This is a genomic window from Bdellovibrio sp. CKG001 (genome assembly GCF_055397465.1).
The window spans coordinates 3323160-3379338 of the sequence record NZ_AP029173.1 but is presented as its reverse complement, the minus strand read 5'-3'; the positions used below and the strand labels follow the sequence as shown (position 1 = coordinate 3379338).

The following is a 56179-nucleotide window of genomic DNA, read 5'->3' as shown; positions in this document are numbered from 1 at the left end:
CTTCTGGCTTCCCATAATGAAGGTCGCAGAGAGTTGATGCCGGATACCTATGAAGAAACCGGTAAGTCCGTTCCGACGGGAACATTCCAGGTTGAGGAAAAAAGAAACTCCTCAGGTCAGGTGATCTTTAATTTAAGCAAGATTGTTTACGACCTGAAAGAACGGGAGCTGGACCGCAGTCGCACGAAGGTGGATCTGGTGGATTATAACACCCGCTTCCATACAGAGAACGCCGCAGACGGACAGCAGGCTCTTTCCAGTGCCAGTCGTAATTATTTGAAAAAGTGTGAAAGCTCGATGGAAAAGTATCTGAATCTGAATTCCCTGGTGCAGGGGGGTGTTCTGTGAAAAAGACCGCTTTGATTTTGACCTCGCTGTTAATGGGTTCGACGTCCTTTGCTCAGGCCCCTGTGGTGTCTTTGAAAGAGCGTATTGCAGCAATGGATTTCCATAAATCCAACTTTGACATGATGTTTGGCGCCGAAGCCTGCCGTCGTGTTGAAACCCTGTTAAGTGAAATTAAAAAGTTGCCAACGGCAGAGCAAAGCCGGGCACGTGCTTTTGTGAAGACATATGAAAGCCAGGTTCCCGAGAAAATTCTTCTGCCATTGGTTTACTGGAAGTTTGTAAAGAAAAGTTCGGTGAATGAATCCAAGGTTTTGCAATATTGGTTGCAGACCCGTTTGCAGGCCTTGCGCGACTATGCCGACCATCCGCTCAAAAAAGACAAAGCGGCCCAGTCAGCAGCCCGCAGTCTGATGACCTCGTGGTCCTCAGCGCGCAACTTAAGCCTGAGCAGCGTGGAGCTGACCGAGAATCTGCAACGTCGTTTCCCGGAAATGGATGACTACGCTCTGGTGGCCGGTGGCTTTGTGCCGGGCAATGTGGTGGAGTTGGTCAGTCACAATGAAGTATCTCCGGAAAGAATTCAGTGGTTCAATGATCGTGTAATCTTTGCCGGGGGCAAGCTGGATTTCAGCCAGCCTTATATGAAGATGCCTTTACATAACGACGACGAGGGGCATCCGTCTTTCAAAGATCCGATGTTTGCCAAGATTCGCGATATGATTCTGTCTGCGAAAGAATCCATCTTTATTGATATCTTCCTTTTCGGAGGCACAATGGGTGGAACTTTGAGCAAATTCCTGCTGGATCAAACAGTCATCAAGAAAAAAGCCAATCCGAACTTCAAGGTGCTCATGTTGCATGACTATGCAACCAACTACAACATGAAGGACGAGATGATGCCGATCTTTGAGTACATCAAAAATCGTGCGGCAACAGATCCGGGCCTGAAAGGGTCTGTGTATCTGCTTCAGGCCAACATCCAACGCCATCCACCGGGCATTCCTTTTGGCATCACCAATCTGATTCCCAAAACAGAGGAAACCTTCAAGTCCCTGGAAAAACGCAACACATACTATGAATCCAAAATTGATCACAGTAAGGTGATCGTCGTGGATGCGGAATCCGATGCGCCTCAGGCGTACTTTGGCTCGAAGAACTGGTCGGATCACAGTGGCGGTTACTATTATGACAACGCCTTATATGTCAAAGGCCCGGCGGCAGCCCTGGTGCAGGCCGCGTACTATGATGACGTCGATGCTGCCTTGACGACAGACGCAAACGAGCGCAAGTGGTTCTATTATAAGGAGCAAGGCTATTCCAACGAAGCTTACCTGAAGAATCGCGATCAGATTCTTTCCTGGTTTAAGCTTAAGCGCATGACATTCCCGGCCGTGGGTGACCAGTCGGTACGACTGGCTGAAGCCAACGTCGATGCCAAGATCAAGGACACGCGCAACATGCTGGTGGATATGATCTCCAAGGCGGAAAGTCATATCTACATGGAGCATCTGTTTATCTATGATAAATACATCAACGATGCTTTGATGAAGCGCAAAGCACAAGTGCCAGGGTTGAAGGTTCGTATTCTGGCTGATCACAATGGAAATTTTGCGATGGGTGGGTTGCCAAACACGTTGTTCCTGGATCAGTTGATTCGTCATGGGGTGGAAGTGAGAGCCCGCCGCACTTTGGGCATTGAGGCGCGTTTCCCGAACGGGAAAACACAAGGGTATCATCAGGAAAATCACCGCAAGATCACGTCTGTTGATGGCAAGGTGATGCTGGTGGGTTCTTCCAATCTGAATCCAGACACCCTACAGGGCAGCTTCCGCGAATTCGGGGCGCAGATCTTCGATAAAAAAGTTATTGGTGGGTTTGAAGAAGAGTTCCTGACCGCTTGGAATGATGACAAGCAGGTTGGTCCCTTCTACGAGACAGAGCGCTTGCAGTTGCAGATCTCGGGCAAGACCCTGTCACCGGAGCTGAGCCGGATTATCAATGATCTGGGAGCCACGCTACTTAGAGCCAAGGACGACATCGAGAAACGATAGGATTTAATGTGAAAAAGCCGAAGCAAAACTTCGGCTTTTTTGTTTTTTAGGGTATGATCCGGTCATGGAAAAAATGGCTTGGAATATCGAATCAGAATACCCTTCTTATAACTCCGTTGAATTTCAGACTGAATTTGATCTGACGAAGTCTCAGGTTGATCAGATCGAGAAAGACGTCAAAGCATTGCGCGAACCTCTGGATGCACAGATTGAATCCATTCAAAAGATCCTGGTAAACGCAGATCAGGCGCAGGTGCTCTTGGCCAACATGAGCACATATCTGATGTGCCATCTTTCTGTGGACAGCTCCCTGAATGAGGCGCAGGCCAAAAAATCAGAGGTCAGTGATTTGATTTCTCGTATGTATCAGGCATTGGTGCCGGTGAATAACTTTGTCAAAGCCTGCTCGGATGAAATTTTAAAGAAGATCCTGGCGCATCCGGAACTGGCGGCCAGTGATTTCCTTTGGGCGGAAAAAAGAAGTTTGAAACCTTTTATGCTGTCGGATGGGGAAGAAACCCTGCTGCAGGCCATTTCCACACCAGGCCTGCATGCGTGGGGAGAACTGTATGGAAAACTCAGTGGCTCCATGCGCTGTGAATTAAAATACGCGGATCGCACGGAGACTGTGGGATTGGCTCAAGCAGCGGCGTTGACTCGCAGTCAGGAAGAAAACACCCGTCGTGTCGCGTGGACCTCCATTCAGGAAGCCTGGACCGTTCATAAGGAATCAGCAGCGGCCATCTTGAATGCTTTGGCCGGCTGGCGCCACGAAGAAAATAAAAAGCGGTCGCACACCGTGACTTCTCACTATCTGGATCAGTCCTTGTTCTACAGCCGTATCACTCGCGACACACTGGAAGCGATGTTGTCGGCTTGTCATGATAATGTCGAGCAATCCCGCAAGGCTCCTATGGCCATGGCGAAGCTGATGGGCAAAAAGGTATTGGATCCATGGGATCTTTTGGCGCAAAGCCCGATTTCTGCCTCTAAGAAAGAGCGCACTTATGACGAGGGCCTGAACATGATCAAAGAGGCCTTCGCACAGGCGGATGCCTCGATGTCTGACTTTGTCGGCATGATGGCCGACAAACGCTGGATCGAGGCTCGTGTTCTTCCGAACAAACGCAACGGTGCTTATTGCACAGGATTCCAAAAACGTCGTGAGCCGCGGGTGTTCATGACCTATATGGGTTCCAACAGTGATATTTCCACTTTGGCGCACGAGCTGGGGCATGCCTATCATTCATGGGTGATGAGGGACATGCCACGTGCGCAGACCCGTTATCCAATGACGCTGGCTGAAACAGCGAGTATCTTCTCTGAAACCTTGTTGCACGATGTGCTTTTGGAAAAAGCACAGACGCGTGAAGAAAAAATTGAATTTGCCTGGGGAGAAATCGAAGGTGCGGCCAGCTTCCTTTTGAATATACCAGCCCGCTTTGATTTTGAAAAAAGCTTCTATGACCTTCGGGCCCAGCGTACGTTGAGTTCGGATGAGCTCACACGGTTAACAGACGAAGCCTGGACGAAGTGGTATGGACCGACCTTAAGTGCCAACGACAAGATGTTCTGGGCGACCAAGCTGCATTTTGCGATGTCCGGTATCAGCTTCTATAACTATCCGTACACCTTTGGATATCTGTTCAGCATGAGTGTCTATGCCCGCCGTCAGGAGTTGGGTCAGGACTTCATGAAGACCTACATCAATATCCTGCGCGATACGGGACGCATGAGTGCGGAAGATCTGGTGCAGAAACATTTAGGCGAGGACATCCGTCGTCCTGAGTTCTGGAAGAAGTCCATTTCCGTGATCAACAAGAAGATTTCAGACTTTGAAAAGCTCGCCCTGGGTTAGGACGAGCTTTTGCAGAAGATCCAGCCTAGTGCGGGTTGGATCTCATGGCTTGAACTTTTTGGCTGGCCGGACGGCTGTGGCACGTCTGGCTCCATTTGGTGATATTTGGATAGCTCGACAAATCAAATTTCAGAGCATGCAAAATTCCGATCACAGAGGCCACGTTGATATCAGCCACTGTAAAGCGGTTTCCAACCAGATAGGTCTTTCCGCTGAGTCCTTTTTCCAGAACTTGCAGATAGCGTGGCAGGATATTTTGCGCATCAGAGATGATGTTTTGGTTTCTGTGTTCTGCCGGAACGAACATGGCTTGAATCAGCCAGTCCACCGCAGGCTTTTGCAGATCCACTAGAGCCCAGAAGCTCCACTGCAACATTTGCCCTTCTTCCTCTGCATTCTGCGCCGCCATCGGGCTGTTGTGTTTTTTTGCCAGATAATTGGTGATGGCCATGGATTCCCACAGCACGTACTCGCCATCGATGATCGCAGGGACTTTTCCGTTCGGGTTGATTTTTAGGTACTCTTCGGACTTGTGCTGCTTTTCGCGCATGTTCAGAGGAACCTGTTCGTAAGGAAGACCCAGTTCTTCGAGCATCCAGTAACAGCGGCCTGCACTTGAAAGCGGAGATCCGTAAATTTTAATCATATAAAATGCCTTTCTTCAGGAGCTTGCGCTGGAATAAAAGCGCAACGCAAACTTCCAGAATCTGTTTGTTAAATAAATCAATATTCCTGACAACACCACCACCCAGGCAAAGAGTGCCAGATCCGGCGGCTCCAAAAGAGCTCGTGCGGGGACGCTGGCGATGACCCCGACGGGCAGAGCCGTCAAAAGCATCCACTTAAACCATGGGACGTAAATTGAATCCGGGCGCATTCCCAGACGATAAATCTGATACCAGATAAACTGCAAGTTTTCTGAACGGGCAAAGATGACGGCCGTGGAAGCCATAAAGAATCTCATTGCGTACAGGGCCACAAGTCCACACGGGATCAGCACGATCAGCCACAGCAGACGCAGCCATTCGAAATTGGGAAGCTGAATGATGCTGTAAATGAACCAACTGCTGGCAATCAGAAGGTTTCCTATCATCGCGGTGGAAGCCTTCTGTAGAGAAATCATGAATTGCGAGTTGATCGGTTTGGCCAAAAGCAGATCCAGATCGCCTTTGCGAACTTTTTCAGAAAACTGATCCAGGTTTTCGGACAGGATGATCATGTAAAGTCCGTCGACGACAAAAACCACGCCCAGGAAGACGCGCATTTGTTCCAGATTCCAGTCGCCAATTTTGGGCGTATGGCGGAACAAAACTTCAAAAGTCATGATCTGAGCCAGATACCAGAAAATATCCGTGGCTATACGAGTGACAAAGTTTACCCGGTATTCCAGATCCGCAATAAAACTGGTGCGGAAAAGAGCGGCGTACAAAGAAAGATACTTTTTAAGTGTCTTCACCCTAGGCTCCTGTTCCCGTGTAAACGTTCACACCTTTGCGCCACAGCCAGACCCCCAGCAGATTCACGATAACAATACCCACGGTGACCGACGCAAAGGCCTGCCATACCGAGGCTATTTCCAGACGGCCGGTCAAGTAGCCCACCGGCACGTAGACACCCGCACTGAAAGGCAGGGCGATCATGATGGATTTGAGAGGTTCCGGCATCAGATCCAGAGGGAAAAGTTCGCCGGTCATCAGCCACAAAGCCAGATTCTTCGCTCCGGTGATGGCGTAGACCTTGTTCAAATAGAAGGCCCCGGCAGCAATCACAAAGCTGATCGAATGAACCAGAATCAGATAATAAAATTCCAGTGCAAACGCCAGTGGCAGGCGTTCAAACTTGGTGGGCAGATTGAAAATCAAAATCGCCGCAAACGGGATCAGCATTGAAACGACGGTCGTGACGAATTTGTATCCCATCAACTGCGAGAAATAGTATTCATAAAAGGTCATCGGGCGGACCAGCAAACTGTTGATCGAGCCTGAATCAATCTCCTGAATCATGCGATATTCGTACATCCAGCTGGTGCAGATCCGCGCGAAGAAAGCGGCCCACAGGGCATAAGCCAGATAGTACTCGCGACCAAAACCGGCGATCTCCGTGGCACCTGCACCTTTGAAGACCGCAAACCACAGCAGCACCTCAATACCCGTGGTCAGGGACGGTTGAACCACGGCATCGACAAAATAGTTCAGACGATATTCAAGATTGGACTGGACCGCGAGCTTAGCGAACGCGAGATTCCGTTTCCAAAAAGCGGCGAATGACATCTTCAAAATCGACCTCTTCATTTTCAGCCAGTTCAGTGTTTGATTTAGCAACAAATTCCGGGACCGTGCCCTGATAGACGATGTTTCCCTTGCTGATCAAAAGCAGTTTGTCGGCAAGCTTGGCGATGTCGTCCATGTAGTGGCTGGTCAGAATCACAGTGGGCTCTTTTTCTTTCACATACTGATCCAGGAATTCGCGAATGGTTTCCTGGGCCACGATGTCCAAACCGATGGTGGGTTCATCCAGGAATAGAACTTTGGGTTCGTGCAACAGAGCGCCGATGATTTCCATCTTCATGCGCTCGCCCAGACTGAGGCGGCGAAGTTGGGTGTGCAGGACATGAGTGCACTGAAGCATTTCGGCCAGATGATCCACACGTTTGCGCGCCTGCTGGGGATCCAGATCATAGATACGCGCCAGCAAAGAATACGAATCCGCCGGAGAGATGTCCCACCACAACTGGTTCTTTTGTCCAAGCAAAATGCTGATCTGGCGAAGGAATTCGTTTTTTCTTTCCCAGGGTCTGTAGCCCAGGACACGGGCGTCGCCGCTGGTCGGAGTGACCAGGCCCGAAAGCATTTTTAGCAAGGTGGTTTTACCGGCGCCATTGGCTCCGACAAGTCCGACGATTTGGCCGGACTCAATTTGCAATGTGGTCTTATCCAGAGCCACTTTGGAGACATGTTTGCGGTTTACGAAGCCCTTCAGGGAGTTGATAAACCCTTCAGGCTTTTGATAGGTCTGATAGACCCGGGAAAGTTCTTTCGTTTCGATTACTATCGCCATAGGGGCGACTATAGCTTAGAACTTATTTGTTGATAAAAGAAAACTCTGCGTAACGTTCCTCATCACTGAAGTAAGTCTGGTGATCGGCGGAAACATAACTGCCTTCGACGATACGACCCTCTTTACAACCCTTTAAAGACTCACGTTTTCCGTTGAAATCGCAGTCCCCCACATACCAGGCTTTTTCAGAGTACTGGATTTTGTATCCGATAAGGCGAGAGTTCTTATAGAAAGCCATAACCTCGTCCAAACGAGTGCGGCCCGCCGCGTGGTAGTCGCCTTCCAGGATCGTGTCACCCCAAACCTGAGCCTGATCAACAGCTACGGCCTTCAAAGCAGCGCGGGTGTCTTGGGATAGTTTGTTCAATCTTTGTTTTTGGCTGTACACGATTTCGTTGGAGTAGCCGGATTTGCAAGGTGTGGACTGGCAAGCGTGTTCGTAGTGGGCGGCTTCTTCGTAGAACTTGTCTCCGTTAGGACCCATCTGATCTGCCAAGGCCACAGAGGAAACCATAACCCCCAAAAGTGCTGTGAATGCAGTTTTCAAAGACATTTAGACCCCCCTGATGAGGTGAATATGCGCCGAAACTGAGAGAATTTTTAATACATAGAAAAGAACTTATTATACAAAAAATGAATCATCACCGAACAGAGAGGTTTGTAGCTCTGTTCGGTCGAATTGGGGGAACTATTTCAGACGGAAAACAGCAGAAAGGGGCTTGTGGTCCGAGCTTTCAATGTCGTTGTGAAGCTTGGTGGAAACTGCTTCCAAGCCGCGGACGTAGATGTGATCCAGCTTGAACCTGCGGTTATCATTGGCAAATGCCAGTTTACGCATCTGCAGACGACCTAAAATCTGATCCAGATAGGTCAGGCGGTTTTTGTTCCATGAATTAAAGTCTCCGGCAAAGATCAGGGGACCCTGGTGCTTTTTCAGAAATTGCGCCACTTGCTCGATTTGTTCTCTGTTCAGGCGATCAGTAACGAAATTCAAGCCATGGATGTTGGCAACCCATAAAGTTTGGGAACTGTTGGCCAGCGCGTATTCCGTGACGAGCACCATTTTCGGGGTTTTGATGACAGGTTCACGGCCCGGGCTGCGCAGGAAGTGCACCATCAGGGGGCCGGCGTAAGAACCGCTGACCACGCCGGTTTGATCGCCGTCTTTTTCAATGAAGCTGGTGATAAAGTCCCAGCAGAAGTTTTTCTGGCGTTGCAGAACTTTGGGCATATAGGAATCAATCATGCCTTCCTGAATTAGAACGACGTCTGATTTAGGAACGAAGAATTCAAAGTCGCGGGCCCAGGAATCACGGGCTTCGGCTTTTTTGATATTCCAGACAAAAAGATTGAAGTTGGTCGGCAGAAATTCCTGGTGGCAGGTGCCTATCTGTGTGTGGACATCCCTGTCGTTAGGGATTTCACTTTTTTCTTCGTTGGAAAAGGCCGTGGTAGAGACAAAAAGAGACAGAACGAGGATCAATCCCTTGATCATGGTGACTCCTTAAAGAGGCCTCTCGTCAGTGAGAGGCTTTGCATTCTTAATTTAAAGTTTTTTTTCCAGCACGGTGAACTGCAGCCCTTCCACTTTGGGAATGCCGAAGCGCTCGTCGCCATACGGGAAAGGCTTGGTTTCTTTAGTGTCCTTGAAACCGTGCTTTGCGTACCAGGCGATCAGCTCGGTGCGAACTGAGATCACTGTCATGAAAATGGTATTACAATCCCAGAATTCCGCAAGGGCTTCTGCTTCGCTCAAAAGCATCTTGCCGAGGCCTTTTGACTGCAATTCCGGGGACACAGTCAGCATGCCCAGATACATTTTTGTGCCTTGTTTTTCGAGGTGAACACATCCGAGCAAATCACCGGTGTCGTCATCCTCAGCCACCAAGATCACGGAATCTTCTTTGTCGATCAGCGCCTGAATGCCTTGAGCATCAACCCGCTGGCCGTCCAACAAATCCGCCTCGGTGGTCCAACCGACCTTCGAGCTGTCTCCACGGTAAGCGGAATTAACCAGGGCCACTAAATCTTCAACGTGACTGTCATCAGCCTGCGTAAACTCAATATGCATAAACACTCCAAGGTACCTGCTTACTTTTGCAGAAGCGTGGCGTTGAGTGCGCTGCTTCTGCAAAAGTAAGCAGGTACCTTTTTAGATCTTTTTTGCGTAGATGAAAAGTTCTTTGCCTTGGCGGCGTGGAACTGATTTTTGCCAGCGGCCCCAGAAGATGGGCTGATATGAGCTGCGCAAACGTTGGCGCAGTTCCCACTCTGAGCCTCCATAAGGAGGGCCTTGGCGTTTTTCAAATGTGAAGAAGACGCCCATCAAGTGGCCCCCTGGAGCCAGAACACGGTTCCAGATTTTAACCAATTCTTTGCGGCGCTCGGGATTGATTGCACAATAACAGGTGTGTTCAAAGACGATGTCAAAAGACTGATTAAAGTCAGCCGGAAGCTTGAATAGATCAGCTTCCACAAAGGTCAAATTGGGCATGTGACCATAAAGTTTGCGCGCGCGCTCTAAAGCCAAAGGGGAAATGTCCACCGCCGTCACAAAGTGACCCGAAGCTGCAAACAAAGCGGCATCATGACCTTCACCGCAGCCCAGAACCAGCACGCGGGAACGAGCGATCTTCAGGCGGGGAAGCATGTCTTTCAGGGCTTCGGCGGGTTCACCCAGGTTCCAGCCGGGGTTGGCTTCTTGTTCGTAGATCTGACTCCAGTAAGTTTCCTTTTCCACATCTTTATCTGCAGCCCAGTACATCGGAATGTCATAGGTCTTGCCATTATACTCGATGAAGTCGTCGCCGAACTCTTCTAGCAGATTAAAGAAGCTCGCCTGAGCTTTGCGGGACATGACAAAAGGAACTTTGTTGGCGGTGTAGCCGTGAAAACGGTCCCATTCGTCCAAAGAAAGTGATTCCAGTTCAAAGGCGTAGTGCACCCCGAACGGAAGTTGGATTTCCCAGGTTTTGTCGCTTTTGAGTTCAACTTGTGAGGCTACGTAGGGTTCGTCAAAGGCTTCAACGATGACAGGAGTTCCGCCGAAGGTGGAAAGCAAAGTTCCACCTTCATGAACCTTCAGATTTTGCAGGATTTCCTGGCCAGCCAGAGGGTCCTGGATGCGAACTTCGCGGCTCAGGGGGTAGCCCTCTTCGTCAATCTGAAGGAACTGATTTGGGATTGGCATTATTGCGCCGGAGTTGCAGTTGGTGCCGGTGTCGCCTCTGGAGTCGCAGTCGGCTCAGCTTCTGCCGGCACTTCTTCTGCGCCCGGAGTGATCGTGGAGCCTTCAGTGAAAACAACAATGTCATTGGTGGTTTTTACGGACTGAAGAACCCACTTATCCACGTTTTCCTGATCGGAAACGTCACGGTAAAGAACGGCTTCACCTTCAATGATTTGCTCCATGGATTCGCCATCTTCGGCAACGTCTGTGAATTTGTATGCAAACACGGCGCGAACCTTGTTGTCGCTCAAGGTTTCAGTCCACAAACGAGTGATTGCCAAGTCTTTGGCGTGAGGTTTTTTAGTTGTCAGAGTCTGAGTGATCAGTTCAGCCAGCTTCGTCTGAATGCCGGAGTGCGTCTCGAATCCTACAGCCTGGGAGGTGTGAATCACATTCCACGTCCAAACAAGGGCAGCAATGAAAATTACCAGACTTACAATTTTCTTCATCTCAAGGGTCCTCTCTCGGTTTACTCAGTGTGATAAAACTGACATCCTTATCCGAGCATGATATTCCGTTTTTTTCAACACTCGTACAGAGAGGGTATCTCATGAACCAACAATGGCTGACAATCTTAATGTCTAAGGGGATTGAGCTGGAGCAAAACCTGCGTCAGCAGCTACAAAACGCCAAAGACGGCCTTAAATCTCAATTGGAAGATCGGGGAATTCGCCTGAGTGCCGCTGACTTGGCAGCGCTTTTGGAAGAGGTGTCGCCCAAGGCTTCTCATGCTGCGCTTAGTTATGCGCTTGATATTGTTCGCCCTTTTTCTGCCGGGATGGGTTTGAGAATTTCTCGCCTCTCTGACACGCAAGTGGAGATGGCGGTTCCTGCTCGTACACGCAATCTGAATGAAGTCAAAACCTTGCACGAAGGGGCTTTGACGACGGCGGCGATCGAGGCGGCAAAACTTCTGTGGGCCCGCCATGCCCCGATGGGAACTTTTGATATTCATGTCTCCCGCTTGGAGTCTGAATTTTTCAAAGTCACCAGTGAGGAATGTCGTATCCGTATGGAACTTCCTGAAACCACACGTGAGGTGGTGCTGGCAGAAATCCGTGACCGTCGTGAGTCCAAAGCCGATGCCGAGCTGAAGGTCTTTGATGGCAACGATCAGGCTGTGGCGGAGTTCCGTTTGCAAATGAGTTTTAAACACACACCGGCTTTAAGCTCGGGCGTGGAAGAATAAGCACAAGGTTCTATGGAAATTTTAGAGACACAAATTGATTCCAGTTCCCCAGAGTTCAAACTTAACCGTGAGGCTATGCTTAGCATCGTCAACGAATGGCGTGAACGTGTAAACTTGGTGAAACAAGGCGGTGGCGAAGAAGCCACGAAGAAACACAAATCCCGCGGCAAACTGACGGCGCGCGAACGTATTGAGGCGCTTGTGGACGGTGGCACCGCTTTCCTTGAGTTCTCAACACTTGCAGCCTGGGACATGTACGAAGGTCAGGCTCCGGGCGCGGGTGTGGTGACGGGGATCGGTGTGATCCACGGAACGGAATGTGTGATTGTTGCCAACGATGCGACGGTGAAGGGTGGAACTTACTTCCCGATGACGGTGAAAAAGCATCTGCGCGCGCAGGAAATCGCTTTTGAAAACGGTCTGCCATGTATCTATCTTGTCGATTCGGGTGGAGCCTTCCTGCCAATGCAGGCCGATGTGTTCCCGGATCGCGATCACTTCGGAAGAATATTCTATAACCAAGCCCGCATGTCCGCCGCCAACATCCCGCAAATCGCGGTGGTGATGGGGTCTTGCACGGCCGGGGGCGCTTATGTTCCGGCGATGAGCGATGAAACTGTCATCGTCAAAGAAAACGGGACTATTTTCCTGGGTGGACCTCCGTTGGTCAAAGCGGCAACTGGCGAAGTTGTGGACGCGCAAGAACTGGGGGGCGCGCAAGTGCACTGTGAAACTTCCGGGGTGACCGATCACTTTGCCGAAGATGACGAGCACGCGATTGAAATCACACGTTCCATCGTGGCGCACTTAAATCACAAACGGGCTGTGCAGTTGAAAACTCTTCCAGTGGAAGAACCTCTGTTCGATCAAAAAGAACTTTACGGAATCATTCCCAAAGACAGCCGCGTTCCATTTGATGTGCGCGAAGTGATTGCGCGTATCGTGGACGGGTCAAGATTCCATGAATTCAAACCTCTGTACGGAAAAACTTTGGTGACGGGTTTTGCCCACATCTGGGGTATGCCTGTGGGGATCATTGCCAATAACGGTGTTTTGTTCAGCGAAAGTTCCCTGAAGGCCGCGCACTTTATCGAGCTGTGCGAACAGCGTGAAGTGCCATTGATCTTCCTTCAAAATATCACAGGTTTCATGGTCGGTAAGAAGTACGAAAATGAAGGGATCGCCAAACACGGAGCTAAAATGGTGATGGCCGTTTCCAACGCCCATGTCCCGAAGTTCACAGTGGTGATCGGTGGGTCTTATGGTGCCGGAAACTATGGTATGTGCGGTCGCGCCTTCCAGCCTCGTCAGTTGTGGATGTGGCCAAATGCCAAAATCAGTGTGATGGGCGGAGAGCAGGCGGCGAACGTGCTTTTGACAGTGAAAATGGATCAGATGGCGGCAAAAAGACAAACCATGTCGCCGGAAGAACAAGCGGAGTTCAAACGTCCGACTTTGGAAAAATACGAAAAAGAAAGCGCTTGTTATTATTCTTCAGCACGCTTGTGGGATGACGGGATCATTGATCCAGCCGACACCCGCCGTGTACTGGCGCTGGGAATTTCTGCAAGCCTTAACAAGTCCTGGGGTGAAAAAGCTCAGGGCGTCTTCAGGATGTAATTATGTCTTTTGTTGTAGTTACAGAAATGAATCAGGTGGCCTACGTCAAGCTTCATAGGCCGGAAGTTCGGAACTCTTTCAATCCCGAGATGATTGCTGAGTTGACACAGATCTTTACGGATCTGGAGTCTCGCAAAGATCTGCGTGCGGTGGTTCTGCAAGGAGAAGGAAAAGTCTTCTGTGCCGGGGCCGATCTGAACTGGATGAAAGAGATGGTGAATTTTTCTTTCGAACAAAACCGCGAAGATTCTTTAAAGCTCTATGGCATGTTTGAGTCCATTGCCCAGTGCAGTTTGCCGGTGATTGGTTTGATCCATGGTGCGGCCTTTGGCGGTGCCTTGGGGCTTGTGGCGGTTTGTGATGAAGTGATTGCTGAAGACAACACGCAGTTCTGCTTTAGTGAAGTGAAGCTGGGGATTGCGCCAGCCGTAATAAGTGCTTTTGTGAATAAGAAGGCCGTGACTGGTAAGGTTCGTCCCTTGATGCTTTCAGGGGTGGTCTTTAACGCCCATGTGGCACACCAGGCTGGCCTTGTGACTGAAGTGGTGGCGGCGGGTGAGGGCCACACGGTGCTGCAGAAGGTTTTGCACAACTACATGCAGTGCGGGCCGGAAGCCGTTCGAGAAACCAAAAAACTTCTTAATGATCTAGACACCTTGAGCTGGGCTGAGCAGCGCAGTCGCACGACCACAGTGATTGCTGAACGTCGTGCCAGCGCTGAGGGGCAGGAGGGACTGAAGTCCTTCCTGGAAAAACGTGAGCCTGCATGGAGACTTTCCTAATGAAAAAGTTCACTCGTATTGCCATCGCCAACCGTGGTGAAGTGGCTGTTCGTATTATTAAAGCCTGCGAAGAAATGGGAATTGAGACCGTCCTTTTGCACTCTGAAGCCGATATCAACACCCGCGCTTTCAGAATGGCGACTAAAACCATCTGCATTGGTCCGGCGCCGACAGCAGAAAGTTATTTGAATATCGAAGCCAACATCAACGGGGCCCTGGCCGGGGGCGCGCAAGCGATCCATCCAGGCTTTGGCTTCTTGTCAGAAAATGCGGATTTCGCCGAAGCTGTGGGTAAGGCCGGTCTGACGTTCATCGGTCCGTCACCGGAAGCCATTCGCGCCTTGGGTGACAAGGTTCACTGTAAAGAACTGGCCAAGCAGGCCGGTCTTCCACTGGTACCTGGTTATCAGGGTGAAAATCAGGATGTGGATCATCTGATCCAACAAGCAGAAAAGATCGGCTATCCGGTGATCGTGAAAGCGGCAGCGGGTGGCGGCGGTCGTGGCATGAAGCTTTTGAAATCCTCTGCGGAGGCGCGTGAACTGATTGAGTCTGCTCAGCGTGAAGCGCAGTCGGCCTTTGGTTCGCCGAAGGTGTTCCTGGAAAAGTATCTGGATCGCGCCAAACACATTGAATTCCAGGTTTTTGGAGACAGCACCGGGAATGTTCAGCACTTCTTTGACCGTGAGTGTTCGGTTCAGCGTCGTCACCAAAAGATTATCGAAGAGGCGACATCACCTTCTTTGACAGATGAACTGCGCCGTCGCATGGGGGAAGCCGCCTGCGCTATTGCCACTTTGGGTAAATACAAAGGGGCCGGCACAGTGGAATTCCTTCTGCAGGACGGGGAGTTTTATCTGCTAGAGGTGAACACCCGTTTGCAGGTCGAGCATCCGGTGACGGAAGAGGTTCTGGGTGTGGATCTGGTCAAAATGCAGATCCTGACCGCGCAAGGGGACTATGTCCATGATGTAAAACAGATTCGCGCTCCTCGCGGGCATTCCATTGAGTGCCGTATTTATGCTGAAAATCCTTATCAGGGGGGTGTTCCTTCCACAGGTCTTTTGGGGCATGTGGAATGGCCGGAAGGCCCGGGCCGTCGTTATGAGTACGGCTTTGATGCGAACGACACGATCACACCGTTCTATGATCCGATGATTGCGAAAGTGATCGTTTGGGATGAAAACCGTCCGCGTGCGATTCAGAAAATGATCCGTGTGTTGAAGGATTCTGTCGTGTTTGGTGTTCACACCAACATTCCGTATCTGATCGAGATTCTTTCGCACAAAGAATTTGTCATGGGTACGATGACAACAAGATTCATTGAAACATACTTCAGCGAATCTTTGAAAGAACCGGCATTGACCGATATTGAGAAAACAGTGGCGGCCGGGGCGTTGTTGCAGCTGCGTGGTGGGGCAACTTCAGCAACCACGACATCTCAATCCCCATGGGCGTCTTACTGGAGAGGTATCTAATGGAAGTGAAAGTACGTATTGACGGCGTTGACCATAAGGCGCAGGCGCAATTGATTCAAGGCACGTTGTGGGTCCACTATAATGGCCGTGTTTTCACTCAGGATGTTTCCACTGGCCGAAAGTCCCGTAAAAAGGCTGGTGCCGGAGGTTCATCTGACCAGATCATGGCGCCGATGCCGGGCAAGATCACCAAACTTTTGGTGGCCGTGGGTGCGCCCATTGAACCAGGTCAGGCAGTTTTGGTGATGGAAGCCATGAAAATGGAGTACACTTTAAAGGCCGAGATTGCCGGCACCATCGACAGCATGAACTGTGCTGTGGGTGAGCAAGTGGCCCTGGGTAAAACTCTTGTGAAAATCAAACCAGCATCCGATAAGTAAGTTCTATGAAAAAGTCAGTTGTTATTGTGGAAATGGGATTAAGAGATGGTCTGCAGAACGAAAAAACCGTTCTGGATGCCGACACTCGTGTGGAATTCGCAAGACGATTGATTGCTGCTGGAACAAAGCGAGTTGAAATTGGCGCCTTTGTTTCGCCGACGTGGGTGCCGCAGATGGCGGGCACAGCAGAGGTGGTGAAAAAGGCTTTTGCCTTGGTGAAGGCCGGGGACATCCCTAAGAAGACCGAGTTTTCGGTTTTGGTTCCCAACGAGCGTGGCATGCTGGATGCCATTGCCAGTGGTGTGAAAGAAGTCGCGATCTTCGCGGCTTGTTCAGAATCTTTTTCGTTGAAAAATATCAATTGCTCCATCGATGAAAGCTTCAAACGTTTTGAGCCCGTGATGGCTTTGGCGAAAAAGCATAAAATCAAAGTCCGTGGTTATCTGTCCACGTGCTTTGGTTGTCCTTTTGAAGGAAAAGTTTCTGAGGCCAAAGTGGTGAAGCTGGCTCAGCGGATGCATAAGTTGGGTGTCTATGAGCTTTCGATTGGTGACACCATCGGTGTGGCGGATGTAGGGCAGGTGGAATCTTTATTCCGCAAACTGAAGAAAGTGATCCCGGCGAAGAAACTGGCCGGTCACTTTCATGATACTCGCGGGCAGGCTTTGGCCAACATCCTGGCGGCGTACAAGCTGGGCATCACCGTCTTTGATACCAGCCTTGGGGGCCTGGGGGGTTGTCCTTATGCTCCGGGGGCGACGGGCAACGTGGCCACTGAAGATGTGGTTTACATGTTCCATGGTATGGGTGTGAAGACGGGATTGAATTTGGATAAGCTGATTGAAATCAATCCGTGGATGGCTGAAAAAATTCAGCACCCACTTCCTTCAAAGGTCGGCAAAGTCGGCAAGCTAAAGCCGCTGGGGAAAGTTCAAGCCAAGGTCTAAAACCTTGGCTTTTTCTTTAGTAGCCCACTCCAAAAGACAAAGTGTGCTGGAATTCATTCTTGGACATGTCCTGGTAGTCTTTAAAGACCATGGTTGTCCCTGCATTCAAAGAAAAGACACCCAAACGAATCCCCAGATTGATACCTGCATAGGGGTCATACTTCAGTTCTTTCTCTTTCGTTGTCACCACACCACCGGAAGTGGTTTCTTCTTTGCCTTGAGTGGCTTGGGCCCCAAGGCGTCCGGTTGAAAAGAAATAGTTGTTAAAGCGATAGGTGGAACGCACACCCAGTTTGTATTTGTCGTCCTGATGATAGATTTTTTCCGGCGCTGTGGAATAGGTTTCGGTGTCCGAGGCCCGTGTGTACTCGGCTTCGGCAGACAGAATGTCTTTCCCCGCCGTCAGGCGCAGACCGTACATAGCGCGAGTGGCAAGGTGATCCTTGGGGTAAGAGCGATAAACAGTTTCATAGCCGTAAAGAGGTTCGACAGAGTATCCGGAGCCCTTGGCCAACGTGAAGGATCGGGCTGTGGCGGCATTGGACGTCAAAAGGATCAAGAGGAACATTAAAGATGAACTGCGCATGTAAACTCCTACTTGAGGCTTATCGGATAGGAGGGAGGAGAATTGACAGTCCAAAGTCCAAGGTGGACTGTCAACTGTACTTATCTATTCCAAGGTATTGAGTTCTGCGGGGGCGCCACCACAAGGCATGAGTTGAATGGAAAGCTGATAAACGGCGCTTTTGTCCCCTTTGCCTTTGAACTTTTTGACGAACCCTTTTTTCATTTTATCAAGATATTCAATCGCTTCGGGCACAAGGCGTGGATCAAAAACGGTGAACATCATGCTGAAGTCCGAGGTCTCTTTGGCGGTTTGGTTTTCTAAAACTTGTACTGCATTCTTCAAAGCTTCTGTCTTGCTGGTGTGAATGCTGTCGGCAAGGCGAGAGCGGTCGGTAAAGTAGAACTGGGCTGTGTTGCGAAGGCGGTCCTTGTGTTCTTCGACGATGCCCAGTCTTTTCAGGCGCTCAACGGCTTCTTGCGCCTCTGCAAAAGAAATTCCGAAATAGTCAGAGATGCTCTTAACGCTGCCGTCATAGTGACTGGAATCAAAGAAGGTCACCATCGCCAGGTGGTACCATTTTTTAAAGAACATCAATTCATCTTCGGGGATACGTTTTGCCAGGATTTCCTGGGGTGGGGCTTTGGTGGCTGGGTAGAAGTCTTTAAAGGCTTCCAAGCATTCCCATGCTTTCGAGTCAGCCGAGGCAATTTCAGTGAGAACTTTTTTTACGGTCGATTTATTCATGACCCTTTTGCCGTGCAGCGCCTGAGACAGCGTTGAGGCGCTGACCCCCACTTTTTTAGCAAATGATCTTAGTGAAAATTGCGGGTTTCGGGTTTGAATGTTTCCCAAATGGCTCTTAATCAAAGACAGGACGTACTGGTTGGCTTCTGAAAGTTCCATGGATTCAATTTTAGAGGGGGAAAGAGCATCTTTGAAGTCTTAAGTGGCGAGCCACAGGAAAACTAGACAGGGCGCGGTGTTTCCCGCGAAACGGGGTGTGGAAAAAGTTCTGATTTTTCTTGCCCGGAACGCCGGGTTTTGGTGTAGAAAAGGCCAATCAAGTTTTCGGAGGGGTTATGTTTAAAGTTACTGCGAGTTTGTTCCTGTCTCTTGTTTTCTCTGCCGGTGCGGCTTCTGCTGATGTTGTTGAAACACGCAAGGTCTTTGATGGCATGTCTGTGTACTGCAAAGAAGAAAAAGATGTGAACAGCAAGGGCTTTGTTCTTGAGGGTGTTCAGGCCGTGAATCTTGGCCACGGTGAGACTCGTTTGTTCCTCAGTCCTGGTTTTCTAAAATGTACATCTGAAGGCTGGAAGGAAATTTCCTCAGAGCAGTTCCTGAATTCCACGGTCGTGGGTTTGGATGGTAAAGTGTATTCTGTAGAAGGTTTGGCTCCAGAGGTTTTGGTAGTGGACGCTGCTTGGCAGAACTATCGTTTGGCGCCACTGAATAAGAATGTGGCGATCGACGTGCGCACGATTGATTTCATGAATCAGAAACAGCGCGATCAGTTGAAGCGCGATGGTCGTACAGTTTTGCATCTGGATGTGGCTTTGAGAAGCCATGTTAAGTACTCCACAGAAGGTGGGGAGGCTGTTAGCATGGGATATCGCACGACCGGGGCTTTCCGTTTGAGTTTGCAGATTGAAGCCGTCGCTGACGGTTTGAATGTGACTGTTGGTCAAGCAAAGTAAATTTTAAAGTGAAATGATCATAATGAACAAAGGCACCGAAAGGTGCCTTTGTTGTTTTCAGCTCAAAGAATCTACTTATTCTGTCGGGCTGATACTTGTCCCGCAATCTCGGTCTTTTGGGCCAGTTCCGGATAGAGCTTGGAATACCAGTAACGATTTCTAAGGATACCAGCGACGTATTCACGGGTTTCATCAAAGGGTATCAGGTCCACAAACAGCAAAGGATTGTCCACAGGATAGCGTTTCATCCACTTGCGAACATTTCCAGATCCGGCATTGTAAGAAGCCAGAGCTTTCATGTGGTCGTTCTTGTACTCTTTGACCAGTGCTGCAAAGTAGCGGGACCCCAGTTGGATGTTGGTCGCCGGATCTAACAGCTCTTTGTCGGAAATAGCACGGCGGCGCAGGTCACTGGCTGTACGAGGCATAAGCTGCATCAAGCCTGCAGCACCCACCGGGCTCTTGGTGTTGGGATTAAAGGAGCTTTCCTGTCTCATCAAAGAGATCAGCAGGAATGGATCCTGATCGCGATGGTGTTTCAGCACCAGATCCGAGAATGCCAGGGGATAGTAGTAAGATAGATTCTTCAGTGTTTTGTACTGAGGGTGTCTTTGGAACAGACGGCTCAGAACGGTGAAACGCTGATGATTCATGTCCTCGAACTTTGCCAACAAAGTGGCGACATAAAGCTGAAAGCCAGGTTCTGCCTCCGCCAGTTCTGCGTAGTCGATGAACTCCAGAGTTCTTTTTGCCAGGGCATCCTTTTGCTTTTCAAGGAAGTGTTCAACCAACTGAATCGCCCCATTAAGATCTTCAAAAGAGCTGCGGGTCTGAATGCGCTGGTCACGGAGTTCTGAAACTTTTTGGTAAGGACCATCCTCCATTGTCGCGTAGTCAGTCAGGATGTGATAGCTCAATGGGAAATTGGTGAAATGATCTTCCATGGCGCCTTCGGAGACATCATTTCCCTGTTCACGTTCGTTATGATTGATCCAGAACTGAGCCCGTGAAGTCAGGGCCACATCCTTGGAAACTTCCGAAAGCTTTTTCAGGAAACGAGTCGCGGACTCGGGCTGATTCTGCCAGATTTCAAGCAAACCGCCGCGATAGAGCCCCAGCTCGCTGATTTCCTTTTCTGATCCACATTCCATGGCGCGGGCATAAAGGGCTCTTGTTTCATTCAGAACTTTTGGATCGGGAAGTTTTTCTTCCAGCTTAAAGGCCAAAGCGGCAATCACATGTGGTGACAGGCAGACATATTTTTTTGTGACCTGCTCAGAAAGCTGCTGGCGTTCTTTGGCGCTCAAGCGCGCGACGGTCTTGATTCCTTCCGAGGCGCTACTATTAATAATTTTATCCCATTTTTTCTGGCGGATCAGCTTGACGGTTTCAGGGGCTTTAAGGCGCAGATCTTGGGGGTTCTCAGAAGCTCTCTTGTCTTTATAGAAGCTCTTGCACAAAACTTCGTTGCGTTCGATATGACAGCCCTTATAGCGGGCGGCAAAGAAATTGTGCTTTTCATTAAGTTGAATAAATAGCTCCGCCGCCTCTTTGTGCTCCTGCGAGACGGGGGAGGGGCTGGCCTGTACATTTTGTAGCATGTGACCAAAACCGGCATCGAAATAACAGCCCGCCACCGCCCCGATCAGGGCCAGGGAGCTTGAAATCATTAATAAAGTTGAGAACCGGTTTGTTTTCATATCTCTTGCTTAGGGTTGAGTGCACTAAGTGTACCCTTTGATGCCTAAGCAAAAGAAAATGAGGACCTGTTTAAATGCGGGGAAAGTGTCTCAGGTTGAGATGGAAATTAAGAGCCCTGACAGGCCTTGGCTTTAGCGGGAGTAAAGTTGTAAATCATGGTGCCGCCGTCTTTCAGGACACTTTTTTTGAGTTGATCCAGGTAAGGCGGAGCCGAACCCAACGTGGCTCTGCCTCGCGCGCGGGTGTCTAAGGTGCCCGCAACTCCCAGACAACCTTGTGTCGGTGTGTAAGGATCCCAACCATGCAGCAGAACTCCACGACTGTGGATATCTTGATTCTCAGGCTCGAGACCAACAAGTTCGATACCGTCACGAATGTTTCCGCTACGAGGGGGATTGTAGGCCTTGGTCATGATGGCGCCATTGGGAGTCTTTAAAGATCCTCTGCCATTCCCAAAGCCGCCTTCACCGCGTGAAACCCACAGGGGATTTTTATCCAGCACCGAGGCCATGGAACCATCGGCGTTCAAGATCCACATTTTACCCATCACGCCGCCGTTGGAAAAGTCATTGAAGATAAAGATGTCGTCTTTGACTTTGTCTTTATTCTTTTTCAGGGCTTCGATCGCCTGCTTTAATCCGCAGCTCAGCATTTTGTCGTTTTGAAGAGCTGTCGGGAAGTTTTTCTCGTCACAGATGCCGCCAGTATTGGAGTTAAGCATCGTGTTGGTCTTATCAATCTTTTCAGTCATGGCTTTGGCCATGGCGACGGACTCATTCACCTCGACCCCTTTGGTGGCGGGGGCTGTGGATTTTTGTGATCCCAGACCGAACAGCCCCAGGAACCATTCAATCAGGTTGAAGCTGCCGGTCTTGTAAGCGGGAACGTCCGTGTTCAGGGTGCAATTGGTGGTTGAGCCTGAGCCAGAACAGGTTGCGGATTCGGTGGTAAGGTCTGCTTGTTGAACGACGAGATTAGAATTCTTAGCCAGAGCCTGAAGGTCGGCGCTGTCCGAGGAATTGTCGGTGCCTTTGATTTCAGTGACCTGGTAAAGGCTGTTGTTTTCAACCTTTTTTAAAAAGCCGCTGCCACCTTCATACTGAGGACTGACGAAGCGGGTGTTTTCGTTCACGGGTTTTAAGGTCACAGAGGAATTCTTGGGAATGGCTCCAATAGGCATGACGGCTTCTGTATCAGAAGCGGCACCACAAACCGAGTGGAGAGAGAAGACCAGGGCCCCAAGTAAAATGGATCTCATTTTTTCAATTTACATGAAGAACACTCTGATAAGTAAGGCCAGTTTGTGTCAAATGACGATATGGTCCTGTTCCGGGAGATTCGCAAGGGACTTGAAATCCCTTGCGCTGATCTTAGGTCTAGAACCAGAACTCCGCTCCCACAGAGGCGTTGAAGCCATCTGCCAGGTAGCTGTAGGTGTCTTGGTAACGATTGTTGGTCAGATTGTTCAACCGTGTGAAGACGGTGCGATCTGAAGTCCACGCAAAGGAATAAGCCGCATTGGCGATCACGTAGCCTGGGTTTACAGTAGGAACGGATTGGAATCCATAGTCTGTGCGAGTTCCAGCACCAATGAGTTCGATCGAACCTGTGTGCCTGTCAAGTGTCTGCAGATACTTCAGGCTTCCATTCACCAGTGGACGGCGCAGCAGCCAGCGATCGTTGTCGACATCGCGTGGCTCCTGATATCCGTAGGTGGCCATCAAAGTTCCATTCTCAAACGGGCGCATGGTGTAGGTGATGTCGACGCCGCGGGTTTTGGATTTGGAGACATTGTTGTACTTCATAGCAGGGAACGTGCCGGTGATCTGCAGCAGATCCTTGAACTCTGCATAGAACAAGGTCACAGACAGATTCTGTCTTTCTGAAACAGCCCATTCCTGCATCAGACTGTACTGAGTTGCCTTTTCCGTTTTCAGATCCGGGTTTCCGTAAGAAGAAAAGAGTTGGAACAAAGACGGAATTTTATAGCCGGAAGCAACTTCAAGCTTGGTTCTTTCAAACAAGGTCAAGCCCAGTTGATAAGTTGAGACTGCATCCTGATCGTCCCAGTTTTCCAGGCGGCCACCCACGGCCACAGCAAAACCGGGTGTCCACGTGTAGTCGGCTTTTAAGAACAGACCTCTTTGTTCACTGAACTTATTCACGGTTTCTGTGCCTTTGTTTCTGTAAACGAAGTCTTCGTAGATATAGCTGAGGCCGCCGTTCACGGACAGTTGTTCCCCTTTATAGGGAGTGAAATCCACACGCGCTGTTTTCAGATTGGCGCCATAGCGCTGATCAGTGCCGGTGGGATTGTTCATGTCCGGGGGAGTGGTTGCGGGCCATTCGTATTTACGCAAGCTGTTTTGCATGCTCAAAGCCAGGCGCGGTTCCCACGCCAGGTCATTGAACTTCAGGTGAGCCGAAGCTGCGGATTGACGAGTGTAAGTTTCAAACCCTTCCGTATCATAAATTCTGTTGGAAGTGCGGTCTGAACCCGGAGAGTAATTGAGGTCCTGCAAGAAGCTGGTTTTCAGATGCCCTTCGACCGAGCCCTTCCAGGCATAGGCTGCGTCACCATTCCAGTTGTTTTGGGCATAGCTTTTATCCGAGTCCTCTACCGGAGACATTGCATCTTTCCAGGAGCCGTGGCCACGCATCAGAAAAGCGTGGGTTTCATCCAGAGCTTCGGTGTGAACAGCCGTAATATCGCGGAAGTTCTGAGTTCCGGCCTGAACTTGCAGGCCTGTTTTCGTTTTGAACTCCTGCGGAATGGTGTCGATTTTGATGACGCCACTGAGGGCCTGGCCACCATAAAGGACGGTCTGTCCTCCTTTGATGATTTCAATGCGACGAACGGATTTGATATCCAAAGAGTTCAGATTGAAGGTTCTTTGGATTGTTGAAGCATCATAAAAAGGAACACCGTCAACGATGATCATCACATGACTGGAATCACCACCACGAATAAATATTGAATTGGGTTGAAAGGCCGTGCTGACAACCGTGACGTTGGCCTGACTGGAAAGCAGACTTGTGATATTGGGCGCACGGGATTCTTTGATGGTTTTTTCGTCGATCACGACCTTGTTGGATGTATTAAACACAACATCTTCGACCACGGTTTCAAAGCTGGGAATAGATTCCTGAGCAGCGGCCACAGCCGTAACCATAGTCGCAACAAGCAGGCCGGCAAGAAGAACAGAGTATTTCACGTTGAATTCCTTTAGACGTACGGACTTAATTTACTTCCAGCTTAAATCTATAGGTGTAACGGATCTTAACGGCAACTGATTCCTTGCCTTTGAAAGCTGGTTGAAACTCAAAACTCTTCAGCGCTGCCACGGCGGATTCATTCAACCCATATCCGGGACCGCTCAGGACCTTGACTTGTCGGACCTGGCCATGGCGGTCGATCAGGATTTCAAGAAGAACGGGACCATCAACACCGGCACTTTTGGCTTCGGCAGGATATTGAGCTTTCACTTCACGTTTCACCTTGGGGAGGCGGGTGATTTCACTCCAGCCCACGACGGGGGTGGAGTCGTCACTGAACTGGTCGGAACCCATCTCAGATTCTGCGGCGGAAGAGTGTTCGGCAAGATTTTCAGACGAGGTCGTTGGTGCGCTGGAGGAACTGGGAACAGCCGGAGGAGTAGATGGAGCGGCCACGGGGGCCGAGGCGGCTGCGGCGGGAGTATTCGCCGTCACCGGGTTGACGACAGTAAGATCCACAATTTCTCCGATCTCAGGATGAGAAGAGGGCGTGGAAAGCCTTAAGGTCCCCAAGGCCAGCAGGTGCAAGGCAAATGATAATAAAAGACAGATAATCAGCTTCTTCAAAACATTATGAACTTCTCACAAATCTTTCTTAAGTCAATCTTCGGGGCTTTTGTTTGGGGGGCTTGTGAGCCGGAACAAATTGTAGTAGTCTATGACTGTCGGGCGCTAAACCCGACGTCTATGAGAAATTAAATCCGTCGTCTTATTCCTTTTCCAAGAACACTCTGAGGCCCGCACCGGGCTAGGGACGGATATATTAATATGCAAAATCATTTCATTCAGGTGACGGCAAGGTCCCTGAGTTATGAGCTTCCCCGCGGGGAAAAGCTTTTTTCGGATATTTCATTTACATGGAATTTTCAGCGCTGTGCTTTGGTGGGCCCAAATGGGGTTGGCAAAAGCACACTGGCTAAGATTATCTCAGGACAATTGGCGGCCACCAGTGGGGAGCTTCTGGTGGATCAGGCCGTCGTGTATCTGGCTCAGATGCAGGAGCGTCCCGCAACCACCGTGGCTGAGTATCTTTTGGCTTTGTGGGACAGTCCCTTGGCGGATCCCGCAGTGTGGGGACCTTTACTGCAAGACATTGCGCTCGACAAACCACTGACTGAACTAAGTGGTGGTGAATGGACCCGGGTGCGGATTGCTGAAGCCCTTTCCCAGGCAGCGGGGCTTTTGATTCTGGATGAGCCGACCAACAATCTGGATCGTGAGGCGCGCGCAGTGATTCGAGACTTTGTCCGCCGCTATGCGGGTTCTGTGTTGGTGATCAGCCATGATCGGGAACTGCTGGAGCAAGTCGATGGAATCTGGGAGCTTTCCAGTCAGGGTTTGCAAAGCTATGGCGGATCCTACTCGGCTTATGAAGAGCAAAAAGAAGCAGAACGTGAACTGCTGGCGGAACGGATCGATCGGGCTCGTCGGGATAAAAAGAAAGTTGAGCGGGAACATCAGGAAAAGTTGCGCACCCAGGAAAAGCGCATGCGCGCGGGCCAGGCCCTTGCCGACAAAGGCGGCCTGCCGCGCATTCTGGTGGGAGGATTGAAGCGCCGAGCTCAGGAAACGCACGGCAGGATTCAGGCACGCGAGGAAAAGCGTGTGGAAAGATCCAAAGAAGAACTGAACTCCCTGATTCAGTCGCAGAAGATGGAAACCCATCTGGGGCTGGATTTAAGTGGCACAGAGATCCCCGACGGCAAATTGATTTTCGAGCTTCAGGATTTCAATTTGCGCTTTGAAGGTCAGGAGCACTTTCTTTGGGCCAACCCTTTGACGAGGACCATGCGGGGCCCCCAGCGCTGGGCTCTGGTGGGAAGAAACGGGGCTGGAAAGAGTTCTTTGATCCGAGCTTTGATGGGACAAATACAGTTGTCCGCCAGCACCGGAGTCTGTCATCTGGGGGATGTGCAGGTGCGCCTCTTAGATCAGCAGTACTCGCTACTGAACCCGAATCAGTCGGTTATGGAAAACGTGATGGAGCAGAGTCGGCGTGATCCGGCCTTGGTACGAAACCAGCTGGCTCGCTTCCAGTTTATGGGTGAAACGGTGAACAGGCAGGTGTGTGAACTAAGTGGTGGGGAAAAGTTGAAAGCATCATTGGCAAAGATATTTCTGTCTGACCCCGCAGCCCAACTTCTGATTCTGGACGAACCCACCAATAATCTGGATCTGGACAGCCTGCAGGTTTTGGAACGAGCTCTGCTCGATTTTAAGGGAGCTCTCCTGGTGGTTTCGCATGATGAAAAATTCTTGCAGGCCGTGGAAGTGAGTTACCGGATAGATCTAGGTTAAGGGCCCGGCCTTTGCAATCCGTCTGGATTGTTATGTTAGCTCGTTGGTTGACCGCCCTTAGTTTCCTGTGTTTTGGCCTACTTAGCCTTTTTGTCGTTCAGATGACAAGAAGGCCGCTCTGTATTGAATCCAAGGTTGTCGAAAGAATCGACAGGCTGGGGGTTCAATCCACCGACACCGTTTATCGTTGTGCCGTGAACAAGGAAACGCCGTTTAGTACTTACTTCAGCGAACAAAGCCGGGATCTGACCTATCGAATTCAAAAGATCGAGCGTCTTTTGGAAAGCATCGAGCCTTTTGAAAGAAAGGTGCAGCTGACTATCATGGAGGACCGACCTTATCTGTTCAAGGTTCGAGGTCATCATGTCTTTATCGGAGAGAAGTTGCTGGCAGCTCCGGGTCATCTGGAAAAGGCGCTGGCCAAGGTTTGGTATCGTGAACGCAACGATGGCTTCTTCGCGCAGCAGGCTTTGATGGAAGAAGTCTTCACCGATTTTCTGGTCTATCTGGATTTGGGCGATCTGGATATCGGTGATCCGAACACTCACTTGAAAACGGCTTTGCGCAAAGTGAAGTGGCCTTATGTATTGAAGTCAGTTCCTGCGTACTGTGATTCCTCATGGAAGCAGTCTGAGCACTTTGGTTTGTGTCAGGATAAAGAAGAAGCCAGTGAGATTCTGGCAGATCAGGTTGTGGAAATGAGTCTTCGTCCCTTGCTGGTCACCAGCTGGGTGAATGCCTACCGTGGGCTTTCCATGAAGGAGCGTTTTGACTTCTACCGTATGATCCCGACCTTGTTGCGTTCAGAGCATTCCGAGCCACTGCCCATTGTGGGTGGGGCCTTCGTGGGCGAAAGAACCACAACGCTGTTAAAGGCAGCGGAAGCCATTAAGAACATCAATATGTTTGTTTCTAAGACCAAGGCGATTAAAGACTCGGAAGCTCATCGCGTATTTGTCGCCAACTTCACCAACGAACTGCGCGGCAACGGATTCCAGGATGCTTTTGCCGAGGCGTCCTTTGATATTCTGTTCATCGCCCATGGTGATCTGACCGAAAAATCTGCGGTTCTGAAGCAGTTTATGAAGATTGCCAAGGCTCAGCCCAAAATTCAGATTGCCTTGCGGGATAATGAAAATCTATGGATGCTGCCGTCCAAGTATCCAATTCCGGTAAAGTCTTTTGGTGAAATCAAGTCCACCCGAACCATCGTTGAAAAATGTGGCGGCTACAACTTCAGCTATGTCATGGATTATGCCGACGAAACAGAAAAACTGCTGGTGGTGGATCACTGTGATTTGAACAAAGAAGTCCACTATGGCCGCTATCTTAAAGAAGGTGCCGAAGGTTTTGGTGCTGAAAACAAAGGAACGGCTTTTGTGCAGTTCCACCTGCCGTCACTGTTGATGAAGAGGGCGGAGCTGGAACAGGTTTCCAACGTCTTTGAATTCATTCAAAAACGCGACGTGGAAAGTTCGTCCTTTAAAAGTCTTGGCTGGCGGGAAGTTCATTGGAGCGAGCAGGCCAACGCTTATCAACCGAAGGCCTACGTCGACGCTATCGAGTGGTTCCGCGTTCCGAACTAAGGTTGTTCCAGGCTGGGAAGTTCTTCGCGGTGGCTGTTGATTTCCTGATTAAGCTTATCGCGGCTGGATTCCAGATTTCTGATATCGCTTTCCAGGTTGGACACTTCGGAACGCTTCAGAGACAGATCGGAATCCAAAGATTGAATCTGAGATTCAAAATGTGTCACCAAATAAGACTGCTTCGAACTTAACGCTGAGTTTTTTTGGTGTTCCAGGCTGGTTTTCTGGGTTTCCAGCATATGCAAAGAGCCCTTGGCAAAGGACAGTGAATTCCTTTTTGCCGTGATATCCATGTCGATGCTGCGAACTTGTTTGTCTTTGCTTTCGATCAGGGACTGAACATACTTGCGACGTCCTTTGCGGTATTCAGGCAGGAATGCGGCCTCCAGATCTTTCGGACAGACGTTCTGATAGCGTTTGCCCGAAGTCCCTGCCGTATAGCCGTTGGATTTCGCGCAGTAATCACGAAGACCTTTTTGGTGTTCAGCGACTAGCACATTGATTTGTGACCCTTCACAAAGATCGCGGGAAAAAAGATCCCCGGACTTTCCAATAAGATAAGTGTTTGGGCCCGAGCAGTACTTCTCGACGCCACTTTTGAAACCTCGATCCAACTGGGATTCCTGAATGTCTGCTTCGACCTTGCGGCATTCGTTCAGGGTGTTGTCGGCGTTAAGCCATTGACCGCGCATGGCGACTTTCTGTCCGTGTTCAAACCAGTTGATCTCTTCGCAGTTCTTTCTTTTGAAATAGCTGGTGCAGCCGACAACAGACAACATCAAAACAACTAGCAGTGATTTGGAAACGGACTTCAAAACAGACTCCTTAGTTAACCGATCAGGCCCTTAAGCTCGACTTCAAAATTTTGCTGATCTTCCATCGCTTGCAACATCGTGGATTCCAGATCCTCGATGGCGCCGCTGATTTCATACAGCTCTTTGGATAGTCCCGCGGCTTTATCGCCGGCCGCAGTCATCAAAGTTTCATTTATAGAATCTCTTTTTTTGGAAAGATCGGCAATCTTCTTGTCGCAATCCTCAATCAGCTTCTGGGCCTTCTTGATCTGTGTCTCAATGCGCTTGCGCTCTTCTTTGTAGTTGAACTTCGGACTGTCCGTCTCTTTGGCGGAAATTGCCCTTTGCGTCGGGTGGACCTCTTCGGTCTGACGCTCGGCTAAGAAACCTTTCTGCAAGCTCCAAACGTACTCATCGTAAGTGCCGGGATACAAAGTCAGTTTACCATTGTTCACTTCCAGAATCTTGTTGGCCACACGCCCGATAAAGCCGCGATCATGGCTGACGGTGATGATCGTACCTTCGTACTTTTCCAAGGCCGTGGTCAGAGCTTCGACGGTGTCGAAATCAAGGTGATTCGTCGGTTCATCCAGTAACAGCAAAGGCGACTTCTGCAAAAGAATCTGTCCCAGGGCCACACGGGATTTTTCGCCTCCCGAGAGCACTTTGACCTTCTTATGAACATTGTCACCAGAGAACAGCAAACTTCCGGCGATATTCAAAACATCCTGTTGCGTGACTTCTTTGTGAGCCGCCGAAGCCATGGCTTCCAAGACTGAGTGTTCGGGATTCAGAGCCTCCGGGGTGTGTTGTGCAAAGTACGAGAAGCTGACTTGATGGCCCCATTTGATAGAGCCCTTCACAAGCGGAATCTGTTCGCCCAGGGATTTTAGCAGAGTGGACTTTCCGGCGCCATTGAGTCCGACAATACCCAAGTGATTTCCACGCTCTAGGCGCAGTGAAACGTCCTTCAGGATCACTTTGTCGCCATAACCACAATCGACATGTTCCACTTCCAGAATGGTTTTTCCCGTGGGCACGGCCGGCGGAATATGAATATGGGAATGAGTCGGCGCGGCCTTCATTTCGATGACTTCCATCTTTTCCAGCGCCTTCAGGCGGCTTTGTGCCTGGCGAGCTTTGGTGGCCTTGGCCCCGAAGCGGGTGACGAAGTCCATGATGGATTTGCGTTTGGCCTGCTGGCTTAGAATCTGCTTTTGCAGAATTTCATTCAGCATTTGTTTTTGCTCGAAATAGTCATCCAGACTGCCCGGGAATTTCACAATGTCGCCGGATTCCACTTCAAGGATATGATCCGTCACACGACGCAGGAATTCACGATCGTGCGAAATCAATAGAAAGGCCCCTTTAAACTCCTGCAGGAAGTTTTCTAACACCAACAAGGTTTCCAGATCCAGAAAGTTCGTCGGCTCATCCAGCAGCAGCAGATTCGGCTCTTGTCCGATCAGGAACAAAAGCTTCACGCGCATACGATAGCCCCCGCTCAGCTGCTTGAGGTGCGATTGAAAATGAGCCTCTGTCAGGCCCAGCTTCAGACCAAACTGCTTTAGTTCCCACAAGGGCTTCAGGCAGTTCTTTTCCAGATAGTCTTCAACTTTTTGATCCACATCCCAGTCAGCTTCCTGTTCCAGATATCCCAGGCGCAGTTGCTGGGACTTGGTGACGATGCCCTCGTCCAAATGTTCCTGATCGACGAGGATCTTAAAAAGTGTGGATTTTCCGGCGCCATTGGGCCCAATAACGCCCACGTGTTCGCCTTCATTGATGGCGAAAGTGGCGTCGTCGAAAAGAACTTTGGAGCCAAAGGCTTTGTGGCCGGATTGCAGTTGTAAAAGTGTGATACCCATATAGGGCTAAACTGAAGGAATTTTGCAGCAGGGTCAAGCTGCTTAGGCACCCGTGTGCCGGAATGGAGCCTTCCCTGAGGCGGGAAGGCTTATTCCTGTCTTCTGGATTGAAGCTATTTATTATTTTTGCGGTCTTCTTTGCGCTTCTCAGTCACTTTGTTTTTTGCATTCACAAAGACCACTGTGGGCTCATGTTTTTTTCCTTCTTCCAGGCTCAGGCCGCAATAAGAACAGATGATCACCAGATCGCCCTTTTGCACGTGGCGGGCGGCGGCTCCGTTCAGGCAGATCTCGCCTTTTTTCCCTTTGATTACGTAAGTGGAGAAGCGGGCGCCGTTGTTGCAGTTATAGATATCAACACGTTCATTGATCAGAAGGCCAGAGGCCTTGATCAGATCCGGACAGATGCTCACAGAGCCTTCATAGTTCAGATCCGCGCCCGTCACAGTTGCACGATGGATTTTGGTTCTTAGCATTGAGATATTCATACATTATTCCTTAAGCGTTATGTTGAAGCGCGATCAGCATGCCCTTGAGTACTAGATCAGGGACAATCTCATCAAAAACTTTTTCTTTTTCAAATAAATACGAGAAGCCACCGGTGCCGATAACCGTCGGTTTTTCACCCTGGAAGCATTCTTTGGTGATTCTTTCTGTCAGTTCTTTGATGGTCCCCAAGTGACCGTAATACAGACCCGACTGAATGCTTTCGATGGTGGAGCGGCCCAGAGCTTCATGCATGGAAACGATTTCCACAGAAGGAAGCTTGGCAGTTTTGCTTTCAAGAGCCTCCATGCAAAGGCGAAGGCCGGCCACGATCGAGCCGCCTAAGTAGTCTTTGTCCTTGGTGACGGCGCAGAAAGTTGTTGCCGTTCCCAGGTCCACCAGAATCAGGTTTTTGCCCGGATACAAATGTGTCGCGGCGATGGAGTTTGCAATGCGATCTGCGCCGACTTCCAGAGGGTTGCGATACTTGATTTTCAATCCCGTTTTCACACCGGCCTGCAGGATGAATGGATTGATGTTGAAGTACTTCATGCAGGCCCCACGAAGGGAATAGATCACTTCCGGGACGACACTGCAGATGGCGATTTGTTTGATCTTGGCCGGATCAAAACCATTTTCCCGAATGGCCGTGCGCAGGAAGATGCCGGTTTCATCCGAAGAAGCTCCACTTTTGGAGTTTTTGCGGAAAGAAAGAACCATTTTGTCCTTTTCAAAAAGTCCGGCATAGATTTGGGTGTTCCCCACATCAAGACATAAAATCATAAGGTATCCTTTGGCATAAGAATGCGCACCAGTTCGCTGGTCAGTTGATCCAGATTGTCGCAGGCGACAGCGCTGTGATGGTCATGCAGAGTGAACTTGTGAGTGCGTTTAACAATATCAATTTCGCTTAAATCATTGTGAACGACGAAGTCCGCATTGGAATTGGCAAAGAGCTTTTCCACTGCGGCAGTTCTTTGTTCAGGACTGGCGTGACTGGTCAGTTTAAAGGCGATCACTTTCAGGCTCTTATTCTGAGAATAGTCCTTCAGGCGATCCACAATCTTGTGATTGCGCTTCAGATGAATGTGCATGGAATCTGCATCCGAGCTGACTTTTTTTACTTCGAACGGGCGATATTGCTGACCATCCACTTCAATGGTATCCACGGAATAGTCGCTGACGGCGGCTGCGTGAATCACATGCGTGAAGTTTTCGCTGGAAAGATAATGTTTTATCTTTTCATCCAAAGTGGCAAAGCTGACGAAAAGATCCCGACGGGTCACGTGCTCTGACTTGGGTGATCCATGGGCCTGCAGCAAGGTCACATCAAAACCCATCTCGGTCATATATTCCGCGATGGCAATGCCGGTACGACCGGAACTGAGGTTGCTGATGACTCGGACGGTGTCGATCGGTTCTTGGGTGCCCCCTGCGGTGATTAGAACCTTTACTTTGGACAAGGCGGCTGATTTCGGCGCAACGCTGGAGCCAGGTTCAGCCACGGGCTTTTGTTGAAGAGCCTGTAAAGCCATTTTCAGAATCAAATCAGGCTCCAACAGCTTACCCCAACCTTCCTCTCCACAAGCCAGAATTCCGGAAGCTGTATCCAGAATCTGCAAGCCCATTTCTTTTAAGGCTTTCAAAGATTTTTGCGTTACCGGATGCAGATACATGCTGGTGTTCATGGCCGGCGCAATCAGGAAAGGTTTCTTGAAGTCATGGGCCAGAAACAGTGTTTGCAGCAGATCATCGCCAACACCTTGTGCGGCTTTATTTAGAAAGTTCGCTGTCGCCGGAGCGACCAGAATCAGATCGGCCCATCTCATCAAGTGAATGTGATCCATGACGTTGCCCGCGGCATACATGTCGCTGATGACCGGGCGACCGGTCAAACCTTCCAGAGTGGCATTGCCGACGAACTTCAGGGCTGAAGGGGAGGCCACCACCTGTACGTCACAGTTGTTCTGCACCAGACGGGAAATCACGTGGCAGGCTTTGTAGCAGGCAATAGAGCCTGTCATCATAAAGAGGACTTTAGATTTGGACATTGTCTATCAACCTCACGTCCCCGAGTCTGGCGGCAACGAAGCGGCGGGTTCCCACATCCGTTACATAGTCCACGATAAATCCTTGGGCAGTCAGTTTTTCGGCCGCTTCCTCAGCGGTCTGGCTTTCCGTGATGGCTTTGTAAATAGCCGGTGCCTTCATGCGCTCGCTGGAGGTCAGGCGCACGTTGCGAGAGCTTTTTGCCAGACCATCTTCTTCCCGAACCGTCGGCACGGGGACAATTTCCAGATCCATAAAGAAGCTTTCCACCATCCCTTGAATCAAAGTCATTTGCTGAAAATCTTTTTCGCCAAAATAGGCGCGTGTGGGAGCCACGATATTAAACAGCTTCATCACCACGGATAAAACGCCATCGAAGTGACCCGGGCGGTGAGCCCCATCCAAAAGATTTGAATAACTGTTCTCGGTCACCTTGTACCGGTAATTGTCCGGGTACATTTCGTCATAACGGGGATAAAAGATGGCGTCGACCTTATTGGCTTCGGCCATCGCCAGATCGGCTTCCCAGGTTTTGGGATACTTTTCCAGGTCATTAGGGTCGTTGAACTGGGTGGGATTTACAAAAATAGAAAGCACGACAACATCGTTGTTTTTGCGAGCTTGTTTTAGCAGCTCTTCGTGTCCGGTGTGCAAAGCCCCCATGGTAGGCACGAAACCCACAGAACCTTTTTGTTGTTTTCTCCAGGTGCGGAACTCCTGGGGTGATCTTAGGATGACTGTCATGAGTAGCTCTCTTTCTCCGTCGGGAAGGTGCCTTCGTGGACTTCCTTGTGGTACTGATTGAAAGCATCTTTCATGGCTTCAAAACCATTGAAGAAGGTTCTGACAAACTTCGGTTTGAATCCCTGATTCATGCCCAGCATATCCTGAAGAACCAGAACCTGGCCATCGCAGTCTGAGCCCGCCCCGATCCCGATAGTCGGAATATCCAAGGACGCTGTGATTTCTTTGGCAAGTTTAGAAGGTACGCATTCCAGCACGACAGAGAAGGCCCCGGCATCCTGCAATTGCAGGGCGTGCTCTTTTATAACTTTCTGGGCTTTTTCGTCGCGGCCTTGAACTTTGAATCCGCCAAGCTGGTTTACAGACTGCGGGGTCAGCCCCAGATGTGCCATGACCGGCACGCCGGAATCCACAAGGTGGCGAACCAGCTCAATGTTGCCCGCGCCGCCTTCAAGTTTTACCGCGTGGGCTCCGGCCTTCATGATCTTTTCAACGTAGTTCATATTGGCGGTCAGACCTTTGCGATAGCTCAGGAAAGGCAGGTCGGCGACGACAAATTTTTCCCCGGCTCCACGAACCACCGCTTCGGTGTGCAGGGCCATCATGTCCACAGAGGCATTCAGAGTGGTCTTGTGCCCGTGCATGACCATCGCCAACGAATCACCGACCAGCAGGCAGTCAATATCACTTTCAGCCAGAATGCGTGCAAACGTATAGTCATAGCAGGTGATCATGGAGATCTTTTGCTGTTTCACTTTCCTGTCATGGAAATCGAGGATGGTTTTCATAAGACCTCACTTTCGTGGATATTCGGGCCAAAGGGTTTCAAGGAAGGCTTTGTAAATCGCCTGATAAGGATCGTTGTTCAGGGCTTGAAGATTCTTTTCGACGGTCACAGCGTCTTTGCGCGCCAGCGGACCTGTGAAGGCTTCGCCAGGATTGGCCAGTGTATTTTCAACAACCTTTTCAATGTAGGGCCTGGCGGCGCTGGCAGGGATTCTCATTTCACCGAAGCCTTCAAGCATTTTGCCGATCAATAAGGTGGTGAAGTTGCCACCCAGAACACACAGGGCATGATAGCGGGCTTTTTCAAAAGCAAACACGGACGAGAAAGAGTTGGGAAGTCCCGGCAGGGCTTCGCTCAGCTCATCACAGCCGGTCAGGGCAAAGTGAATTTGTTGGTAGGACTTCAGATCATAAAGATCATTTCCGAAGGTCATCAGCGGATGAGCGGCGATCATGCCCTTGAAATAGAGCGCGCCGGAAAAGTGCACCAACACTTTGTCGTCAAAAGTTTTGAGATGTTCACTGTAGAAGGCTTCCAGGGCCGAGTCACTGATGGCCACCAGAAGGTGTGTGGCGTTGGTGGCTTTGTTTTGAAAAGCAGATTCGCTTTGGCTGCGATCCCAAGTTGTGAAATTTAAATTGAGCAGTTGGAAATAGTGTGCGAGATGTCGGGCGACACGGCCTGCACCAATAATAAGATAAGAGTAAGATAAAGTCGTTGTCGCATTCATATAGTTCGGTACCTGTCTTTTAAGGGATCAAGTCCTCTGTAATAGTCGCAACCTAACACAATTCTAACAGATAGCAACCAAACAAAGCCTCGGAGTCCGAACTGAGATCAGACGTAAGTCCATGATTTTTGGAGGTTATTGGCGACTGTTTGGTGGCATTTTAAAGTAAATACTTTAAATCAAAGGGCTTTTTGTGATCTGTGGTGATTTAATATATTCTATAATAGATGAATAAATATATTTTTGATATTTTATAATAGATGTATAGATGTATTTTTAATCTATTATAAGATATAATAAAAACCATGAGAACAAACAAAGCTCTGATCAAAACACAACGACGAAGTTTGGATGAAAAGCTGAAGTCTTTCCGCTCAGCTCGCACGGTCATCAATCCCAAATCGGGTTGGGTGAAGGCCATTCGTGAATCGCTGGGAATGACCTCCCAACAGCTGGCAGAGCGCATGGGCATTCAGCAATCCGGAGTCAGTCTGCTGGAACAGCGGGAAGCCGAAAAGAAAGTCACCCTGGAGACATTGCAAAGAGCCGCGCATGCCATGGGATGTGAGCTGGTGTACGCGCTGGTGCCCAAAGACAGTTTGGAAAAAATGGTGGATGAACAATCCAAATTGGCCGCTGAAAAAATTCTGGGAAAAACTCTGCATACGATGGAGCTTGAGCAGCAGCGTGCAGGCAAAGCTGAAACAGAACTGCACTTCCACGAGCTTGCGACGGAGCTGAAAAACAAACTCGACAACCGCCTGTGGAGGAGGAAGCCATGAGTTTTCAACTGGAATACCCACCTGGGGCGACCCCTTTAAATCCGAATGAGCTGGCAGGTTTGGTGCCGACGTATATTTCCACGCAAAAAGAGCTGAACGCCGTCGAGCAGGACAATATTCTGCGCGGGGAGCAGTGGGCATTCAGTCGCAGAAGAAAGAATGTTCTGACAGAAAAATTTCTGCGTGAACTGCACCGGGAAATGTTCGGGCTGGTATGGAAGTGGGCGGGCACCTATCGCACCTCCAATAAGTCCATCGGTATCGAGTGGTTTCAGATCCCTTCGGAGATCAATAAGCTGATGGGGGATATTCAGTATCAGATCACGCATGAGACTTACCCCATGGATGAGATCGCCGCTCGTTTTCATCATCGCCTGGTTTGGATTCATCCTTTTCCCAATGGTAATGGTCGTTGGGCGCGAGTGATGGCGGATGTGTTGTTGTTTTCGTTGGGACATGAACGGTTCACATGGGGGAGCAATCTGAATATGGGCACCTTGGGAGAGCATGGAGAGGCCCGGGCCCGCTATATTCGCAGCCTGCGCCTGGCGGACAGTCGAAATTACAAGGAACTTTTAGAGTTCGTTCGCTCTTAAAATCTCTTGCGGGAAACTCCCGGGTTGCCGCATTGCGCGGCGCTGGACTCAGCCTGTGAAATGCAGGATGGTCGCACCTATGAAGTACTTATATTGGGTCGGCGCAGTTGCCGTGGTTGCATTGGGTGTGTATTTTTCCATGAACTTTCAGATTCAGGAAAGATCTATTCCGAAAATTAAATTCTCCCAGGTCGACATTCCGGAAAAGTTGGGCAAAGGGGTCTATGAGCGCCTTCGCATGGAGATCAAAAGCTCTCCGGTGGTGTTGTTGGGTGTGACGCCAAATCAAATTGAGGATCTGGAGTTGTGGAGAGGCTTTTTGGAAGCCAATCAGCAACAGGGTTCCAAGTACGACGTGATCGTAGTGGATCCGCAGCTTCCCTTCGTGGAGCTCTTTGCTTCAAATATGCGTCTGGATATCCAAAATGAAATGGATCGCTTTGTTGAGGGCATTAAAAATGCGCAAGCTCAGGGTTTGAGAGTTGCCGCGATAGTTCCTTACATCTATTCTTCGCAACTTGTGAAGAAGGGACCGGCCCTTCGTTTGAAGGAAGAGCACAAAATCGACGTCACCAGTTTTTCTGTGATGAAATTCCCCGTGACGCGCGAGCAGGAAGAAGGTTTCCTGCCCCTGTGTGAACTGGATGCCGGCCGTGATCTTGCGGGAACAGGTCATCTGGGCTGCATGGTTCGTGAGATTGCACGCAAAACGTATCGCAAGAAGTTTGAAGAAAATAAATACTCAGGAATGATGGAACAATCCGGCGCCAAAGACTACATCATCCTGCTAAACCGCAACGCCAGCCCTCGCTAAACCCAAAAGGTGCCTGCTGGGGCACCCTCCACAGGAGGGCCCACCCCAGTTTTTCTGGCTGACATGCGTTTGCTGAAAGGGAAAGAGTATGAAAAAGTTATTGGTTATTTTGAGTCTTTTCGCGGGTTTTTCTGTGGAAGCTCGCAGTGTGATGGAGCAGCCTTGGCAGACAGCTGATGGCAATCAGGTTGTTCGTTTCGTTGAGTTTAATGGCAAGCTGACTTTGAATACGCGCAGCTATTATTCCAACGGTGCTCCTTCGGACTATTTCTTTGAGTTCTATATGCCCGTGCGTGGGGATGTTCAGCCTGGCGAAACCCTGCAGGGGCGTCTGCGCAGTATCGATGGTTACTATGGCTGCGTGTTTGATGAACCCGCACAGGCCAAACTGACCACAGAAGGCACTTTGAAGCTGCATTATCCTCTTTTGACCTTCCATCGCGAAACCAGATCCGTGCGCGACGGAAATGGTGGTTATCATCATCGCCGCACAATTGATTGGAATGGCTGGGGTTGGGTCGAAAGTGTGTACCACTTTCCGGTTGAAAGATGGCGTGTGATTTCGTCTGAATGTGTGATTGTTCAAAGAAACTGGGTGACCAACGAGTTGTTCCCGGCGGCAGAAATGCCAGTGCCTCGTCCTCAATAAAGGAAAGTCTATGAAGAAGATCGCTGTCATTACCGGGGCAAATCGTGGTTTGGGTCTGGCTTTAAGTGAGGCCATGGCCCAGCGAGGTTTCAAAGTTCTGATGGCGATGAGAAATCCTGACAAAGCCCAAAAGACCTTGAACACTTTGACGATGAAGGGTCTGGATGTGGTTCCGATGAAACTGGATGTTTCGCAGGAAAAAAGCATCCACGACTTTGTGGAGGCGATCAAACGCGAGTACGGTTTTGTCGATGTATTGGTGAATAACGCCGGCATCCTGATAGACAGTGAAGATGGAGGTAATTCCTCGATCTTTAAGACCAAAGCCTCCACTTTGCAAAAAAGCTTTGCCACGAACACGATGGGGCCGTTCCTGTTAACACAGAAGATCTTTCCTTTGATGAAGCAGGAAGGTTATGGTCGTATTGTCAACGTTTCCAGCAATATGGCCCAGTTGTCAGAAAAGCAGAAATCTTCGGCTTCTTATCGTATTTCCAAAACAGCATTGAATATGGTGACCAATCTTTTCGCGTCGGAAGTGCAGGGTGAAGATATCTGTGTGAACTCAGTTTCTCCGGGTTGGGTGCGCACCGACATGGGTGGGCCCAATGCGGATCGTTCTCTCGATCAGGGAATTAAAGGTATCTTATGGGCAGCGACTCTTCCCAAAGGGGGCCCGAACGGCGGCTTCTTCCGCGATGGTGAGCCGCTGAGTTGGTAACTAATATTCGTATTCACTTCCGAAAATAACACCGACCGTGGAGCTTTCAATGGTGGTGCTTTCTTTGCCATAATAAAAGCCCATCGCAGACCGCAGGGATCTTGTCTTCCACGAATATCCCACCGATGTGTTGAAGTTCTGACCAAAGTAGTCCACATCAGATCCAAACCGGTGAGAGAAGCCACACAGCAGTTGATGGCCGTCAGCGGCCCCGTAGCGATAGCCAAAGCTTTGTGCGAAGGTGTAGCGATCCAGGTTGCCGGACTCTTCTGTGAAGGCCGAATCGGTTAAGAACTCGTGATTGCCAATCTTAAAGCCGTGTCCAATAAGCAGTTTGCCTTCTTCGTTGGTGACGGTGGCTCTGGCGCTCTGGCTTTCGCTCACCGTAAAGTCGCCGGGATTGGGCGAGCCATGGGTAAATATTTTGGCGGTGCCTTTGTTTAGATTGTACAAGGACAATCCTCGCGAATTGAAGTTCACGCCAAAGGTGTAGTGATCAAACTGAAAATGAGTCGAAAGTCCCAGAGCCACGTTCAGATTCTTATAATCGGATTTATTTTTTGAAATGACGTAAATGTCTTGAGCTGGATAGGAGCTTTCGCTGACACCGAAGGTTTTAACTTCGGTGTAGCGAGCCAAAAATTGGATGGCCAACGGAATGGATTTGAAGGCCATGGAATAGCCCGACACCATTCGGTTGATATTCGCTTCGGCATCAAAAGAGTTTTCATTGCTGTTTGATTCCCATGCAAACAAGCCTTGCAGTGTGTTGGCGACAAAGAACTCGTGAACCAGGCTGTCGCCCACCACCAGATTGCTCAGATAAGACGGAGCCAGTCCCAGAGAAGAAGAAAACGTCGAGCCTTCGCTTTTGGAATTAATAGAGCCAATCGAGTTGCCATTCAGGCTAAAGGCGTTGTCCTGGCGTTGGCGCAGAAGGCTGGGGTTGTAATAGGAAGCTGCTTTGGATCTGGTTGTGGCAACACCTGTATTGGCCATCATGCCTTCATAAAGGCCGACGGGCAGGGATTGCGCCAGAGCCGCAGAAGAGACAAAGCACAAGGTAAGGAGACAGGATAAAGCTCTCATTGTTATTGTTTTGTCAGGCGAACCTGACCGACCATGGCGTATTCGCCGAGTTTTGTTTGTTCATAAACGTTGCCCACCCAGATCTGGGTGTTTCCATTCAAAGGATAAATCTGAATATAGGCCGCATCAGCGCGAATATTGACGATCAGGGCCTTGCTGCCCGGAACCGTGACATAGTCGCGCAGCGGTCCGCTGGAGGTCTGTGAACGGCTGATGACTTTGCCGTTGTCCTTGTTTGTCAGGATGATCAGGGCGAAGGCGTCTTCTTTGTTTGGATTTCTTAGTCGTACATCCCAGGACATAAGCCAGTCGGATTTGTGTTTTTTACGATCAAAGAATGTGATTTCGCCGGAATAAACCCCCAGGATGAATTCTGAATTTTTGGTAGAGACAGCTGAGCTTTGGCGAAGAGAAGAAAAAAGATCCTTGATCTCCATTTTCTTCAGGTCCTCGAAAGCCTGTCTTTCATCGCGAACTTCCAATAGGGACTTTTCATGAACAATCCATTCGTTGACCTGCTTGGCAGGAGCGATGGGGGGTGCTGACGCCGGAGTCGGTTCTGACGGGAGTGGGCTTGAGGCTTGTGCTGTCGCCACTGTCGGACTTGTTGAAATATTACAGGACCCTTCAAGAGTGTCGGCGCTGGTGGCCTTAAACGCCAGCTTTACGCCCAGATCGGCCAAAAAAACGGTGACGATCTTTCCTAGTATCTCGTCGGCCTTCTGATAGCGTTCTTCCAGTGATTTGAGGTTTTGATACTCTTCGAAATCCTTCTGGGTCAAAGCCACCAGATCGGTACTGATTTTATTTTTCACTTCTTCCAGGTTGGAATTTTGCGGAATTGATTTCTGGCCCGCCTTGTAAGACCCAAACGCCACGCCGAAAAGAACAAGGACAGCAAGAATTGCTTTTGTATTCATGCCTCAATGGTACGTCCCGTGATCTGAAAAAGAAAATAAAAAAGCCATCTCCGAAGAGATGGCTTTGATGCGTCGGTGACTTAACCTTTTAGAAGATCTCGTGCGCCAAGGGACGACGAGGAGCTCGGAAGTATGTGCGCGGAGAAAGATCCAGCAGGTCGCTCAGCTTCTGCATGTAAACGCAGGCATAACGATCCAGTTGATACGCGAAATAACTTTCTTCGTTTCCGGCTCTCATCAACTGACCCCAGTTGCCATTGTACATGGCCTGTTGTTTTTTGATCAGCTGGCTGATTTGAGCGTCGATTTCCGAGATTGTCTTTTGCAAAGTTTCAATCTGCGGTTCGTTCGCGGGAACTTCCTTTTCGATCTTGCGGGTCATGATGTCGGTCAGTTCATCTTCCAGCGGCTCTTTCTTTTTCATCAGAGCCTCGATTTCCTGATTGATCGGTTCGGCCTTTTTGTTGTTTTCAACTTCAACATCCAGCTCTTCGATCACCATCGCGGTTCTCCAGTTGCAATCCTTCTTCAAGCGAAGGATGTCACCGTAGATATGGTCCCCGACATAAAGGATGTCATCCCCGTCAAGACCCAGGTCAGATGTGAACTTCTTGGCGTTACCACCCTGATAGATCCCCGGAGTCAGTTTGCCTTCCATGTTGGTCATGGAACCGTCCACCGGATTTACAATCAGATACTTCTGATTTTCATAGAAGAACTTCGGCTTGGAGGCAAAAGTGATCACGAATTCAAAAAGATCCGCCCAGGACTTGTGTTCCTTCAGGAACGGCTGAATCGCATAATCCAGCAACAGCTTCGTGTAGTGGAAGTCCGAGTTCGTCAGAACGAAGATCTTTTTGCCGTGACGGCGGAACTTTTCCAACGTGGCCACCAAAGTGGGGTCCTTGATGATGTAGTGATCCAGGTTCTGTTTCACAACGTCTTTCAAAGAACCATCGCGATGGGCTTCATCCAAAGCATCCAACACGTCATCGGCGATCTGTGCGTATTCAGGATACTTGTTGGTCGTGTCGGTGTCCTTCAATTCCACGATTTGGGCAATCAGGTTCGCCAAAGAGATGGAGAAGGATGTATCCACCGCCAGATAGTCGGAGTTGGATAAATCGATATAAGTGGATTTGTAAAGCTTTTGATGGCTTTTGAAATCCAGTGGCTTCAAACCATGGTAGCTGGCGCGAATGGCCGTGTAGCGATTCAGCTTCAGCAGATTTCCCATTTTACGGTCAATGACAAGACCACGGATCGCAAAGTTATAGTCGAAAACCAGCTTGCGCAAAGTTTCCGGATAGCCGCGTTTCACCAGTTTGTCGATCATGGTGGTGTGGGACAGGCGCTCAAAGTTTTCGCTATTATAGCGAACGAGCGTGTGGTCCATGTCCACGCCGATGTAGCGGATTTTTTTCAAATTCAGGGTTCTGTTAACAAATACTTTTCCAGGCATATTTCGTTTCTTATCTTTCAGTAGGGAGCTGGAGGTCATTCCAAAGAAGCATGCCCCCTTGCATATTAAATACTTCTTCAAATCCGTTCATTTTGGCAAAGGCCGTGGCTTTGGCAGAGCGGGCTCCGCTGCGGCAGATAAAGACAACCGTCTTATCCTTCGGCAAAGTGCCCAGTTGCTCAGGGAGAGTGTCCAGAACCATCAAAGAGGAACCAGCAACGTGACCCAATTCACCCACGTATTCTTCGGGTTGACGAACATCAATCATCACCACGTCGTTCTTCTTTTGTAGAAGTTCGGCGGGGCCGATATCGTAAACACCTTCATAATGAGGATTCTCAGTTTTTGAATCGAAGCTGACATATTTCACTGTCATGATTTCCTCCGGCACCAGAGCCAAGACTCTAACCATAACATCTGCCGGAAAAGACAGCAAGAACCAGTCCGGCTCGGCGCAGGGCAGATTTAGGTCCTAAGTGGTTTAGGACCTGAAAATCAATTGGAAGCAGATGGCAGAACCGGGGTGGCCGCAGAAACGCAGCGGAAGCCCAAATGGGCGGCTGAATAAGACGCACTGTTATCCAGATCGACAGAGAAAATCCCTGTTTGCGTGCCGTTGTAGAGACTGCCGCCACGGGTGACCGCTCCGCCAGGAGCGTTGATCCAGGCATGGCCCATTCCACAGAAGTCATTTGAGTTGGGGTCGGAGCACAGCAGGTTGGAAGGTGGCGCGAACAATGTGGTGAAAGAATCAGCCTGTGAGATCAGTTCAGATATGTAGGTGTTCGCAGTGGCAGCCCCTGCAGAGTAGTCGTCCTTGGTCCATTCCCAGGAATTGCCAGCGAAGTCCCAAATGACTTTTCCCGTGGACAACTGGTGAGTGCGACGGTTTTTATGCCATAACGTTGGATTGCACACGGCATCCAGGGCGGCTTGGCTGTCTGGGGTTGAGTCCTCGTCCAAATCCAAGCCAAAGCACGGATGATCGTCGCCCCCCGCGGCCAGCAGCCATCCGAAGTCATCATTAAAGTGCCCACGGTTCAGCGCGCCCGAAGCCACGGCACCGGAGCTCCAATTCGTTGATACAGACGCCAGATTCTGTGCCAGCTGATTCCACTGCGCATTCGAAATCAAATCGTAATCCGCACCCAGTGCTTGGCACGCGGCAATGGCATCACTGCGATTGATGGAACCCCAGGGGCTGCCTCCAGCCTGGGATGTGGCCACGGAGCCGACATCTTTCATTTCATATTTTGCCACACAGAATCCCGGAGGAGGCGATCCGGCTGGCGCGGGAACATAAACATAGTTTTCGGGGCAGGAATAGATGGTTTCTTCGATGACATCATCAGGGTTTTTGCTGCCGTCTTCCTTTTTCAGATCCAGTGTACAGGAGGACAAAAGCAGAAAGGCAAAGCAGAATGGCAAGATAGGCAGAGTACGTTCAGTCATGGCAAACTCTTCGGAATCTCTTAATAAATATTAAAGAGTGATGTGACGAGAGTTTAGGAGATGTAGGAAAATATTCGCAGGATCGTCTCTGGTTGAGACGATCCTGAAGAAGCTGTTGCTTTACCAGATTTGAACGCGTTCTTTTTCCGGCAGAGTCATGGGATCGCCAGCCTTGCACTGAAAGGTTTCAGCAAACGCCGGCTGCTGCTTGATCTGTTCATTGATGCGCGCCGGACCCGAGGAATGGGGGTCGGTTTTGCGCAGTAAGGCCGCATTGTCGGGGCGGATGACTTCACACCACAGGCGACCATAGGCGACGAAGAAATCTTTCTTGTCTTTTTCAGAACCTTTTCCGTCCGGGAAGGCGGCATTGTAGGCAAAGGTCACGCCCACCAGATCGGCGACATTTTCACCCAGGGTCAGTTTGCCGTCGTGACCTATTCGATTGAATTGATCGATCATTTTTTGCCCGCGCAGGTTGAACTCCATGATGTCTTTGGTGGTCATCCACTGTCGTAGGCGACCTTCGGAGTCGTACCTGGAGCCACTGTCATCAATTCCGTGACCCAGTTCGTGGCCGACGACAGCTCCGACGGCACCGAGATTTTCGATCACGGAACCGTCCTTGTCATAGAAAGGGTACTGCAAGATTCCGATGGGCAGAACGAACTTGTTTTCGTTGGGACTGTAGTAGGCATTCACGGTGAGAGGACTCATCGCCCAGGCATCCAGATTTGCGGGTTCACGCAGGTCCTGCATGGATTTTTCCCAGCGGGCCTGGCGACGCAAGATGCGGTTTTTGATGGCATCTGTTTTTGAATATGTTTTCAACGGCAGGAAATCCCATTCGCGCTCATTGTGAGGCTTGACCAGCTGCAATCGGGCCACTCGAATCTTGGCCAGGGCCTCTTTCTTGGCGTCTTTGGTTAGCCATTTGTTTTTTTCTAATCCTTGCAGAATGCTGGTGCGTACGCGAGAGGCCACCTCATGGACCTTGCTTTCGTCAAAATTAGGAAACACCTGATCTATCAGAGCTGCATCCAGTTCCTTGGAAAACATGCCGCTGACCGCAGAGGTGCAGCGTTCCTGGCGAACGGGTCGGACTGCCGGGCCACCGAAGTATTTTTTTTCAAAATCAAAGAAGGCCTGGAACATTTTTGGATAGCCGTCATCCATCGTGTCCGGCAACGCACGTGTCAGCAACAGATCCTTCCAGACTTGCAAAGGACGTTTGGGAATCTCCGTGTTCAGGAAGTCCAGGGATTCGGGGATCGGTGTGCTGATCAAAAGTGATTCCGGGATATTTTTGAATATCAGATCCAGTTTTAGATTCGGATATTTCTTAGCCAGGTCCTTCTGGGAGGCCACTCGTTTTTCGCTCCAGCGCTGGTGGCGAACGGCGGTGACAGGATAGATTTTGACAAAGTCTTTTTCCAAGGCGATCAGTGCCTGGGCCCGGGTTTTGGCCTCGTCTTTTTTGATTTTCGGATCAATGGTTTGGAAGAACTGAATCAGGATACTTTCATAGTCCTTCATCAAGGCTTCTTGCTCATAGTACTTGTGATCAGGAAGATCCATCAGATTGGCCTGCATCATGGCATCATTCTTCTTTGGATCATCCAGATTGTTTGAGGGCCAAAGGCGAACCAGTCCCTCTTTTCCCTGAGGAAGAAGGGCATGGGCATAGCTCACCAGATCATCGGTGGATTTGATTTTGGCCATTTCTGCCAGAACTGCTTTCACGTTGGCTTTTTCTGCTTTGGCTTTGGCAGAGGAGTTCATGCAGGCCATATAGAAGTCACGTGCTTGTTCGGTGCGGGGGTCCAGATTCTTCTTTTTGGGAAGCTCCTTCATGAACTTCATTTGAATTTCAAGAAGACGCTCGCGGGAATCACTGAAAGCAAAAAGGTGGCGGCTGCGGTCATCGCGCAATTTGAAGGAGCTTTCTGCTTTGGAGCAAACATACTTGTGGAAATCCTCGCAGGGATTGACGTCCGTGTTGACAGGAAACTCCCGCTTGGCCGGGATGACAGAGCTGGGGGCGGTTGTTTTGGGTGTGGCAGCGGCCATCAATGGCACGGTCAACAACGTCGGCAGTAGGAGCTTCATCATCAGTAACAATCCTTTGTTCGTTTTTTCGAGATTCAATCGTACCCGGCAAATAGGGTCATTTAAAGCATTTGATCGGCGGCGTTAAGAAGAACGAAGTTGGCAAGACAAGAGGCCAGATGTAAACCAGACTAAAGGGGGAAAGATGAAACGTTTTCTGATGTTGCTTGTGGCAACGATGGCTCTGACCGCTTGTAAAACTGTTCAAATTGAAAATGGTGAAGTTCCTGATGAATACCTGGCGCGCGCCAAAAAGCTGGAAGGTGTTTATCATGGATCTTTCGAGGGTCGTTCCGGCCAGTTGACCATCACCTTTGAAGGCAATAAGCCGCTGCTTCTGTATAAGGACTCCCGAGGGGAAAGTTTGCTGGCGTCCCAGTGCCAGTCTTCCATCAACAACCTGAAGTGGGCTTACGTCACCCGCAAAGGTGCGGTGGAAAGTGTCGGGTTCTATTTCGATCCGGGTCTTTGCATGATCGATGGACGTGAGGTTCAGTTGTCCTTCAGTAAAGACTATCGCACGATTCGCCTTTCTTTGTTGGAGCGTCGGTACATGGAAAGACGCTGCCGTTGGGAAGGTGGCGGTCCCAACTTCCCGCCAAGAGAAGTCTGTGAGTTTTACCAGAACGATATCAATCTTTACGGTAAGTTCTCTCGCTAATTCGCTTCATGGCAAATCCTTCCGTCGATCTATCACCTGAACAAGCTGCCGCCCTGGATCTTTTAAGATCCGGGGAAAATGTCTTTTTGACCGGTGGGGCGGGCAGTGGAAAAAGTTTTCTGATTCGTCAGTTCATGCGTGAACTGGATGCGAAAGAAATGCCCATTCTGGCCAGCACCGGGGCCGCCGCAGTTCTTTTGGGTGGCCGGACCTTCCACAGCTTTTTTGGCTTGGGTATTATGGAAGGCGGTGCCGATGCGACGTATGAGCGCGCTTCCAAAGATAAACGTCTGATGTCGCGTCTCAGAAAAGTCGAAGGTGTGATCATCGACGAAATTTCCATGATCCCCGGTCAGGCCCTGATGATTGCGGAAGCGCTGGCGCAACGGGCCCGGGAATCCAAACTGCCTTGGGGCGGTATGCGAATCATCACTGTGGGTGATTTTGCACAATTACCTCCCGTCACACAGAGTGGGGCGCGGGACTGGTGTTTTTTAAATGGTGTGTGGGAAGCCAGTGGCTTCCAGACGGCGATTTTGTCCCACAATCAGCGGGTCTCGGAAAATTTGTTTTTAGATGTGCTCAGTGATGTTCGCCATGGGCAGGTCACAGAGCGAGTTCGCGATTTTTTGAATGATCATGTGCAGACTCACGATGAAGACGATCCAGGCACCCGATTATTTCCTCGCAAGATCAACGCCGAAAAGTTCAACGAAAAAAAACTCTACGAAATCGACGAAGAGGAGGTGGTGATCGAATCGGTATACACCGGTTCTGAACGCCACATTCAAATGTTGAAGAAAGCTTCGCCCATCGCGGAAAAGCTGATTCTGAAAATTGGTTGCCAGGTGATGTTCCTGCAAAACGATCCGCAACGCCGTTGGGTGAATGGCACCCGCGGGACGGTGACCGATATCACGTCTGATCAAGTCACGGTTCGCAAAGAGCGTGGTCGCGAAGTGCAGGTGTCCAAGTCATCTTTTGCTTTGCAGGACGCCGAAGGCATGGTTATGGCCCAGGTGGAGCAGTTCCCGCTGACTTTGGCCTACGCCACGACCATCCATAAAAGCCAAGGAGCGACGCTGGATGATTTGTGGTGTGATCTCAGTCAACTGTGGGAACCGGGTCAGGCCTACGTGGCGCTCAGTCGCCTGCGCAGCGCCGAGGGGCTTCATCTGATTGGTTGGAATCCACGATCCATCATCGTGGACCCGAAAGTTTTGCAGTTCTATAAGCAGTTTGAAGGTTTGTAATGCGTTTATTAAGTGCAGTTCTTGTGACCGTGTTTTCCTCTGTGTCGTATGCTATTTATTTTCCTTTGCCAGCGGGGCATCGAGAAGCCTTTATGGGTAATGCGGGCGGAGCAATGGAGTCTTCGCCAGGAAATGCCTTGTACAACCCTGCGGGTCTGGGGTTTCGAGCAACGAACAAGCTGTCCCTTTCCGTCAGTGGCACCGCCTTAACTCAGCATGAAATGAAAAGTGGTAAAAGCGATTTGAGTCCAGGGGACTATTCCGTGCGACCGTTGATGGCGTCGGGCATCTATCCGACCTCATGGGGAACGGGTGCTGTTTTTGTGACAAGTCCGATGATGCTAAGTCTTAATGGCTTGCTGAGGGCTCCAAGTGGCGCCTATGACGTGTCCTCTTTAACCAGTTTGGACAGCCAGGTCTTGAAGGTGGGGGCGGCCTTTGGCTCCTCCCGAAGCGAGAATTTTGCCTGGGGAATTTCTTCAGGTTTGCAGCTGGGAAACTCTCGATCTCACTCCTATACCAAACTGCGCACCGGGGGAAACCTTTATGCGACGATGTTCACGGAAACGGAAAGTAGAATAAAAGGAGTTTTTGTTTTACCTGGCCTGCAGTTTAAACCTGTCGCTCAGTGGACGGTCGGACTTTCCGCGCAGCTTATGCCGGTTTTGTTGGAGTCCACGGCTGTGGACTATACAGCGGTGCATGCCGTGGCAACGCCAAATACGGTGAATGAAGAAACCGTGTCCTACCAACCAGTCGGGGATTCTCCATACTGCGTGCGTTTGGCCAATGGATTTAATTTGCTGGCAGGAAATGATGTTTTTATTGATGTCACCTACACTTCAGAATCGACGACGAAGGACGCCGACGGGCAGGTTGAAAGTGACGAGGCCTTTTTTGTCTATTCTGTTGGATGGAGAAATAAGAGTTTTGAATCCTGGCAGCCAATGGCGGGTTACAGTCATTCTGCGACCGGCAATGTGACCAACCACTTAAGCAGCGCCGGAGTGGCGTTTGTGCGTGGACGAAGTGAGTTGATTTTAGGTGGCTACTATATGACGTCTGTCCCTAAGGAAGCCAATAACACTTTGGACTATTCAAGTTACGGATTTATGTTTTCCAGTAATGTGGCTTATTAAAGTATCCACATCAGATCGCGCAACATCCCGATCACCAGTATAATCAGCAATGTTTGTACGACCAGCGCCACATAGAACCAGGGCGATAGTTTTTTCTGCGGGGCTTTTTCCACGGCAGTCCTCATAGTTGTAGGTTACGAGTGGCTGATGTTGATACTGGAAACCACGACATGTTTAGTATCGGTTGTTTTTGAAAATGTGAATATCCCCTACATAGATGATCCTGCATTATGAATGAAGTGTAATAAAAGATGTCTAAATATTTGATATTCCTAAATTTAATCATGCTTGAATAAGCTTAAAAATAGGGCTACTGTCAGCACCATCAAAGTAAATATGGAGGACTCATGGCTCAGATCACAGAGCAAAATCCTGTAGGACTTAACGGGGTGGATTTCATCGAATATTCCGGCCCTGACGCTCATTTCTTCGAACAAGTTTTCAAGCGTTATGCTTTTAAAGAGGTGGGCCAGGTTCATGGCAAAAACATCAAGCTTTTCCGTCAAGGTGACATCAACTTCATCTTGAACTGTGAGCCTCAAACTTTCGCAACTGACTTTGCCAAACTTCATGGCCCCTGCGTTTGCGCGACAGGTTTCCGTGTTGTGGACGCTGAGCATGCTTTCAAAACAGCTGTGGCTCGCGGGGCGCGCCCTTACGAAGGCAACGATCATCAAAAAGGGGCAACACCTTTTCCGGCGATCTATGGCATTGGGGATTCTTTGATCTACTTCATGGACCAAAAGAATCAGGATAAACTTTATAACGAAATCTTCCAGGTGAAGCCGGAAGACAAAGCGCCTGCGGGCGTGGGTTTCACTGTCGTGGATCACTTCACGAACAATGTGCCTAAAGGTGAGATGAACAAGTGGCAAAAGTTCTATGAAGATGTTTTCGGCTTCTATGAAGCAAAATTCTTCGATATCCGCGGCAGCAAGACGGGCCTTTTGTCTCGCGCGATGAGATCTCCATGTGGCAAGTTCTCGGTACCTATCAATGAGCCGACAGAAGACAAGTCCCAGATTCAGGAATATCTGGATGAATATAAAGGTTCCGGTATCCAGCACATCGCTTTGCTGACGAACGATATCAATTATTCTTTGGAATCCTTGAAAAACAGTGACATTCAGTTCCTGACGCCGCCTCCGCATGCTTACTATGAAATGATTCCAGAGCGTGTGCCAGGTGTGACCGAAGATATTTCCCGTTTGGAAAAGAATGCGATTCTGGTGGACGGGGATAAAGAAGGCCGTTACCTGCTTCAGATTTTCACCAAAAATACTTTTGGTCCGATCTTCTACGAATTGATTCAGCGTAAGGGCCATGATGGTTTTGGTGATGGAAACTTCCAGGCCCTGTTCGATGCGATAGAGCGTGACCAGCGCGAACGCGGTTATTTGACGTAGGTGATTTATGGATATGATTCGCTCTGTTCCTGTTCCGGCTTTGGGTACCAAGCTTTCGGCTGAAGAGGCCGTGAGGCTGGCTATCAGTGAGGCCTACAAAGGAGCCACGCGAGTCAGTCCGAATCCTTTGGTGGGGGCCGTGATTCTGGATGCTCAAGGCGGCTTTTTGTCGGCCGGGTATCATGAATTTTACGGCGGCCCTCATGCCGAAGTGAATGCACTGAAAGATCTGAAGCCCGAACAACTTCAAGGGGCTCACGCTTTTGTCACTCTAGAGCCCTGCGCCCATGAAGGAAAGACTCCCTCCTGCGCGAAGATGATGGCAAAGCTGCCGTTAAAGAAAGTGACTTTCGGTTTGATTGACCCCAACCCGTTGGTGGCAGGTCAAGGGGCCGAAATTCTTCGTCAGGCGGGTATCGAGGCGGAGGTGTTCTCTTCTGCAGACCCTGCCTTGGATGCAAAGCTGAAGCTGGCGTTGGAAGAAGTTTGTGAAGCTTTCTTGTGGAACTTCCGACAGAAGAAAGTTTTTGTGTCTTTGAAGATGGCCTCCAGTCTGGACGGTCAGGTGGCCTTGAAATCAGGTGAAAGCCAGTGGATCACAGGTCCTGAATCCCGTGAATATGTTCACTATATCCGAGCCTGCCATGACGCCATTTTGGTCGGTAAGGGCACCATTGAATTCGACAACCCGTCTTTGAACATTCGGCATCCCACGATCAGCAAAAAGAACAAAGTTGTGGTGATCGACGGAGAGGCCGAGTTGCTGGGGAAGTTTGCGCACCTGAAGTTGGCGGATGTCCATGATCCGGCCGATGTTTTCTGGTGTGTGGCCGAAGAGCTTCAGGAGAAAGTCGAAGCTCTTCTCCAGTCCTTGGTAAGAGCCCCTCAGATTGTCTATGTGAAAACTCGTGTTGGCGGGGATCTGGATTTGCAGGATCTGCTGGCGAAGCTTTATTCAAAAGGCATCCGGTCTGTGATGGTGGAAGGTGGTGCCTTTACGGCAAGCTCCTTTATCAAAGAAGCCCTGGTGAATCGTATCTATATGTTCCAGGCGCCGATCATCATGGGTTCGGGCGGGGCGCGTTCGTGGACGGAAACTATCCGGATCAGCGCCATGGCGGACAAACTACAGATTCGCAACCCTCGTTATCTGACTTTCGGTAACGATTTCATGATTACGGGGACCTTTTAAACCCTTCCGTACTTTTAATAGTGCAACCTCTACAAAGATGCTAAAACGATTCCTATTGGAAATCGGCTGCTTATTCGGGGGAGTGATGGAGCAAAATGCGCAGAAACTGGACTATCGTTGGGTTCGCTCTGACAAAGGGGCGTTAGCTGGCGTTTGTAAGGGTTTGGGCGATGCTTTAGGTATTGAAACATGGATGCTGCGCGTCATTTGGTTGATTGCAGTTCTCTGGTTCGGCACTGGGATCTTGTTTTATTTGATCCTGGCGATCTGTTTGCCCCGCGTCGACAGACTGGACCAAGCTCTAGATAGAAAGCTCCTTGGAGTCTGTGCTAGAATAGCTAAACGATACCAGATTGAGGTGGGGATCGTAAGAACGGGATTTGTTCTGTTTTTACTGGTCACCTTCGGAGCCGCGATTCTGGGATACGGCCTTTGTTACTTCTTAATTCCCAAGGCCGATGAATCCGCAAGTCGCTCAAAGAGCGCAGGAGTATTTTAATATATATGGGTGATGACAGTAGTAGGTCGATCGTAAAATCCCTTAAAAACGAATGGTCTTTGTTTTTGGAGGCTTTCCAAGGCGAAGACAATGAAGCAGAAACAAAATCAAAAGACTCACAAGATGCGTTCGCCAGCGGGCAGTTGGAAGTTCTGGATCTGGATCAGATCCGGGAAATGACCAAAGCCTTGGTGGAGGATCGCAAAAAACTCAATCAAAAGCTTGAATCCCTGTCCAAAGAGATTGATTTGAACTCAGCCAAACTGGAAAGTCTGCGTTTGGTGGGTGGTCCAGAGGACGAAACCATGAATCGTATCAACGAACTTCATGATCTGGGGCAAAGCATGGCTCAAGCCCTGCAAAAGTTGGATAAGAAACTAAGATCCATCCGGGAACAGGAAGATCGATTGAATGAGGAGCTTCTGACATCCTAATGGGATGGTGGGGGCTTCTTCCTTTGGTGGCGATGGCGGACTTTGCTTTTACGGGCAAGGTCCTGAGCCTGCAAAAGAATCCATTGAAAAACAACTATCTGGTGACGATGGCCACGATATCGACCCCTTTGGAGGTTGATAAAGGGGCGGACTATCGTTGTCTGCAAAAAGCCTTAAAGTCGCAAGAGGTTGTGGAATTCACGTTTGATGCAAAGTTGATGAAGATCCGCTCGTGCAAAACCCCCTAGGCATTTGATAAAGACCCGTATTTGGATTTGGACCTTTTTGAACAGCCTATTGGTTTGGAGTGCGCTTCTGGAACTCTTTCCATTCACGCAATTTACGAATGCTTTGTTGAAGGACGGTTTCCAGAATAACCAATTCCTTCTTCGTCGGTGTGTTTTGTAAAAGCATGCGGCGAAGAACTGTAAAGACGTTGATCTTTCTTTGGCGAGTCAGATCAAAGCCCATTTCTTCCAGCCAGGTTTTGAGTGTCTGTTCGGGATTGATGCCTTCAATGCCCTGAGGAACCCGGCGAACTTTACCGCCATCCAGCTTGGTGCGGTTGCCGCCCCATGCTCGACGCAGCCCGAACATCCCCAGCAGAGTGGCTTGAGCCAGATTCAAACTCCAGTTTTCACCAAACGTCGGAATGCAGGCGCAGAAGTTGGCCAGTTCCAGATCTTCTCCGGCAAGGCCCCAGTCTTCCGGTCCGAAAATCAGGTGCACAACGTAGGGAACATCACTTGAAATTTGGAATTGCGGGGACTTGGTGGCGATGTCCTGAAAGACCTCTTCCATGTCACGGACCTGACGACCTTTGCCATCACGAGCGGTGAAGGCGACCTTGATGCTTTCCGGCTCTTTGGCCAAGAAATCGTCCCAGGAGCTGTACACCGTGCGGTTTTGCAAACCTGTTTGTCCGGTCGCGGCCGCCTGTTGTGCTTCATAGGTCAGTTCGCATTTGGGGTCGATCAGAATCAACTTTTCAACACCCATGTTGCTCATGGCTCTGGAGGTGGCGCCAACATTGCGCTCATAGATTGTGCGAACCAGAACAATGCGAACTTCAAAAGGACGTTTCATCTAAAGGGCTCCCGCCAGTACCAGCCCGTCGGCGATCAGACCGCTTGTTTTCTCATCTTTGGAGGCAAGCTGGGACAGATCTTTTTCAAGCTGGGTTTTGAGTGAAGACTGTGGAGCTCGTGCCAGCACCAGCTCCAGAGCTTCCAAATACAACAACCAGTCTTGCGGGGCCACTGTTTTGTGTTCGGCCAGAAGCTTTTCCAAGGTCGTCGTCAAAGCCTCGCCCTGAAGTTTGTCTTCGCGAGCCTTTCTCAAAGCTGCATACAGACCCTGACGTTTCAGTTCAAGGTCCGAGTACTTGGGAGCGGGCACACGTTTGGCGACAAAATCCGTGGTTTCGCCATAGGCTTCGCGATCGGCCGGACCACCAAAGACTGACACCACGCTGGAACCCACGGCCATGTCAAAGGTGCCCCATTCAGGAGCAAACAAAACACGGTCCTGCAATTGGGCCGAAGCCTGAGTCAGGCTGATAAGAAGAGTCTTGCCATCACGAGTGATGCGGGACTGAACCTCGCCCGTCACCACCACACCGGAAGTGAATTCCAGGTGCACGGTTTTTCCGGGGGCCACATTCAAAGACAACCATTCAGCGTCAGTGAAAGTGGACGGACATTGGCCCGGATGAGACTTCAGGAAGCCGATGGGAGTTCCAAATCCATGCGCATGATAATTCTTGTCATGTCCGGAAAGTTCCGCATCCTGATAAGACAGTTGTGAAGGTCCTTGCAGGCGAAGATAGGCAACGCTTCCGGCAGAATCTGTGATGGCTTCAACGATTTGACCTGAAATCTGAATACCTGAATTAAGTTCCGCCGTATTGACGGATTCAGCCTGGATGGCTTTGTTCAGACCTTTGAGGCCTCCAACACGGAAGGCCATCTGATCAGCCATTTCATCCAGGACTTGCACCAAGTTTTTGAAATCGGTTGCCACAAACAATTGTGGTTGCGGCTCTGTGATGTCGTAGCTGGTCTTGATGCAGTCCACGGTCAGAGGGATTTTCTTAACTTTGGCACTGAGGCACCATTTCGATTCACCGACACTGGAAAGCAGGCCGGCACCAAAGATTTTGGGATTGTTCAGGTCCCCAATCAGGCCGTACTCTGCCGTCCACCAGTTCATGCGTGAAAGCTCAGATGCTTCGGAAATATGAGAAATACTTTTCCCCACTTTTTCCAGCCGCTCTTCCGCGGCTTTGACCTGCTCTGGTGTTGAGGCTGGATTTTCTTTGATATCGGAAAGATCACGGATGGCTTCGTAAAGATCCAGATCCTCTTTGCTGATGATAGCCTTTTTGGCCACCTGTGCATATCTGCGAAGGTAATCAGAAAACTCCGGATGAATCAGAATCGGCGCATGTCCTGCAGCCTCGTGAACAATGTCCGGGGCCGGCGTGTACAGCAAATGATCCAGCGTGCGCATGTCAGAGGCGATCGGTAGAACTCCCAAAGACTGCAGTTCCATGAAAGCGGCCGGCGGAATGAAGCCGCTCACTGGAAGAGCTCTCCAGCCGAATTCTTGTAATTTTTTGCTGACGTCTTCAATGCGTGGAATGCGTTCGATGTCGATCCCGGTTTTTGCCAGCCCTTCCACATAACATTCATGTGCGTGCTTGGATAAGAAGGCTTTGAGCTGGCGCAGAATATAGCGCCACACGGCCTGATCAATGGCCGTGTATTTTTCGTAGTTTTGTTCTACGACGTATTTTCTTAAGTGTGGCGGTAGAAAGTCCGTCTCCATGAATATTTACGCTCTCTTAAATGTCTTTGTCGTCTTTGGAAAGATAGTTCTGAACATAGTCGGCCACGGCTTTTTCCAAAGGCCATTTCGCGGGACTCATCCCCGCGGCCAGCCACTTGTCAGTTTTGGCTTCCGTGAAATACTGGTATTGACCGCGAATATTTTCCGGCATTTCCAGCCAGTTGATTTTCATGTCCTTACCCATGGCCTTAAACACGCTTCCCGCCAGATCCAGCCAGGTGCGCGGTTTTCCGAAGCCCATGTTGTAAACGCCATTGGCAGGTTTTTTATCCATCAGCTCGGCCATCCAGCCCGTGACATCTTTGACATAGACGAAGTCACGCATGAATTCGCCGTCTTTGTACTTGGGATCAGCGGATTTGAACAAACCCAATGCGCCGGTGTCTTTGATCTGATTGTAAGCTTTGAAAGCCACGCTGGACATCGGACCTTTGTGGTATTCGTTCGGACCAAACACGTTGAAGAATTTCAAACCATACCAGTGTGGCGGAGTTTTAGTCTGTTTCACCGCCCAACGGTCAAACAGAACTTTGGATTCGCCGTACAAGTTCAGTGGACGAAGTTTTTCCGGGTCGGTGGTGTCGTCAAAGCCCAACTCGCCCGCGCCATAGGTTGCCGCACTGGAAGC

57 protein-coding genes (2 of these 57 only partly in view) are annotated in these 56179 nt (G+C 49.9%); 25 read left to right on the top strand and 32 right to left on the bottom strand.

The window, feature by feature from the left end; genetic code table 11:
• From ACZ50P_RS15925 to ACZ50P_RS15915, 3 genes are all read left to right on the top strand, one after another.
• On the top strand, window positions 1-348 hold the 3' end of the coding sequence (locus tag ACZ50P_RS15925; protein WP_464132282.1) for a hypothetical protein. The gene continues 855 nt to the left of window position 1, outside the view; only the last 348 of its 1203 coding nucleotides appear in the window; the start codon falls outside the window, past its left edge; it ends in the stop codon at window positions 346-348.
• Complete coding sequence (locus tag ACZ50P_RS15920) at window positions 345-2399, top strand: phospholipase D-like domain-containing protein (RefSeq protein WP_464132280.1); 2055 nt, start codon at window positions 345-347, stop codon at window positions 2397-2399. The genes ACZ50P_RS15925 and ACZ50P_RS15920 overlap by 4 nt, the downstream gene beginning before the upstream one ends.
• 64 nt (window positions 2400-2463) lie before the next feature.
• The gene (locus ACZ50P_RS15915) at window positions 2464-4257 is read left to right on the top strand and encodes a M3 family oligoendopeptidase (RefSeq protein WP_464132278.1); all 1794 of its coding nucleotides are present in this window, start codon (window positions 2464-2466) and stop codon (window positions 4255-4257) included.
• Window positions 4258-4282: 25 nt separating this feature from the next.
• Here ACZ50P_RS15915 and ACZ50P_RS15910 read toward each other — a convergent pair whose 3' ends face one another.
• From ACZ50P_RS15910 to ACZ50P_RS15870, 9 genes are all read right to left on the bottom strand, one after another.
• The gene (locus tag ACZ50P_RS15910) at window positions 4283-4903 is read right to left on the bottom strand and encodes a glutathione S-transferase family protein (RefSeq protein ID WP_464132276.1); all 621 of its coding nucleotides are present in this window, start codon (window positions 4901-4903) and stop codon (window positions 4283-4285) included.
• 15 nt (window positions 4904-4918) lie between these two features.
• Complete coding sequence (locus ACZ50P_RS15905) at window positions 4919-5713, bottom strand: ABC transporter permease (protein ID WP_464118722.1); 795 nt, start codon at window positions 5711-5713, stop codon at window positions 4919-4921.
• Window position 5714: 1 nt separating this feature from the next.
• Window positions 5715-6527 carry an ABC transporter permease gene (locus tag ACZ50P_RS15900; RefSeq protein ID WP_464135221.1) on the bottom strand — a complete coding sequence of 271 codons (813 nt, stop codon included), beginning with the start codon at window positions 6525-6527 and terminating at the stop codon, window positions 5715-5717.
• Complete coding sequence (locus ACZ50P_RS15895) at window positions 6484-7314, bottom strand: ABC transporter ATP-binding protein (RefSeq protein WP_464118721.1); 831 nt, start codon at window positions 7312-7314, stop codon at window positions 6484-6486. Before ACZ50P_RS15895 ends, ACZ50P_RS15900 begins: the two co-directional genes overlap by 44 nt.
• 22 nt (window positions 7315-7336) lie before the next feature.
• Window positions 7337-7867 carry a hypothetical protein gene (locus tag ACZ50P_RS15890; RefSeq protein ID WP_464132274.1) on the bottom strand — a complete coding sequence of 177 codons (531 nt, stop codon included), beginning with the start codon at window positions 7865-7867 and terminating at the stop codon, window positions 7337-7339.
• Between the two features lie 135 nt (window positions 7868-8002).
• Complete coding sequence (locus ACZ50P_RS15885) at window positions 8003-8809, bottom strand: endonuclease/exonuclease/phosphatase family protein (protein ID WP_464132272.1); 807 nt, start codon at window positions 8807-8809, stop codon at window positions 8003-8005.
• A 51-nt stretch (window positions 8810-8860) separates the two neighbouring features.
• Window positions 8861-9385: a GNAT family N-acetyltransferase gene (locus ACZ50P_RS15880; protein ID WP_464132270.1), complete on the bottom strand. Its 525-nt coding sequence runs from the start codon at window positions 9383-9385 to the stop codon at window positions 8861-8863.
• 81 nt (window positions 9386-9466) lie between these two features.
• Window positions 9467-10504, bottom strand: coding sequence for a class I SAM-dependent methyltransferase (locus tag ACZ50P_RS15875; RefSeq protein WP_464118717.1), 1038 nt, complete (start codon window positions 10502-10504; stop codon window positions 9467-9469).
• Window positions 10504-10992, bottom strand: a complete 489-nt coding sequence (locus ACZ50P_RS15870) for a hypothetical protein (protein ID WP_464118716.1) — start codon at window positions 10990-10992, stop codon at window positions 10504-10506. Before ACZ50P_RS15870 ends, ACZ50P_RS15875 begins: the two co-directional genes overlap by 1 nt.
• Window positions 10993-11093: 101 nt before the next feature.
• On the opposite strand from ACZ50P_RS15870, the gene ACZ50P_RS15865 reads away from it, so the two are divergent.
• The 6 genes from ACZ50P_RS15865 to ACZ50P_RS15840 are packed head-to-tail and all read left to right on the top strand — an operon-like array spanning window position 11094 to window position 16939.
• Window positions 11094-11732 (top strand): PaaI family thioesterase, encoded by a 639-nt coding sequence (locus tag ACZ50P_RS15865; protein ID WP_464118715.1) that lies wholly within the window; start codon window positions 11094-11096, stop codon window positions 11730-11732.
• A gap of 12 nt (window positions 11733-11744) precedes the next feature.
• Complete coding sequence (locus ACZ50P_RS15860) at window positions 11745-13352, top strand: carboxyl transferase domain-containing protein (protein WP_464132269.1); 1608 nt, start codon at window positions 11745-11747, stop codon at window positions 13350-13352.
• 2 nt (window positions 13353-13354) lie between these two features.
• Window positions 13355-14134: an enoyl-CoA hydratase-related protein gene (locus ACZ50P_RS15855; RefSeq protein WP_464132267.1), complete on the top strand. Its 780-nt coding sequence runs from the start codon at window positions 13355-13357 to the stop codon at window positions 14132-14134.
• Window positions 14134-15612, top strand: a complete 1479-nt coding sequence (locus ACZ50P_RS15850) for an acetyl-CoA carboxylase biotin carboxylase subunit (protein ID WP_464118712.1) — start codon at window positions 14134-14136, stop codon at window positions 15610-15612. The genes ACZ50P_RS15855 and ACZ50P_RS15850 overlap by 1 nt, the downstream gene beginning before the upstream one ends.
• A complete protein-coding gene (locus ACZ50P_RS15845; RefSeq protein ID WP_464118711.1) occupies window positions 15612-15992 on the top strand; it encodes an acyl-CoA carboxylase biotin carboxyl carrier protein subunit in 381 nt (126 codons plus the stop codon). The genes ACZ50P_RS15850 and ACZ50P_RS15845 overlap by 1 nt, the downstream gene beginning before the upstream one ends.
• Window positions 15993-15997: 5 nt before the next feature.
• A complete protein-coding gene (locus ACZ50P_RS15840; protein WP_464118710.1) occupies window positions 15998-16939 on the top strand; it encodes a hydroxymethylglutaryl-CoA lyase in 942 nt (313 codons plus the stop codon).
• A 16-nt stretch (window positions 16940-16955) separates the two neighbouring features.
• On the opposite strand, the gene ACZ50P_RS15835 is transcribed toward ACZ50P_RS15840, so the two are convergent.
• The gene (locus ACZ50P_RS15835; protein WP_464118709.1) at window positions 16956-17525 is read right to left on the bottom strand and encodes a hypothetical protein; all 570 of its coding nucleotides are present in this window, start codon (window positions 17523-17525) and stop codon (window positions 16956-16958) included.
• A gap of 84 nt (window positions 17526-17609) precedes the next feature.
• Entirely contained in the window at window positions 17610-18410 is an 801-nt protein-coding gene (locus ACZ50P_RS15830) for a TIGR02147 family protein (RefSeq protein WP_464118708.1), read from the bottom strand.
• 176 nt (window positions 18411-18586) lie between these two features.
• Between ACZ50P_RS15830 and ACZ50P_RS15825 the strand changes: the two genes are divergently transcribed.
• A complete protein-coding gene (locus tag ACZ50P_RS15825; RefSeq protein ID WP_464118707.1) occupies window positions 18587-19204 on the top strand; it encodes a hypothetical protein in 618 nt (205 codons plus the stop codon).
• 71 nt (window positions 19205-19275) lie between these two features.
• On the opposite strand, the gene ACZ50P_RS15820 is transcribed toward ACZ50P_RS15825, so the two are convergent.
• The 4 genes from ACZ50P_RS15820 to ACZ50P_RS15805 all read right to left on the bottom strand — a co-directional run bounded on the left by ACZ50P_RS15820 (window position 19276) and on the right by ACZ50P_RS15805 (window position 24748).
• A complete protein-coding gene (locus ACZ50P_RS15820; RefSeq protein ID WP_464118706.1) occupies window positions 19276-20904 on the bottom strand; it encodes a lytic transglycosylase domain-containing protein in 1629 nt (542 codons plus the stop codon).
• Window positions 20905-21011: 107 nt separating this feature from the next.
• A complete protein-coding gene (locus tag ACZ50P_RS15815) occupies window positions 21012-22163 on the bottom strand; it encodes a hypothetical protein (RefSeq protein WP_464132265.1) in 1152 nt (383 codons plus the stop codon).
• A gap of 118 nt (window positions 22164-22281) precedes the next feature.
• Window positions 22282-24120 (bottom strand): TonB-dependent receptor plug domain-containing protein, encoded by a 1839-nt coding sequence (locus ACZ50P_RS15810; RefSeq protein WP_464118704.1) that lies wholly within the window; start codon window positions 24118-24120, stop codon window positions 22282-22284.
• Window positions 24121-24145: 25 nt separating this feature from the next.
• Window positions 24146-24748, bottom strand: coding sequence for an energy transducer TonB (locus ACZ50P_RS15805; RefSeq protein ID WP_464132263.1), 603 nt, complete (start codon window positions 24746-24748; stop codon window positions 24146-24148).
• A 201-nt stretch (window positions 24749-24949) separates the two neighbouring features.
• Here ACZ50P_RS15805 and ACZ50P_RS15800 point away from each other — a divergent pair, with 201 nt between their 5' ends.
• The gene (locus tag ACZ50P_RS15800) at window positions 24950-26479 is read left to right on the top strand and encodes an ABC-F family ATP-binding cassette domain-containing protein (RefSeq protein ID WP_464132261.1); all 1530 of its coding nucleotides are present in this window, start codon (window positions 24950-24952) and stop codon (window positions 26477-26479) included.
• Between the two features lie 101 nt (window positions 26480-26580).
• Entirely contained in the window at window positions 26581-28065 is a 1485-nt protein-coding gene (locus tag ACZ50P_RS15795; protein WP_464132259.1) for a hypothetical protein, read from the top strand.
• Here the strand turns inward: ACZ50P_RS15795 and ACZ50P_RS15790 are convergent.
• From ACZ50P_RS15790 to ACZ50P_RS15755, 8 genes are all read right to left on the bottom strand, one after another.
• Window positions 28062-28880, bottom strand: a complete 819-nt coding sequence (locus ACZ50P_RS15790; protein WP_464132257.1) for a DUF2799 domain-containing protein — start codon at window positions 28878-28880, stop codon at window positions 28062-28064. The genes ACZ50P_RS15795 and ACZ50P_RS15790 overlap by 4 nt on opposite strands.
• Before the next feature lie 14 nt (window positions 28881-28894).
• Complete coding sequence (locus tag ACZ50P_RS15785) at window positions 28895-30727, bottom strand: ATP-binding cassette domain-containing protein (RefSeq protein WP_464132255.1); 1833 nt, start codon at window positions 30725-30727, stop codon at window positions 28895-28897.
• A 113-nt stretch (window positions 30728-30840) separates the two neighbouring features.
• Complete coding sequence (gene panD, locus ACZ50P_RS15780; protein WP_464118698.1) at window positions 30841-31215, bottom strand: aspartate 1-decarboxylase; 375 nt, start codon at window positions 31213-31215, stop codon at window positions 30841-30843.
• 10 nt (window positions 31216-31225) lie between these two features.
• Window positions 31226-31996 (bottom strand): type III pantothenate kinase, encoded by a 771-nt coding sequence (locus ACZ50P_RS15775; RefSeq protein WP_464118697.1) that lies wholly within the window; start codon window positions 31994-31996, stop codon window positions 31226-31228.
• Complete coding sequence (gene coaBC / locus ACZ50P_RS15770; protein ID WP_464132253.1) at window positions 31993-33264, bottom strand: bifunctional phosphopantothenoylcysteine decarboxylase/phosphopantothenate--cysteine ligase CoaBC; 1272 nt, start codon at window positions 33262-33264, stop codon at window positions 31993-31995. The genes ACZ50P_RS15775 and coaBC overlap by 4 nt, the downstream gene beginning before the upstream one ends.
• On the bottom strand, window positions 33251-34006 hold the full coding sequence (panC, locus tag ACZ50P_RS15765; protein WP_464118695.1) for a pantoate--beta-alanine ligase: 756 nt from the start codon (window positions 34004-34006) through the stop codon (window positions 33251-33253). Before panC ends, coaBC begins: the two co-directional genes overlap by 14 nt.
• Complete coding sequence (gene panB / locus ACZ50P_RS15760) at window positions 34003-34794, bottom strand: 3-methyl-2-oxobutanoate hydroxymethyltransferase (RefSeq protein WP_464118694.1); 792 nt, start codon at window positions 34792-34794, stop codon at window positions 34003-34005. Before panB ends, panC begins: the two co-directional genes overlap by 4 nt.
• 6 nt (window positions 34795-34800) lie before the next feature.
• On the bottom strand, window positions 34801-35523 hold the full coding sequence (locus tag ACZ50P_RS15755) for a DUF2520 domain-containing protein (protein WP_464132252.1): 723 nt from the start codon (window positions 35521-35523) through the stop codon (window positions 34801-34803).
• A gap of 305 nt (window positions 35524-35828) precedes the next feature.
• Here ACZ50P_RS15755 and ACZ50P_RS15750 point away from each other — a divergent pair, with 305 nt between their 5' ends.
• The 5 genes from ACZ50P_RS15750 to ACZ50P_RS15730 all read left to right on the top strand — a co-directional run bounded on the left by ACZ50P_RS15750 (window position 35829) and on the right by ACZ50P_RS15730 (window position 39085).
• Window positions 35829-36305: a mobile mystery protein A gene (locus ACZ50P_RS15750; protein WP_464132251.1), complete on the top strand. Its 477-nt coding sequence runs from the start codon at window positions 35829-35831 to the stop codon at window positions 36303-36305.
• Window positions 36302-36901 (top strand): mobile mystery protein B, encoded by a 600-nt coding sequence (locus ACZ50P_RS15745; RefSeq protein ID WP_464118691.1) that lies wholly within the window; start codon window positions 36302-36304, stop codon window positions 36899-36901. Before ACZ50P_RS15750 ends, ACZ50P_RS15745 begins: the two co-directional genes overlap by 4 nt.
• A gap of 79 nt (window positions 36902-36980) precedes the next feature.
• Window positions 36981-37715 carry a hypothetical protein gene (locus ACZ50P_RS15740; protein ID WP_464118690.1) on the top strand — a complete coding sequence of 245 codons (735 nt, stop codon included), beginning with the start codon at window positions 36981-36983 and terminating at the stop codon, window positions 37713-37715.
• Window positions 37716-37803: 88 nt separating this feature from the next.
• Window positions 37804-38364 carry a hypothetical protein gene (locus ACZ50P_RS15735; RefSeq protein WP_464118689.1) on the top strand — a complete coding sequence of 187 codons (561 nt, stop codon included), beginning with the start codon at window positions 37804-37806 and terminating at the stop codon, window positions 38362-38364.
• 10 nt (window positions 38365-38374) lie between these two features.
• Complete coding sequence (locus tag ACZ50P_RS15730) at window positions 38375-39085, top strand: SDR family NAD(P)-dependent oxidoreductase (RefSeq protein WP_464118688.1); 711 nt, start codon at window positions 38375-38377, stop codon at window positions 39083-39085.
• On the opposite strand, the gene ACZ50P_RS15725 is transcribed toward ACZ50P_RS15730, so the two are convergent.
• From ACZ50P_RS15725 to ACZ50P_RS15700, 6 genes are all read right to left on the bottom strand, one after another.
• Window positions 39086-40087 (bottom strand): hypothetical protein, encoded by a 1002-nt coding sequence (locus tag ACZ50P_RS15725; RefSeq protein WP_464132249.1) that lies wholly within the window; start codon window positions 40085-40087, stop codon window positions 39086-39088.
• Between the two features lie 89 nt (window positions 40088-40176).
• Complete coding sequence (locus ACZ50P_RS15720; protein ID WP_464132247.1) at window positions 40177-41094, bottom strand: hypothetical protein; 918 nt, start codon at window positions 41092-41094, stop codon at window positions 40177-40179.
• An 88-nt stretch (window positions 41095-41182) separates the two neighbouring features.
• Entirely contained in the window at window positions 41183-42556 is a 1374-nt protein-coding gene (locus tag ACZ50P_RS15715) for an HAD-IG family 5'-nucleotidase (protein ID WP_464118685.1), read from the bottom strand.
• Between the two features lie 10 nt (window positions 42557-42566).
• A complete protein-coding gene (locus ACZ50P_RS15710; RefSeq protein WP_464132245.1) occupies window positions 42567-42968 on the bottom strand; it encodes a rhodanese-like domain-containing protein in 402 nt (133 codons plus the stop codon).
• An 83-nt stretch (window positions 42969-43051) separates the two neighbouring features.
• Window positions 43052-44008, bottom strand: a complete 957-nt coding sequence (locus ACZ50P_RS15705) for a hypothetical protein (protein ID WP_464132244.1) — start codon at window positions 44006-44008, stop codon at window positions 43052-43054.
• 120 nt (window positions 44009-44128) lie between these two features.
• Window positions 44129-46120 (bottom strand): M13 family metallopeptidase, encoded by a 1992-nt coding sequence (locus ACZ50P_RS15700; protein ID WP_464132242.1) that lies wholly within the window; start codon window positions 46118-46120, stop codon window positions 44129-44131.
• Window positions 46121-46262: 142 nt separating this feature from the next.
• On the opposite strand from ACZ50P_RS15700, the gene ACZ50P_RS15695 reads away from it, so the two are divergent.
• The 8 genes from ACZ50P_RS15695 (at window position 46263) to ACZ50P_RS15660 (ending at window position 52949) form a co-directional block, all read left to right on the top strand.
• The gene (locus ACZ50P_RS15695; protein ID WP_464132240.1) at window positions 46263-46778 is read left to right on the top strand and encodes a hypothetical protein; all 516 of its coding nucleotides are present in this window, start codon (window positions 46263-46265) and stop codon (window positions 46776-46778) included.
• 8 nt (window positions 46779-46786) lie between these two features.
• The gene (locus tag ACZ50P_RS15690) at window positions 46787-48031 is read left to right on the top strand and encodes a DEAD/DEAH box helicase (protein ID WP_464132239.1); all 1245 of its coding nucleotides are present in this window, start codon (window positions 46787-46789) and stop codon (window positions 48029-48031) included.
• Window positions 48031-49170: a hypothetical protein gene (locus ACZ50P_RS15685; protein ID WP_464132237.1), complete on the top strand. Its 1140-nt coding sequence runs from the start codon at window positions 48031-48033 to the stop codon at window positions 49168-49170. The genes ACZ50P_RS15690 and ACZ50P_RS15685 overlap by 1 nt, the downstream gene beginning before the upstream one ends.
• A gap of 347 nt (window positions 49171-49517) precedes the next feature.
• Complete coding sequence (gene hppD, locus ACZ50P_RS15680) at window positions 49518-50576, top strand: 4-hydroxyphenylpyruvate dioxygenase (protein ID WP_464132235.1); 1059 nt, start codon at window positions 49518-49520, stop codon at window positions 50574-50576.
• A gap of 7 nt (window positions 50577-50583) precedes the next feature.
• The gene (gene ribD / locus ACZ50P_RS15675; RefSeq protein WP_464132234.1) at window positions 50584-51768 is read left to right on the top strand and encodes a bifunctional diaminohydroxyphosphoribosylaminopyrimidine deaminase/5-amino-6-(5-phosphoribosylamino)uracil reductase RibD; all 1185 of its coding nucleotides are present in this window, start codon (window positions 50584-50586) and stop codon (window positions 51766-51768) included.
• 85 nt (window positions 51769-51853) lie between these two features.
• Window positions 51854-52267: a PspC domain-containing protein gene (locus ACZ50P_RS15670; protein ID WP_464132232.1), complete on the top strand. Its 414-nt coding sequence runs from the start codon at window positions 51854-51856 to the stop codon at window positions 52265-52267.
• 5 nt (window positions 52268-52272) lie between these two features.
• Window positions 52273-52701, top strand: a complete 429-nt coding sequence (locus ACZ50P_RS15665) for a hypothetical protein (protein WP_464118675.1) — start codon at window positions 52273-52275, stop codon at window positions 52699-52701.
• Window positions 52701-52949 (top strand): hypothetical protein, encoded by a 249-nt coding sequence (locus ACZ50P_RS15660; protein ID WP_464132230.1) that lies wholly within the window; start codon window positions 52701-52703, stop codon window positions 52947-52949. Before ACZ50P_RS15665 ends, ACZ50P_RS15660 begins: the two co-directional genes overlap by 1 nt.
• A 46-nt stretch (window positions 52950-52995) precedes the next feature.
• Here the strand turns inward: ACZ50P_RS15660 and ACZ50P_RS15655 are convergent, their stop codons facing one another.
• The 3 genes in view from ACZ50P_RS15655 to rfaD are tightly spaced (at most 16 nt apart) and all read right to left on the bottom strand, a layout consistent with a single transcriptional unit that may run on beyond the window.
• Window positions 52996-53787, bottom strand: a complete 792-nt coding sequence (locus ACZ50P_RS15655) for a TrmH family RNA methyltransferase (RefSeq protein WP_464132229.1) — start codon at window positions 53785-53787, stop codon at window positions 52996-52998.
• Window positions 53788-55530, bottom strand: a complete 1743-nt coding sequence (locus ACZ50P_RS15650) for an aromatic amino acid hydroxylase (protein ID WP_464132228.1) — start codon at window positions 55528-55530, stop codon at window positions 53788-53790. It abuts the gene before it with no gap.
• A gap of 16 nt (window positions 55531-55546) precedes the next feature.
• On the bottom strand, window positions 55547-56179 hold the 3' portion of the coding sequence (rfaD, locus tag ACZ50P_RS15645) for an ADP-glyceromanno-heptose 6-epimerase (RefSeq protein WP_464132226.1). It continues 336 nt past the right edge of the window; only the last 633 of its 969 coding nucleotides appear in the window; its start codon lies beyond the right edge, outside the window; the stop codon is at window positions 55547-55549.

Excerpts from the sequence above, each read along its gene's own strand:
- ACZ50P_RS15915 (WP_464132278.1), top strand. The coding sequence starts at position 2,464 with ATGGAAAAAATGGCTTGGAATATCGAATCAGAATACCCTTCTTATAAC.
- ACZ50P_RS15910 (WP_464132276.1), bottom strand. The coding sequence starts at position 4,903 with ATGATTAAAATTTACGGATCTCCGCTTTCAAGTGCAGGCCGCTGTTAC.
- ACZ50P_RS15900 (WP_464135221.1), bottom strand. The coding sequence starts at position 6,527 with ATGTCATTCGCCGCTTTTTGGAAACGGAATCTCGCGTTCGCTAAGCTC.
- ACZ50P_RS15895 (WP_464118721.1), bottom strand. The coding sequence starts at position 7,314 with ATGGCGATAGTAATCGAAACGAAAGAACTTTCCCGGGTCTATCAGACC.
- ACZ50P_RS15890 (WP_464132274.1), bottom strand. The coding sequence starts at position 7,867 with ATGTCTTTGAAAACTGCATTCACAGCACTTTTGGGGGTTATGGTTTCC.
- ACZ50P_RS15885 (WP_464132272.1), bottom strand. The coding sequence starts at position 8,809 with ATGATCAAGGGATTGATCCTCGTTCTGTCTCTTTTTGTCTCTACCACG.
- ACZ50P_RS15880 (WP_464132270.1), bottom strand. The coding sequence starts at position 9,385 with ATGCATATTGAGTTTACGCAGGCTGATGACAGTCACGTTGAAGATTTA.
- ACZ50P_RS15875 (WP_464118717.1), bottom strand. The coding sequence starts at position 10,504 with ATGCCAATCCCAAATCAGTTCCTTCAGATTGACGAAGAGGGCTACCCC.
- ACZ50P_RS15870 (WP_464118716.1), bottom strand. The coding sequence starts at position 10,992 with ATGAAGAAAATTGTAAGTCTGGTAATTTTCATTGCTGCCCTTGTTTGG.
- ACZ50P_RS15865 (WP_464118715.1), top strand. The coding sequence starts at position 11,094 with ATGAACCAACAATGGCTGACAATCTTAATGTCTAAGGGGATTGAGCTG.
- ACZ50P_RS15860 (WP_464132269.1), top strand. The coding sequence starts at position 11,745 with ATGGAAATTTTAGAGACACAAATTGATTCCAGTTCCCCAGAGTTCAAA.
- ACZ50P_RS15855 (WP_464132267.1), top strand. The coding sequence starts at position 13,355 with ATGTCTTTTGTTGTAGTTACAGAAATGAATCAGGTGGCCTACGTCAAG.
- ACZ50P_RS15850 (WP_464118712.1), top strand. The coding sequence starts at position 14,134 with ATGAAAAAGTTCACTCGTATTGCCATCGCCAACCGTGGTGAAGTGGCT.
- ACZ50P_RS15845 (WP_464118711.1), top strand. The coding sequence starts at position 15,612 with ATGGAAGTGAAAGTACGTATTGACGGCGTTGACCATAAGGCGCAGGCG.
- ACZ50P_RS15840 (WP_464118710.1), top strand. The coding sequence starts at position 15,998 with ATGAAAAAGTCAGTTGTTATTGTGGAAATGGGATTAAGAGATGGTCTG.
- ACZ50P_RS15835 (WP_464118709.1), bottom strand. The coding sequence starts at position 17,525 with ATGCGCAGTTCATCTTTAATGTTCCTCTTGATCCTTTTGACGTCCAAT.
- ACZ50P_RS15830 (WP_464118708.1), bottom strand. The coding sequence starts at position 18,410 with ATGGAACTTTCAGAAGCCAACCAGTACGTCCTGTCTTTGATTAAGAGC.
- ACZ50P_RS15825 (WP_464118707.1), top strand. The coding sequence starts at position 18,587 with ATGTTTAAAGTTACTGCGAGTTTGTTCCTGTCTCTTGTTTTCTCTGCC.
- ACZ50P_RS15820 (WP_464118706.1), bottom strand. The coding sequence starts at position 20,904 with ATGAAAACAAACCGGTTCTCAACTTTATTAATGATTTCAAGCTCCCTG.
- ACZ50P_RS15815 (WP_464132265.1), bottom strand. The coding sequence starts at position 22,163 with ATGAGATCCATTTTACTTGGGGCCCTGGTCTTCTCTCTCCACTCGGTT.
- ACZ50P_RS15800 (WP_464132261.1), top strand. The coding sequence starts at position 24,950 with ATGCAAAATCATTTCATTCAGGTGACGGCAAGGTCCCTGAGTTATGAG.
- ACZ50P_RS15795 (WP_464132259.1), top strand. The coding sequence starts at position 26,581 with ATGACAAGAAGGCCGCTCTGTATTGAATCCAAGGTTGTCGAAAGAATC.
- ACZ50P_RS15785 (WP_464132255.1), bottom strand. The coding sequence starts at position 30,727 with ATGGGTATCACACTTTTACAACTGCAATCCGGCCACAAAGCCTTTGGC.
- panD (WP_464118698.1), bottom strand. The coding sequence starts at position 31,215 with ATGAATATCTCAATGCTAAGAACCAAAATCCATCGTGCAACTGTGACG.
- ACZ50P_RS15775 (WP_464118697.1), bottom strand. The coding sequence starts at position 31,996 with ATGATTTTATGTCTTGATGTGGGGAACACCCAAATCTATGCCGGACTT.
- coaBC (WP_464132253.1), bottom strand. The coding sequence starts at position 33,264 with ATGTCCAAATCTAAAGTCCTCTTTATGATGACAGGCTCTATTGCCTGC.
- panC (WP_464118695.1), bottom strand. The coding sequence starts at position 34,006 with ATGACAGTCATCCTAAGATCACCCCAGGAGTTCCGCACCTGGAGAAAA.
- panB (WP_464118694.1), bottom strand. The coding sequence starts at position 34,794 with ATGAAAACCATCCTCGATTTCCATGACAGGAAAGTGAAACAGCAAAAG.
- ACZ50P_RS15755 (WP_464132252.1), bottom strand. The coding sequence starts at position 35,523 with ATGAATGCGACAACGACTTTATCTTACTCTTATCTTATTATTGGTGCA.
- ACZ50P_RS15750 (WP_464132251.1), top strand. The coding sequence starts at position 35,829 with ATGAGAACAAACAAAGCTCTGATCAAAACACAACGACGAAGTTTGGAT.
- ACZ50P_RS15745 (WP_464118691.1), top strand. The coding sequence starts at position 36,302 with ATGAGTTTTCAACTGGAATACCCACCTGGGGCGACCCCTTTAAATCCG.
- ACZ50P_RS15740 (WP_464118690.1), top strand. The coding sequence starts at position 36,981 with ATGAAGTACTTATATTGGGTCGGCGCAGTTGCCGTGGTTGCATTGGGT.
- ACZ50P_RS15735 (WP_464118689.1), top strand. The coding sequence starts at position 37,804 with ATGAAAAAGTTATTGGTTATTTTGAGTCTTTTCGCGGGTTTTTCTGTG.
- ACZ50P_RS15730 (WP_464118688.1), top strand. The coding sequence starts at position 38,375 with ATGAAGAAGATCGCTGTCATTACCGGGGCAAATCGTGGTTTGGGTCTG.
- ACZ50P_RS15725 (WP_464132249.1), bottom strand. The coding sequence starts at position 40,087 with ATGATGGCCAATACAGGTGTTGCCACAACCAGATCCAAAGCAGCTTCC.
- ACZ50P_RS15720 (WP_464132247.1), bottom strand. The coding sequence starts at position 41,094 with ATGAATACAAAAGCAATTCTTGCTGTCCTTGTTCTTTTCGGCGTGGCG.
- ACZ50P_RS15715 (WP_464118685.1), bottom strand. The coding sequence starts at position 42,556 with ATGCCTGGAAAAGTATTTGTTAACAGAACCCTGAATTTGAAAAAAATC.
- ACZ50P_RS15710 (WP_464132245.1), bottom strand. The coding sequence starts at position 42,968 with ATGGTTAGAGTCTTGGCTCTGGTGCCGGAGGAAATCATGACAGTGAAA.
- ACZ50P_RS15705 (WP_464132244.1), bottom strand. The coding sequence starts at position 44,008 with ATGACTGAACGTACTCTGCCTATCTTGCCATTCTGCTTTGCCTTTCTG.
- ACZ50P_RS15700 (WP_464132242.1), bottom strand. The coding sequence starts at position 46,120 with ATGATGAAGCTCCTACTGCCGACGTTGTTGACCGTGCCATTGATGGCC.
- ACZ50P_RS15695 (WP_464132240.1), top strand. The coding sequence starts at position 46,263 with ATGAAACGTTTTCTGATGTTGCTTGTGGCAACGATGGCTCTGACCGCT.
- ACZ50P_RS15690 (WP_464132239.1), top strand. The coding sequence starts at position 46,787 with ATGGCAAATCCTTCCGTCGATCTATCACCTGAACAAGCTGCCGCCCTG.
- ACZ50P_RS15685 (WP_464132237.1), top strand. The coding sequence starts at position 48,031 with ATGCGTTTATTAAGTGCAGTTCTTGTGACCGTGTTTTCCTCTGTGTCG.
- hppD (WP_464132235.1), top strand. The coding sequence starts at position 49,518 with ATGGCTCAGATCACAGAGCAAAATCCTGTAGGACTTAACGGGGTGGAT.
- ribD (WP_464132234.1), top strand. The coding sequence starts at position 50,584 with ATGGATATGATTCGCTCTGTTCCTGTTCCGGCTTTGGGTACCAAGCTT.
- ACZ50P_RS15670 (WP_464132232.1), top strand. The coding sequence starts at position 51,854 with ATGGAGCAAAATGCGCAGAAACTGGACTATCGTTGGGTTCGCTCTGAC.
- ACZ50P_RS15665 (WP_464118675.1), top strand. The coding sequence starts at position 52,273 with ATGGGTGATGACAGTAGTAGGTCGATCGTAAAATCCCTTAAAAACGAA.
- ACZ50P_RS15660 (WP_464132230.1), top strand. The coding sequence starts at position 52,701 with ATGGGATGGTGGGGGCTTCTTCCTTTGGTGGCGATGGCGGACTTTGCT.
- ACZ50P_RS15655 (WP_464132229.1), bottom strand. The coding sequence starts at position 53,787 with ATGAAACGTCCTTTTGAAGTTCGCATTGTTCTGGTTCGCACAATCTAT.
- ACZ50P_RS15650 (WP_464132228.1), bottom strand. The coding sequence starts at position 55,530 with ATGGAGACGGACTTTCTACCGCCACACTTAAGAAAATACGTCGTAGAA.